The organism is Bifidobacterium samirii (assembly GCF_003952945.1).
Lineage (GTDB): Bacteria > Actinomycetota > Actinomycetes > Actinomycetales > Bifidobacteriaceae > Bifidobacterium > Bifidobacterium samirii.
On record NZ_QXGK01000008.1, the window covers coordinates 1 to 57671 of the forward strand.

The 57671-nt window shown below is 68.7% G+C and carries 48 protein-coding genes (1 of these 48 running past the window's edge); 41 read left to right on the forward strand and 7 right to left on the reverse strand.

The annotated features are described in order from the left end of the window. The first annotated feature begins 169 nt into the window (after positions 1-169). The 20 genes from D2E24_RS05010 to D2E24_RS05105 all read left to right on the forward strand — a co-directional run bounded on the left by D2E24_RS05010 (position 170) and on the right by D2E24_RS05105 (position 22227). Positions 170-1009 (forward strand): ParA family protein, encoded by an 840-nt coding sequence (locus D2E24_RS05010; RefSeq protein ID WP_125968232.1) that lies wholly within the window; start codon positions 170-172, stop codon positions 1007-1009. Positions 1010-1121: 112 nt separating this feature from the next. Then, complete coding sequence (locus tag D2E24_RS05015; protein WP_420897478.1) at positions 1122-1898, forward strand: segregation and condensation protein A; 777 nt, start codon at positions 1122-1124, stop codon at positions 1896-1898. After that, positions 1895-2464 carry an SMC-Scp complex subunit ScpB gene (gene scpB, locus D2E24_RS05020; protein ID WP_125968233.1) on the forward strand — a complete coding sequence of 190 codons (570 nt, stop codon included), beginning with the start codon at positions 1895-1897 and terminating at the stop codon, positions 2462-2464. Before D2E24_RS05015 ends, scpB begins: the two co-directional genes overlap by 4 nt. Before the next feature lie 155 nt (positions 2465-2619). Next, entirely contained in the window at positions 2620-4230 is a 1611-nt protein-coding gene (locus D2E24_RS05025; RefSeq protein WP_125968234.1) for a polysaccharide biosynthesis tyrosine autokinase, read from the forward strand. 21 nt (positions 4231-4251) lie between these two features. Next, positions 4252-5457, forward strand: coding sequence for a hypothetical protein (locus D2E24_RS05030; RefSeq protein ID WP_125968235.1), 1206 nt, complete (start codon positions 4252-4254; stop codon positions 5455-5457). Further along, positions 5454-6626, forward strand: a complete 1173-nt coding sequence (locus D2E24_RS05035; RefSeq protein ID WP_125968236.1) for a polysaccharide pyruvyl transferase family protein — start codon at positions 5454-5456, stop codon at positions 6624-6626. The genes D2E24_RS05030 and D2E24_RS05035 overlap by 4 nt, the downstream gene beginning before the upstream one ends. Before the next feature lie 31 nt (positions 6627-6657). Then, a complete protein-coding gene (locus tag D2E24_RS05040; RefSeq protein WP_164521016.1) occupies positions 6658-7680 on the forward strand; it encodes a glycosyltransferase in 1023 nt (340 codons plus the stop codon). After that, on the forward strand, positions 7677-8726 hold the full coding sequence (locus tag D2E24_RS05045; protein WP_164521017.1) for a glycosyltransferase: 1050 nt from the start codon (positions 7677-7679) through the stop codon (positions 8724-8726). Before D2E24_RS05040 ends, D2E24_RS05045 begins: the two co-directional genes overlap by 4 nt. Before the next feature lie 34 nt (positions 8727-8760). Next, on the forward strand, positions 8761-10284 hold the full coding sequence (locus tag D2E24_RS05050) for a lipopolysaccharide biosynthesis protein (protein WP_164521018.1): 1524 nt from the start codon (positions 8761-8763) through the stop codon (positions 10282-10284). A 9-nt stretch (positions 10285-10293) separates the two neighbouring features. After that, the gene (locus D2E24_RS05055; protein WP_125968240.1) at positions 10294-11532 is read left to right on the forward strand and encodes a glycosyltransferase; all 1239 of its coding nucleotides are present in this window, start codon (positions 10294-10296) and stop codon (positions 11530-11532) included. Next, a complete protein-coding gene (locus D2E24_RS05060) occupies positions 11519-12631 on the forward strand; it encodes a glycosyltransferase family 4 protein (protein ID WP_125968241.1) in 1113 nt (370 codons plus the stop codon). Before D2E24_RS05055 ends, D2E24_RS05060 begins: the two co-directional genes overlap by 14 nt. Next, complete coding sequence (locus tag D2E24_RS05065) at positions 12628-13659, forward strand: glycosyltransferase family 2 protein (protein ID WP_164521019.1); 1032 nt, start codon at positions 12628-12630, stop codon at positions 13657-13659. The genes D2E24_RS05060 and D2E24_RS05065 overlap by 4 nt, the downstream gene beginning before the upstream one ends. A 109-nt stretch (positions 13660-13768) precedes the next feature. Next, the gene (locus D2E24_RS05070; protein ID WP_125968243.1) at positions 13769-14626 is read left to right on the forward strand and encodes an NUDIX hydrolase; all 858 of its coding nucleotides are present in this window, start codon (positions 13769-13771) and stop codon (positions 14624-14626) included. A 314-nt stretch (positions 14627-14940) separates the two neighbouring features. Then, complete coding sequence (locus tag D2E24_RS05075) at positions 14941-16266, forward strand: MFS transporter (protein WP_125968244.1); 1326 nt, start codon at positions 14941-14943, stop codon at positions 16264-16266. A 237-nt stretch (positions 16267-16503) separates the two neighbouring features. After that, positions 16504-17004: a nucleotidyltransferase domain-containing protein gene (locus D2E24_RS05080; RefSeq protein ID WP_241222868.1), complete on the forward strand. Its 501-nt coding sequence runs from the start codon at positions 16504-16506 to the stop codon at positions 17002-17004. After that, entirely contained in the window at positions 17004-17366 is a 363-nt protein-coding gene (locus D2E24_RS05085) for a HepT-like ribonuclease domain-containing protein (protein ID WP_241222869.1), read from the forward strand. The genes D2E24_RS05080 and D2E24_RS05085 overlap by 1 nt, the downstream gene beginning before the upstream one ends. A gap of 272 nt (positions 17367-17638) precedes the next feature. Beyond that, positions 17639-19567, forward strand: coding sequence for a translational GTPase TypA (gene typA, locus D2E24_RS05090; protein WP_125968246.1), 1929 nt, complete (start codon positions 17639-17641; stop codon positions 19565-19567). Between the two features lie 106 nt (positions 19568-19673). After that, a complete protein-coding gene (locus D2E24_RS05095; protein ID WP_125968247.1) occupies positions 19674-20114 on the forward strand; it encodes an alcohol dehydrogenase in 441 nt (146 codons plus the stop codon). Beyond that, positions 20114-21217, forward strand: coding sequence for a prephenate dehydratase (locus D2E24_RS05100; protein WP_125968248.1), 1104 nt, complete (start codon positions 20114-20116; stop codon positions 21215-21217). Before D2E24_RS05095 ends, D2E24_RS05100 begins: the two co-directional genes overlap by 1 nt. A gap of 8 nt (positions 21218-21225) precedes the next feature. Continuing rightward, positions 21226-22227 (forward strand): prephenate dehydrogenase, encoded by a 1002-nt coding sequence (locus tag D2E24_RS05105; RefSeq protein ID WP_125968321.1) that lies wholly within the window; start codon positions 21226-21228, stop codon positions 22225-22227. Between the two features lie 151 nt (positions 22228-22378). On the opposite strand, the gene D2E24_RS05110 is transcribed toward D2E24_RS05105, so the two are convergent. Beyond that, the gene (locus D2E24_RS05110; RefSeq protein WP_125968249.1) at positions 22379-22630 is read right to left on the reverse strand and encodes a DUF6725 family protein; all 252 of its coding nucleotides are present in this window, start codon (positions 22628-22630) and stop codon (positions 22379-22381) included. 215 nt (positions 22631-22845) lie between these two features. Between D2E24_RS05110 and D2E24_RS05115 the strand changes: the two genes are divergently transcribed. The 5 genes from D2E24_RS05115 (at position 22846) to D2E24_RS05135 (ending at position 30226) form a co-directional block, all read left to right on the forward strand. Next, positions 22846-23853 (forward strand): tyrosine recombinase XerC, encoded by a 1008-nt coding sequence (locus tag D2E24_RS05115; protein WP_125968250.1) that lies wholly within the window; start codon positions 22846-22848, stop codon positions 23851-23853. 252 nt (positions 23854-24105) lie between these two features. Then, positions 24106-25089: an ABC transporter permease gene (locus D2E24_RS05120; RefSeq protein WP_125968251.1), complete on the forward strand. Its 984-nt coding sequence runs from the start codon at positions 24106-24108 to the stop codon at positions 25087-25089. Positions 25090-25109: 20 nt separating this feature from the next. Next, the gene (locus D2E24_RS05125; protein WP_125968252.1) at positions 25110-26036 is read left to right on the forward strand and encodes an ABC transporter permease; all 927 of its coding nucleotides are present in this window, start codon (positions 25110-25112) and stop codon (positions 26034-26036) included. Positions 26037-26056: 20 nt separating this feature from the next. Continuing rightward, the gene (locus tag D2E24_RS05130; protein ID WP_420897477.1) at positions 26057-28258 is read left to right on the forward strand and encodes a dipeptide ABC transporter ATP-binding protein; all 2202 of its coding nucleotides are present in this window, start codon (positions 26057-26059) and stop codon (positions 28256-28258) included. Positions 28259-28462: 204 nt separating this feature from the next. Next, positions 28463-30226, forward strand: a complete 1764-nt coding sequence (locus D2E24_RS05135) for an ABC transporter family substrate-binding protein (protein WP_125968253.1) — start codon at positions 28463-28465, stop codon at positions 30224-30226. A gap of 166 nt (positions 30227-30392) precedes the next feature. Here D2E24_RS05135 and D2E24_RS05140 read toward each other — a convergent pair whose 3' ends face one another. Next, positions 30393-31826: a C1 family peptidase gene (locus D2E24_RS05140; protein ID WP_164521020.1), complete on the reverse strand. Its 1434-nt coding sequence runs from the start codon at positions 31824-31826 to the stop codon at positions 30393-30395. Positions 31827-31909: 83 nt separating this feature from the next. Between D2E24_RS05140 and D2E24_RS05145 the strand changes: the two genes are divergently transcribed. The 9 genes from D2E24_RS05145 (at position 31910) to D2E24_RS05185 (ending at position 43205) form a co-directional block, all read left to right on the forward strand. Further along, positions 31910-32770, forward strand: coding sequence for an exodeoxyribonuclease III (locus D2E24_RS05145; protein WP_125968254.1), 861 nt, complete (start codon positions 31910-31912; stop codon positions 32768-32770). Positions 32771-32897: 127 nt separating this feature from the next. Then, positions 32898-33728, forward strand: a complete 831-nt coding sequence (locus D2E24_RS05150; protein ID WP_125968255.1) for a DUF3710 domain-containing protein — start codon at positions 32898-32900, stop codon at positions 33726-33728. Between the two features lie 3 nt (positions 33729-33731). Continuing rightward, a complete protein-coding gene (locus tag D2E24_RS05155) occupies positions 33732-34538 on the forward strand; it encodes a DUF3159 domain-containing protein (RefSeq protein ID WP_125968256.1) in 807 nt (268 codons plus the stop codon). Between the two features lie 34 nt (positions 34539-34572). Further along, on the forward strand, positions 34573-35862 hold the full coding sequence (locus D2E24_RS05160) for a class I SAM-dependent RNA methyltransferase (RefSeq protein ID WP_125968257.1): 1290 nt from the start codon (positions 34573-34575) through the stop codon (positions 35860-35862). Then, positions 35859-36437: a sugar ABC transporter substrate-binding protein gene (locus tag D2E24_RS05165; RefSeq protein ID WP_125968258.1), complete on the forward strand. Its 579-nt coding sequence runs from the start codon at positions 35859-35861 to the stop codon at positions 36435-36437. The genes D2E24_RS05160 and D2E24_RS05165 overlap by 4 nt, the downstream gene beginning before the upstream one ends. A gap of 103 nt (positions 36438-36540) precedes the next feature. Continuing rightward, positions 36541-39063 carry an HAD-IC family P-type ATPase gene (locus D2E24_RS05170; protein WP_125968259.1) on the forward strand — a complete coding sequence of 841 codons (2523 nt, stop codon included), beginning with the start codon at positions 36541-36543 and terminating at the stop codon, positions 39061-39063. A 103-nt stretch (positions 39064-39166) separates the two neighbouring features. Then, positions 39167-41869 (forward strand): aconitate hydratase AcnA, encoded by a 2703-nt coding sequence (acnA, locus tag D2E24_RS05175; protein ID WP_125968260.1) that lies wholly within the window; start codon positions 39167-39169, stop codon positions 41867-41869. Positions 41870-42096: 227 nt separating this feature from the next. Continuing rightward, on the forward strand, positions 42097-42720 hold the full coding sequence (locus D2E24_RS05180; RefSeq protein WP_125968261.1) for an isochorismatase family protein: 624 nt from the start codon (positions 42097-42099) through the stop codon (positions 42718-42720). Continuing rightward, on the forward strand, positions 42717-43205 hold the full coding sequence (locus tag D2E24_RS05185; RefSeq protein ID WP_125968262.1) for a GNAT family N-acetyltransferase: 489 nt from the start codon (positions 42717-42719) through the stop codon (positions 43203-43205). The genes D2E24_RS05180 and D2E24_RS05185 overlap by 4 nt, the downstream gene beginning before the upstream one ends. A gap of 128 nt (positions 43206-43333) precedes the next feature. Here D2E24_RS05185 and D2E24_RS05190 read toward each other — a convergent pair whose 3' ends face one another. Continuing rightward, positions 43334-44314 carry a DUF559 domain-containing protein gene (locus D2E24_RS05190; protein WP_125968263.1) on the reverse strand — a complete coding sequence of 327 codons (981 nt, stop codon included), beginning with the start codon at positions 44312-44314 and terminating at the stop codon, positions 43334-43336. A 271-nt stretch (positions 44315-44585) separates the two neighbouring features. On the opposite strand from D2E24_RS05190, the gene D2E24_RS05195 reads away from it, so the two are divergent. Continuing rightward, the gene (locus D2E24_RS05195; RefSeq protein WP_125968264.1) at positions 44586-45611 is read left to right on the forward strand and encodes an NAD(P)H-dependent amine dehydrogenase family protein; all 1026 of its coding nucleotides are present in this window, start codon (positions 44586-44588) and stop codon (positions 45609-45611) included. 219 nt (positions 45612-45830) lie between these two features. Here D2E24_RS05195 and D2E24_RS05200 read toward each other — a convergent pair whose 3' ends face one another. The 3 genes from D2E24_RS05200 to D2E24_RS05210 form a co-directional block, all read right to left on the reverse strand. Next, entirely contained in the window at positions 45831-47945 is a 2115-nt protein-coding gene (locus D2E24_RS05200) for a GmrSD restriction endonuclease domain-containing protein (RefSeq protein ID WP_125968265.1), read from the reverse strand. 262 nt (positions 47946-48207) lie between these two features. Further along, a complete protein-coding gene (locus D2E24_RS05205) occupies positions 48208-48885 on the reverse strand; it encodes a response regulator transcription factor (RefSeq protein WP_277594742.1) in 678 nt (225 codons plus the stop codon). A gap of 77 nt (positions 48886-48962) precedes the next feature. Then, positions 48963-50441 (reverse strand): sensor histidine kinase, encoded by a 1479-nt coding sequence (locus D2E24_RS05210; protein ID WP_125968323.1) that lies wholly within the window; start codon positions 50439-50441, stop codon positions 48963-48965. 320 nt (positions 50442-50761) lie between these two features. Here D2E24_RS05210 and D2E24_RS05215 point away from each other — a divergent pair, with 320 nt between their 5' ends. The 3 genes from D2E24_RS05215 (at position 50762) to D2E24_RS05225 (ending at position 53563) form a co-directional block, all read left to right on the forward strand. After that, positions 50762-51415, forward strand: coding sequence for a DUF5067 domain-containing protein (locus tag D2E24_RS05215; RefSeq protein ID WP_241222870.1), 654 nt, complete (start codon positions 50762-50764; stop codon positions 51413-51415). A 204-nt stretch (positions 51416-51619) separates the two neighbouring features. Next, a complete protein-coding gene (locus tag D2E24_RS05220) occupies positions 51620-52462 on the forward strand; it encodes a Bax inhibitor-1/YccA family protein (RefSeq protein ID WP_125968268.1) in 843 nt (280 codons plus the stop codon). 135 nt (positions 52463-52597) lie between these two features. Then, positions 52598-53563, forward strand: a complete 966-nt coding sequence (locus D2E24_RS05225; RefSeq protein ID WP_164521021.1) for a DMT family transporter — start codon at positions 52598-52600, stop codon at positions 53561-53563. 11 nt (positions 53564-53574) lie between these two features. On the opposite strand, the gene D2E24_RS05230 is transcribed toward D2E24_RS05225, so the two are convergent. Continuing rightward, positions 53575-54312 carry a GTP pyrophosphokinase gene (locus D2E24_RS05230; RefSeq protein ID WP_164521022.1) on the reverse strand — a complete coding sequence of 246 codons (738 nt, stop codon included), beginning with the start codon at positions 54310-54312 and terminating at the stop codon, positions 53575-53577. A gap of 119 nt (positions 54313-54431) precedes the next feature. On the opposite strand from D2E24_RS05230, the gene miaB reads away from it, so the two are divergent. The 3 genes from miaB to D2E24_RS05245 form a co-directional block, all read left to right on the forward strand. Beyond that, positions 54432-55895: a tRNA (N6-isopentenyl adenosine(37)-C2)-methylthiotransferase MiaB gene (gene miaB, locus D2E24_RS05235; RefSeq protein ID WP_164521023.1), complete on the forward strand. Its 1464-nt coding sequence runs from the start codon at positions 54432-54434 to the stop codon at positions 55893-55895. Further along, a complete protein-coding gene (miaA, locus tag D2E24_RS05240; protein WP_125968270.1) occupies positions 55882-56958 on the forward strand; it encodes a tRNA (adenosine(37)-N6)-dimethylallyltransferase MiaA in 1077 nt (358 codons plus the stop codon). Before miaB ends, miaA begins: the two co-directional genes overlap by 14 nt. A gap of 82 nt (positions 56959-57040) precedes the next feature. Continuing rightward, positions 57041-57671 carry the 5' portion of a DNA translocase FtsK gene (locus D2E24_RS05245; RefSeq protein WP_125968271.1) on the forward strand. 2309 nt of this gene lie beyond the right edge of the window, so the window shows 631 of its 2940 coding nt (coding positions 1-631); its start codon is at positions 57041-57043; the stop codon falls past the right edge of the window.

The window sequence follows — 57671 nt, forward strand, 5'->3', positions numbered from 1 at the left end:
CTGCCGCTTCGTCGCCATGCTGATCCTGTCTTCCATAAGACAAGCCAAACAGGACCGATACCGTTCGCGCTCATTCCCGATGAGGCACCACCACACCCTACGCGCTCAAAAAACGTGAGGCACGTCGGCACCGCGCCGCCGACCGACTGATGTTACTATGGGAGGCACTATGCCTACGGATCTGCTTGGACGAGAATACGAGACCTTCCCCGCACCCGGGCCGCTGCAGCAGCACGGACCGGCGCGCGTCATCGCCATGTGCAACCAGAAGGGCGGCGTGGGCAAGACCACCAGTTCCATCAACCTCGCCGGCGCGCTCAGCCAGTACGGCCGGCGCGTCCTCATCGTCGACCTCGACCCGCAGGGCGCGGCCACGGTGGGCCTGGGCATCAACGCGAACGTGGTCGACAACACGATATACACGGCCCTGTTCACCCCGCGCATGGACGTGCACGAGGTGATCCGCCACACCGAATTCGAGAACCTCGACATCATCCCGGCCAACATCGACCTGTCGGCTGCCGAGGTGCAGCTCGTGACCGAAGTGGGCCGCGAGCAGATCCTCGCCGGCGTGCTGCGCCAGATCCGCTACGAGTACGACGTGATCATCATCGACTGCCAGCCGTCGCTGGGCCTGCTCACCGTCAACGCGCTGACGGCCGCCGACGGCGTCATCATCCCCGTCGCCGCTGAGTTCTTCGCGCTGCGCGGTGTCGCGCTGCTCATGCAGTCGATCGAGAAGGTGCAGTCGCGCATCAACCCCGGACTCGAGGTGTACGGCGTGCTCGTGACGATGTACACGCGCACCCTGCACTGCGAGGAGGTGCTGCAGCGCATCTACGAGGCGTTCCGCGAGAAGGTGTTCCACACCGTCATCTCCCGTTCCATCAAGCTGCCCGACGCCACGGTCGCCGCCGCGCCGATCACCATCTACGCGCCCGGCCACAAGACCAGCAAGGAATACCGGGAGGTCGCCCGTGAGCTCGTCGCCCGCGGCGTCGTCGCCTGACGGGACCGGCACGGCCGTCCCGCCGGCGTTCCCGGCATCGCCGGCATCGCCGTCGTCGGCCGATGCGCCGCCGCACGACGACGGCCGCACCGGCTTCCACGTCACGCTCGACGTGTACTCCGGCCCGTTCGACGTGCTGCTGTCGATGATCGCCGACCGCCGCCTCGACCTGACCGAGGTGTCGCTGTCCGCGATCACCGAGGAGTTCCTCGCCTACGTGCGCGGCCTCGACCTGACCGGCGACATGGAGGAGGCCAGCGCGTTCCTCGACGTGGCCGCCGTGCTCGTCGAATCGAAGAGCGCCGCGCTGCTGCCCGGCACCGACGACGGCGCGCGCGACGAGCAGAGTCTCGAATCGCTGCGCGAACGCGACCTGCTGTTCGCCCGACTGCTGCAGTACCGCGCGTTCAAGGAGGCGGCGCGCCAGCTGCGCGCGCGCTTCGACGACAACGCCGGCAGCTTCCCCCATCCGGCCAGCGTGGACGTGCCCGCCGCCGCGCTGCTGCCCGACCTCGTCTGGACGATCGGCGTCGACGACCTGGCCGCACTGGCCGCACGCGCGTTCGCCGCGTCGCCCGCGCAGGCCGCGGCCGAACACCGGCTGCACGTGCCGCCGGTCGACGTGCGCGGACAGCTCGCATGGGTGTGCGCGCGGCTGGAGGAGCTGGGGGAGGGCGAATCCCTCACCTTCGCGCAGCTGGTCGGCGGCGAAGGCGACGACATGCTCGTGGCCCGCTTCCTCGCCGTGCTCACGCTCTTCCAGCGCGGCGCCATCCAGTTCCGGCAGGACGGCCCGTACGCGCCGCTGCACCTGCGCCGCGCGCCGGGCGCCGACCTGCGCGCCGTCGTGGCCGATTCCGCCGCCGACACCGAAAGGGACCTCGCATGACGAACGAACACCGCCCCGGAACCGCACACGAGTATCCCGGGGGCGTGCGCGCATGCCTCGAAGCGGTCCTCATGGCCGCCGACGCGCCCCAGCAGGCCGCCGATCTGGCTCAGGTGCTCGGCTGCGACGCCGTCGAGGTCGAAGCGGCGCTCGAAGCGCTGCGCGACGGCTACGACGCGCAGGGACGCGGATTCGAACTGCGGCGCACCGCCCTGGGATGGCGGTTCGCCAGCCGCGTCGACTACGAGCCGATCGTCGCCGCGTTCGTCGCCGACGGCCAGACGGTGCGCCTGTCGCAGGCGGCGATGGAGGCGCTGGCGATCATCGCTTACCAGCAGCCGGTCACGCGCGCCCAGGTCGCGGCGATCCGCGGCGTCAACTCGGACGGCGTGATCCGCTCCCTGTCGGTGCACGGACTGATCCGCCAGGACGGCGTCGACCCCGAGTCGCATGCCGCGCTGCTCGTCACGTCGGCGATGTTCCTGGAACGCATGGGACTGGACTCGCTCGACCAGCTGCCCTCGCTCGCCCCGCTCCTGCCCGGCTCCGTCGACGACGTGGCGTAGTCGCGCCCGGCCGGTCCTCACCGTCACGAGGAGCGATCGGACGCGTCCATACGCGCGGCGATCCGCCGCCCGACGAACGAACGGCGCGTGTTGAAGGACCGGATACGGGAAAGAGCGCCTATCATTTAGTACAGCGTGGTGCTTGGATACGACGCATGGCCGGAGCGCGACCGGGCCGATCCGGGGCGTTCCACCGTCCGCAGCAGGGCGAGGAGCTGACCGCGGACGTGCACGCGTTCTCCGACGAACGGCCCGACGCGGCCGCATCGCATCCGAAGACCCGAGAAGCCGGTCGCATGGCCGCGACAGGGCATCCCACCAAACGGAAGGGAGACGGAATGTCTTTCCATGAGATCATCGCCGTGATACGCAAACGGTGGGTGGCCGAACTCGTCGTGTTCGCGGTGGTGCTGGCCGCGGTCGCCGGGTACATCGCGACCCGGCAACCCTCGTACTCCTCGTCGTCGCGCGTGTTCATCAGCTTCAGCGCCGACGGCGCCTCCGGCGACACGGACGCCGACGGCACCCCGGCCACCTACGAGCCGAGCGACTACGTCGAACAGCATCTCGACCTCATCCCCGAACTCGTGACCACCCCCGCCGTGCTCGGCGGCGTCGCCGACCGGCTGGGCGTCAGCGAGGCGTCGCTGGACGGGAAGCTGTCCGCCTACGTGTCCTCCGGCTACTTCGTCGTCGTCACCGCCCACGCCGACAGTCCCGCCGGCGCCGCCGACCTCGCCGACGCGGCCGTCGCGAGCCTGGGCGAGCAGCTGGCGTCCGCCGGCGAGAACGGGTCGAGCATCTACGTGCCCGACCATCTGCGCCTGACCGTGGTGGACGAGGCCAAGGAGCCGTCCGGAGCCGAATCGCCCAACGTGAAGGCGCTGACCTGCGTGGGCCTGCTCGGCGCGTTCGCCGCCGCGTTCTTCGCCGCGCTCGCGCTGGAACTGTCCGACATGAAGATCCGCGACGCCGACGAGATCCAGCAGCTCCTGCACTGCTCGGTGCTCGGATCGCTGCCCAAGTCGTCGAAGTACTCGTCCCAGTGCCCCGTCATCGTCCGCCGGCCCGATTCGATGGAGGCCGAATCGGTGCGGCGCGTCGCCTCGAACCTCACGTTCATGACCCCCGACCGCGAAAGCCTGTCGAACGTGTTCGTGATCTCCTCCTACGGGTCGGGCGAAGGCAAGACGACGATGTCGATCGAACTGGCGGCGGCGTTCGCCGAACACGGCGACCGGGTGCTGTTCATCGGCGCGGACCTGCGCCACCCGTCGGTCGCCAGGCGGCTGGGACTGGACGAGCATGTGGGTCTGAGCCATCTGCTGACCGGACAGGCGGGCGCGGCCGAGGCGGTGAAGGTGTACTGGCGTCCCACGCTGCATGTCCTGCCGGCGGGACGGCGCGTCGCCAACCCGGGCATCATCGTCAACTCCAACGCGATGAAGGCCCTCATCGAGAAGGCGTCCGGCGAATACGACCGGGTCGTCATCGACGCCGAACCGCTGGCGGTCGGCAACGACGCGGTCATGTTCGCCAAGCGCGGCGCGCGGCTGATCATCATGGCCGGCCAGGACCAGGTGACGAAGCCGCATCTGCGCGACCTGTCCCGGGAGTTCGCCGCGGTCGGCGTCACCCCGGTCGGCGTCGTGCGCAACTTCATGGACATCGGCCATCCCGAACGCAAGTACTACGGCAGGTACTACATCGGAACCGATGACATGCCGGACGGCGACGCCGGCGACGACAGGGCAAAGGACGACTGAACGGGAAGGACGGCGGATATCATGGCCGGGATTCGGACGTCGCGGACGGGTCCGCGGACGACGCCGCGCCGCGCCGCCCAAGACGGCGGACCGGCGGGTCGGCATGCGGCGAAGGGGCTGCCGCTCGGCTCGCGCGACCGCGACATGCGCGACCTGACGCTGGCGGCTGCGCTGCCGGTCATGTTCGTCGCCAAGCTGCTCGTCGCGTTCTTCCTGCCCGACAAGTACTTCTACGACAACCGGCGCATCCTGTCCATGGCGCTCGACCTGCCGACCGCCGTCGCATGGGAGGGGTCCTACCGGGTCGCCTCCGACCTGTTCGCCTCGATCAACGTGTTCGGACTGGACACGATGCTCCAATGGTCGATCTGCATGGGCGTGCTGTTCACGTTCGTGCTGATATGGATGATCACGCGCGCGTACGCGCCCGACTGGATGCAGCTCGTGTTCGTGCTGGCCACCGTGGGACTGCTCAACATCTACGTGTTCACGATCGGTAAGGACCTCATCCAGTTCGCGTTCTTCTTCGCCGCGTATCTGGTCATCACGATGCCGGCGGGCCGCGGGCCGGTCAAGATCCTGCTCGTCGCGGCGATCCTGTACGTGGAGAGCACGTTCTTCCGCGCCTACTACATCCTCATCGCGGCGCTGGTCGTCGCCGTGTACGTCGTCCTGACATGCTTCCGCCGCCTCTACGGAAGGCTGGGACTGGGCACGGTCGCGATGATCGTGACGATCCTGTTCGCCGGCATATGGCTGATGCTCGCCCTCTCGAGCTCGCTCATGCCCGACGAATACGAGACGGTCATGGCCCTGCGTGACGACTACGACCAGGTCATGGACGGCAACGCCGACTCCAGCACCTACATCCGCAGCCTCATACCGGGGGAGGGACTGCCGGTGTTCATGGCCAACTACGTGGTCAACGCGATGCGCATGATGGTCCCGGTCGAACTGGCCCTGCGGGGCCCCTACTACCTGCCGTTCTTCGTGTTCCAGACCATGGTGAGCGTCTACCTGGTCAACCTGCTGCGCCGCATCAACCGCATCGACGATCCGGTGCTGTTCCTCGCCCTGTGCGTCTTCGTCGGCTACGTGCTCGCCTCGTTCATCTTCGAACCGGACTTCGGATCGTGGACCCGCCATGAGGCCGCGACGTTCCCCATCCTGCACCTGCTCGTGCTCAACCGGCACCAGCGTCTGCCCGCGACGAGGGGCGGCCGATGAGCCGCATCGCCCTGATCACCTACCACCGCGCGCACAACAGCGGGTCGTTCCTGCAGGCATACGCCATGCAGCGCGTCATCGGACGGCTCGGCCACCGATGCGACGTCATCGACTTCTCCACGCCGCGCCAGCAGTACCTGTACGCCCTGTACAAGCCGGTCCATGCGCCCAAGGACCTCGTCAAGAACGTCTACACGTGGTGCAACCGAGCCACGTTCCGGCCCCGTCACGACGAGTTCGAACGGCTCATCGCAGCCGAACTCCGCCTGACCCGGGACCGTTATGAGGACCCGTCAGCGCTGGCAGGCCTCGACGCCGACTACGACGCGTTCGTCTCCGGCGGCGACCAGATATGGAACATGGACGCCTGGGACTACAGCGACGCCTACTTTCTGGACTTCGTCCATGGCAGGCCGAAGATCGCCTATGCCGCCAGCATGGGCGGACACATCTCCGACAAACAAGCCGATCCGGCGCTCGCGGAGCGCTACCGTACGCTGACGGCCGGATACCGGGCCATCGGCGTGCGCGAGGACGATGCGCGCGAGTATCTGGCGCCGCTCGCCGACGTGCCGGTGGAACGGGTGCTCGATCCGACGATGCTGCTGGACGTCGCCGACTACGAGCGGCTGCGCGCGCCCCGCATCCCGGACGGACCGTACCTGTTCTACTATGCGATTGACTCGATCGGCGCCGCCCCGGCGCAGGCGCTCGCCGTACGCCGGTATGCGAGGCGTGTCGGCCTGCCCGTGTACGCGATGGTCACCGGCAACCGGTCGCTGTGGCTGAAACGCCTCGGGTTCCGTCTCGTGCCCCGATCCGGCCCGCGTGAATTCCTGAGCCTCATCTCCCGCGCCGAACGCGTGGTCACCTCATCGTTCCACGGCACCGTATTCTCTATCATGTACGGGCGGCCGTTCCGCGTGCCGTGCCCGCTCCGCGCCGACGGCTCGCCCGACGTGGACGGGCGCATGGGCACGCTGCTCGACGTGTGCGGTCTGGAGGGCCGTCTAATGCCGGTGCGCTCCGACGGACGTCATGCCGAAGCATGGGACGCCGACATGCCCGACATGTCGATCGACTATGCGCCGGCGTATGAGAGACTCGAACTGGAACGAGCGCGTTCGCTGCGGTTCCTGCGGGACGCGCTGGACGGCGGCATGGGATGATCGGACGAAGGGACGGGGAAGGAGACATGCGATGCGGATGAACCGTGAGACCACGCAGGTGTCCGTGATCGTCGCGGCGCGCAACGTGGAACGCTATCTCGACGCGTGCATCGGCTCGATCCTCGCACAGACCCACCGTCGGCTCGACGTGATCGTCGTCGACGACGGCTCGACCGACGCCTCCGGCGCGATCGCGGACCGCCACGCGTCGCGCGATCGGCGCGTGCGCGTCCTCCATCAGAAGCGCGGCGGCCTCGTCGCCTCCCGCAACAACGGACTGGACCACGCCGTCGGAGAATTCGTGACGTTCGTGGACGGCGACGACATGCTCGAACCCGACTTCGTCGACTATCTGCTCGACGTGCAGGAACGCACCGGCGCCGACATCGCGCTGTCCACGCACTGCTTCACCACGTCGAACCGGCGGCAGGTCGCCTCGGACCGCATCGAACGCTGGGACGGCGAGCACGCCGTCAGCGAATTCCTGTATCCGCGGCTGCCGCTGGGCGCATGGAACAAGCTGTACCGCCGCGACTTCCTGCTGCGGCACGGCCTGCGCTTCACCCCCGGCCTGACCACCGGCGAGGGACTCGAGTTCATCACCCACGCGGCCAGCCTCACCGACCGCATCGGCGTCGGCCGGCGCAAGGTCTACACCTACCGGATGGACAACCCCGACAGCGCCACCACCAGGACCGACGTGGAACGACAGGGCATCGGGGCGCTGCGTACGATGGCCTACATCGAACGGCACCTCACCGTCGGGTCGCCGCGCGTCCATGACGCGATGCGCTGGCACCGCTGGACCTGCTACAACTACTGCCTGCGCCAGATCATGGAAGCGGACGACGGCGCGGACTACCGGGCACTGCGCCTCGACTGCATCCGGCACCTGCGCCGAGGCGCCCCACGCGTCGCCATGCTCGACCTGCCATGGAAGCATCGTCTGGTGGTGCTCGTCAGCATCGTGAACCCCTGCTGGGGTGTGCGCCTGATGCTCGCACGCCGACGCCGCCACATGACGTCCGGGCCGGTCGGGAGGACCACGGCATGAACGCCGGAAGCACCCCGGTCACGGTGATCGTGCCGGTCCACCAGTCGGCGGGCACGCTGGACGCCTGCCTGACGAGCGTCACCGCGCAGACCCACCGCGATCTGCGGATCGTCGTCATCGACGACGGATCGACGGACGGCGGCGGCGCACTCTGCGACCGGTGGGCGGAACGAGACCCGCGCATCCTGCCCATCCACCGCCCCCACGGCGGCGTCTCGGCCGCCCGCAACACCGGACTGGACGCCGCCGACGGCGACTACATCGCATTCGTGGACGCCGACGACACGATCGCCCCCACGATGATCGAGACCCTGCTCGACGCCGCCATCGCCGGCGACTGCCGGATGACGATGTGCGGCATCCGCAACATCCGCCGCGCCGCCGACGGCCCGCACACGGCCGGCACGCACACGATGCGCATGCCGGCCACCGCCGGCAACGCCGAACTCGTCGCCCGCCTGCCCGAACTGATCCGCACCTGCCACTACGCGCCCGTATGGAACACCCTCTACGAGCGCGCCTTCCTCGAACGATGCCACGCGCGCTTCGACGAGACGATCATCCTCGGCGAGGACAAGCTGTTCAACACGCGCCTGTACGCCGCCGCGGACCACGTCGCCTGCCTCGACGAACCCCTGTACGACTACACCTGCGACACGACGGACGCGGCGCTCGCCGCACGCACCGGCGAACGCTGGTACCGCGACGGCAGACGCGTGCGCGACGCGATCATGCCGTATCTGGCCGCATGGGGCGACGATCTGGCGGCATGGGGCGACTCCACTTGGATCCACCAGATCGGCATGGCGCTCGAACGTGCCTACGCAGAGCGCGGCGACGACGCGAAACACGCCCGCGCCGCACTGATACGCGACATCGCCGCCGACGCCGACGCGGCCGCAGCCGCCCGGCACATCGGCGACGCCCGACCCTCCATACGGGCCACAGCCATGCTCGTCGCCGCCGGACGGGCCCGCCCGCTGGCCTGCTACGGTCGGTCCCGGGCCGCGGCCAGACGGCTCCTCCACCTGCTGAGGAGGCGCTGACATGCGCGGCGGGCTCAGACGCATCGTCATCGGCATGACGGCCACCATCATCGCGTTCCTCGTGCAGATCGGCGTCAACTTCATCCTCACCCCCTACATCCTCGCCACGCTCGGCGCCGAAGCCTACGGATTCGTGCCGCTCGTCAACACGCTCGTCGGCTACTCGTCGCTCCTGACCGGCGTCCTCAACGCGATGGCCGGCCGGTTCATCGGACTGGCGTACGGCCAAGGCGACCACGAACGCGCCAACGTCTACTTCAGCTCCGTGATGATCGCCGACGCGGCGCTCGCCGTCATACTCGCGGTGCCGTACGCGCTGGCGGCGGCCTTCCCGCAGGCGGTGATGGACGTGCCTCCCGCGCTCGTGGACGACGTGCGCTGGACGTTCATGCTGTCGGCCGCCGGCATGGAGATCTCGCTGCTGACGTCCGTGTACGGCGTCGTGTACTACGTGAGCGACCGGCTCGACCGCAGCGCGGTGCGCGGCATCGAGGGCAACCTGCTGCGCGCCGGCGTGCTGGTGGCGCTGTTCGCCACGATGCGCCCGCACATCTGCTTCGTGGCCGGATCGGCGCTGGCGATGAACGTGTACCAGTGTCTGGCGAACGTGTACTACACGCGCCGGCTCACGCCCGAGCTGCGGGTGCGGCGCTCGTCGTTCCGCTGGCAAGCGGTGCGCGAGCTGACGGCGTCCGGCCTGTGGAACTCGGTGAACACGTTGAGCTACGCGCTGCTCGTCTCCCTCGACCTGTATCTGGCGAACCGGTTCCTGGGGGCGGCGATGGCCGGCCGGTATTCGGTGGCCAGAACGATGCCGCAGTTCGTCACGAACGTGGCGCAGACGCTCGTCGGCGTGCTCGGGCCGAGCATCCTGCACTGCTACGCGCAGGGGAGGATGGGCGACATGGCCCGCTCCCTGCACCGTTCGATACGGCTCATGGGACTGGCCGTCTCGCTGCCGGCCGGCTATCTGATCGTGTTCGGCCAGGAGTTCTTCCGGCTGTGGGCGCCCACGGAGGACCCGCTCCCGCTGCAGGCGATGAGCGTGGTTCCGCTGGTGGCGATGGTCGTCTCGGGATGCACGATGCCGGTGAGCAACGTGTACATCGCGATGGACCGGGTGCGGGTGCCGTCGCTGATCTTCCTCGCCTGCGGCGTCGCGAACGTCGCGGTCGTGCTGCCGCTGCTCGCATGGACCGATCTGGGCATCTGGGCGATCATCGGCGTGGCCGCCGCGATGGACATCGCCAAGAACCTGATCCTCAGCCCGATGTACGCCGCGCGCTGCGCCGGCATGCCGCGACGGCGGATGCTCGCGGCCGAATGCCGGGGCCTGGCCGGCCTGCCCATCATGATCGCCGTGTGCTGCGCATGCCGGACGCTCGTCGCCGTGGACTCGTGGCCTGCGTTCGTGGCCGCGGCGGGCGCATGCGCGCTGGTCGCCGGGTCCGTCGGCCTGATCGTGGCGACGGACCGGCGGGAGCGCGCCGCGTTCGCCGGCAAGGCGGTCCGATGGGCGAGGGTGCGCATCGTGGGCGGCGGGAACGACGGGAGGTGACGGCATCCGATGGACGGGACGGCATACGACGGGCCGCGCCGGCGGGAATCCGACGGCGAGACGGGACGGCTGCGCATCGCGGTCTGCGCGTATCTATGGAACTGGGGCGGCTCCGACATCGCCAGCATCCGCATCGCACGGCTGCTGCAGGCGCAGGGGCATGACGTGACGCTGCTGGTGCCGGACAGCGGTTCGCTGGTCGAGGCGATGATCCCCGAAGGACTCGAGACGTTCCGCTTCGGCGCGGACAACCGGTTCGCCAGACTGTGCGGCGCATTCCGCCTGACGGCCGCGGACCGGACGCCGCTGCTGCGCGTCGCCCGCAAGATCCTGCACCTGTGCAGCGGCCGGAGACGGTACCTGCCGTACGACTACGCCGTCCGGCATCTGACCGGCCTGCCGGAACGGGAGTTCGACGTCGTGCTGGACACGGAGGGCTACGGCCACGTCAACACGGCCCTGTGCGCGCGGCTGGCATGCGCGCGGCGTGCCACCTGGGTGCACTCCGTGGAACTCGACTGGATGAAGGGCGCCTATCCGTACCTGCGCGACTTCGACCGCATCTACTGCGTGTCCGAAACGGTCAGACGGGGGTTCGACGCACGGTATCCCGAACTCTCCGACCGGACGCAGGTGCTCTACAATCCGGTGGACGAAGCCGAGATCCGCGACCTCGCGCTCAGGCCGCCCACGCTCTACGATCCGGCGGGCGACGGCCTGCTGCGCATCATCACCGTGTCCCGACTGTCGTGGGAGAAGAACCTGGGTGCCGTCATCGACATCGCGACGCGTCTGCGTGCGCGGGGACTGCGGTTCCGCTGGGACATCCTGGGCGACGGCGAGGAGCGCGAGACGCTGCGGCGGCGCATCGCACAGGAAGGGCTGGACGACGTGTGCATGCTGCGCGGCACGACGCCCAACCCCTTCCCCTACGTGAGGGCCGCCGACCTGTACGTGCAGACCTCCATCCGTGAGGGGTACGGGCTGGGCGTGCAGGAGGCGCGGATCCTGGGCGTGCCCTGCGTGGTGTCCGACATCGCCGCGTTCCGCGAGCAGATCCGCGACGGCGAGACCGGATACCTGTGCGCAGACGTGGACGCCTTCGTCGAACGGATGGCGGAACTGGCCGCGCATCCGGAGCGCCGTCGGGCCATGAGCGAGCGGCTCGGACGGGAGCCGGCCGTGGACGACGCGTCGCAGCGGCGGCTGCTGTCCTTCGTGAACGGGGAGGAACATGATGAACGGTAGAAGGAAGGTCTGCTTCGTCATCGAGGCGATGGGATCCTTCGGAGGGGAGGAGCGCGTCACCTCGATGATCGCGAACGCGCTGTGCGACGTCTACGACGTGACCATCCTCAGCCTCTGGCATATCGGCGAGCCGCGTTTCCCCATCGACGGCAGGGTGCGGGTCGAGTATCTGATGGTCCGCGGCGAAGGCCGCATCATGCGCATGTGGCCGCGCTATCTGACGATGCGGCTGCGGCGCCGCTTCGCCGCGCGACGCTACGACGTGTGCGTCAACGTGGACCCGCTGCTCACGCTGGACGTCACGCCGGCGCTGCGCGGACTGGGCGCTCGGATCATCGAATGGGAGCATTTCAACTACCATCGCACGCTGGACATGCCCGAACGGATACGTGCGCTGGAGACGGCCGCGACGCACTCGGCGGCGATCGTGACGCTCACCCGACGCGATCTGGAACTGCACCGCGACGAAGGCCGCATCCCCGAACGGCTGCTGCGCCACATCCCCAATCCGACGCCCTATGAAGGGGACGTCCCGTCGCCGCGCGGGAGCGGACTGGCCATCGCGGTCGGACGGCTCGTCCTGCAGAAGGACTTCGACCGGCTGCTGCGCATCTGGGCCACGATCGAGGCCGTCGACGACGCCTGGGAGCTCGCCATCGTCGGATCGGGACCCCAGCGGGATCATCTGACGCGACTGGCGGACGAACTGGGACTGTCGCGGGTGCGGTTCGTCCCGGCCACGGACGACGTCGAAGCCTGGTACGACCGGGCCTCCCTGCTGCTGATGACCTCACGGTACGAGGGATTCCCGATGGTGCTGCTCGAGGCCCAATCCAAAGGACTGCCCGTCGTCGCCTTCGACTGCGACACCGGCCCCGCCGAGATCATCGACGATGGCGCCAACGGATACCTCATCCCGCAGGACGACGACGCGCTGTTCGCCGAACGCACGCTGACGCTCATGCGCTCACGTGACCTGCAGGACCGCTTCGCCACGGCCGCCCTGGAACGCAGCCGCGACCACCGCATGGCGCCGATCCGCAGCCGATGGATCGACCTGATCGAATCCGTCGCATCCGATCCGGCGGAACCGCGATGAGGATGAGAGAGGCGCAACGTGATGCGGATGCGGTCGCGGACGAGAGGCCGGTCAGCGTCATCATCCCCGTATGCGACGTGGAACGGTTCCTGCCGGCATGCCTCGACGCCGTCCTCGCGCAGACCTACCGCAACCTCGAGATCATCGTCGTCGACGACGGATCCGCCGACCGCAGCGGCGCCATCTGCGACCGGTACGCCGCACACGATCCCCGCATCGGCGTCATCCACCAGCGCAACCGCGGGCTGAGCGCCGCACGCAACACGGGACTCGACCTGGCGCACGGCGACTACGTGTGCTTCATCGACGCCGACGACGTTCCGGACGCGGACTACGTCGCCACGCTGATCCACGGGATGGAACGCCACGGATGCGACATGGCCGCCATCCGATACCGGCGCATCGACGAACAGGGCGAGGAGTTCGCCTTCGACACCCCGCACAACCGGTACGCGCACGTCGAGGTGCTGGACGGCCGTGACGCCGTCCGGCAGATACTTGCCGTCACCATGGAATCATTCGCCTGGGCGTACGCGTACCGGCGTGAGCTGTTCGAGACCGAGCCGCGCATCCGCTTCCCCGAAGGGCGCATCATGGAGGACGTCGCCACCACCTACCGGCTGGCCGGCCGGGCGGGACGGCTCGTCAAACTGCCGGACGTCGTCCACTCCTACCGGATGCGGAGGGGGTCGATCATGGACACGCAGTGGCGGCGGGCGGTCCTGCCCACGGCATTGAACGCCATCGAGATACTGCGCTTCCTCGCGGCGGGCGGGCTGGGCGAGGCGGATGCGCGCGGACTGGGCGCGACATACCACGGGATGCTCGTGTCCGCCTACTATGCGGCGCTGCGTGCCGGAAGCGACCGGGCCACGCTGTCGCGGATCCGCGGATTCATACGCGAGGCCGACGCTCTGGTGGACCGTTCGACGGTCGGATTCGGCACCCTCTGCCGGCAGACGCTCATACGGCTGCATCTGGCACCGGTCGCCTCGCGCATCGAACAGCGCATCCGCTGGGGGCAATGAGCGGGCGTCGCGCCGGTCGCGACCGGGATGCATCCGGACGCATCCGGACGAGACGTGACGGTACGCTCGTGCGCGGAACGGACCGGTTCGGCGGAAGGAAGGAACGGCCATGGGATACGGCAACGTGAGCGAACGACGCAGCCAGCCGCCGCAGGTGGGCGTGTCGGTCGTGATCCTCGCCCTGCGCGAGCCGACGGACGGCGGGCACGGGGACCATGACGGCCCGAGCCTGTGGATGCCGCTCGTGAGACGCGTCCGGCAGCCGCATCTGGGCGACTGGGCGCTGCCCGGCGGCGGCTTGCGCGCCGACCGTTCGCTGCGACGCTCGGCATACGAGGCGCTCGCCTCGACCACGGGCCTGCCGGTGCGATGCCTGGAGCAGGCGCACGCGTTCGGCGACCTCGCTCGCTCCCGCGGCGGTCTGCCGATGGTGTCGATCGTGTACTGGGCGTTCGTGGACGCCGGGGGGACGCACGACTTCGCGGAACGGGACAACGTCGCCTGGTTCCCCGTCGACCGGCTTCCCGATCTGGCGTTCGACCACCGGGGCATCGTCGACTACGTGCTGGCCCAGGTGCGCGGCCGCATCGTCCATCCTGAGATGGTGACCCGGCTGGTCGGCCCCGAGTTCACGCTGCGTCAGCTGCACGCGGTCGCCCAGGCGGTGGCGGGGCGGGATGTGGATCTGGCGAACTTCCGCCGTCGGATGCTCGCCAGCGGCATGCTGGAGGAGACGGGGGAGAAGGTGCGCGAGGGACGTCAGCGGCCCGCCGCGGTCTACCGCTACGTGCCGTGCGCGGACGGGGACGTGGGGGACGCCTCCGGTGCGGCCGGGGATGTGCCCCGCGGTCTCGGGGCAGCTGCCGATGCCGCCGGCGCGGTCGATTCCGGCGTGTGGGCGGACGGGGCGCCCGGCCGCCGCGTGAGGACGGGGTCGGCGCTGTCCGCATTGACGACGGCGGAGTGACGTCCGCCGTGCGGCGACGCCCCGTCGTGCATGCGGACGGTGTGCAGGACTCCTCGGCGGCATCCTCTCTGTCCGGTGCATCCCCGTGCGTGGGCGATGGTCTGACGTAGTCCATTATGCGGACGCCTGATTGCCGTTGTTCCGACTGGTTCTGCGTCGGGTGTGCCGCGCCGGGCGACTATTTATGGTCGTAATGACTATAAATAGTGCTATCGTGGGCGAGGCCGCCGCGAGGGCATCGGAAGGGACATGCCGCGGCGCACCCCGGCCCGCCGCGCGACGGGCCGATCGCATGAAGAAAGAAGACCACACGCATGGAACAGCTCACGCGCAACGAGCGGCTCGACCGGCTCCCGTTCAACAAGGCGCACCGGCGCCTCCTCGTCGCCTCCGGCATCGGCTGGGCGTTCGACGCGATGGACGTCGGACTCGTCTCCTTCGTCGTCGCCGCCATCGCCGCCGACCCGCACTTCAACCTCGACCCCACCCACAAGAGCTGGGTCCTGTCCATCGGATTCGTCGGCATGGCCGTCGGCGCGGCGCTCGGCGGCTGGATCGCCGACCGCGTCGGCCGCAAGACCGTGTTCACCGCCACGCTCGTCATCTTCGGCATCGCCAACGGCGTGATGGCCTGCTCCTGGTCGCTCGGCATGCTGCTGGGCGCACGCCTCGTCATCGGCCTCGGCCTCGGTGCGGAACTGCCCGTCGCCTCCACGCTCGTCTCCGAATTCTCGCCCGCCCGTCAGCGCGGCCGTATGACCGTGCTCCTCGAATCGTTCTGGGCCGTCGGCTGGATCGTCGCCGCGATGATCGGCTACTTCGTGATCCCCAACACCGGCGACTGGGGTTGGCGCTGGGCGCTGGCCATCGGCGCGCTGCCGCTTCTGTACGCGATCGTCACCCGTGCGCACGTGCCCGAATCGGTGCGCTTCCTCGAATCGCAGGGCCGTGAGGAGGAGGCCGAGCGGGCCGTGCGCTGGTTCGAGGCCGCCGGCGGCGTCGAACCCGTCGACAGCCCCACGGGTGCCCCGCTGCCGCGCATCGGCGCGCACGAGCTGTTCGGCGGCCGCTATCTGGCGCGCACCATCGCGATCTGGGCCACCTGGTTCTTCGTCAACTTCTCCTACTACGGCGCGTTCACCTGGATGCCGTCGCTGCTGGCCGACCAGTTCGGCTCCCTGACCAAGTCGTTCGGCTACACGCTCGCCATCTCGATCGCCCAGCTGCCCGGCTACTTCCTGGCCGCATGGCTCGTCGAGATCTGGGGCCGCCGCCGCACCCTGAGCGTGTTCCTCGCCGTGTCGGCCGTGGCCGCGTTCGCGTTCTCCCAGGCCGGATCCGTGGCCATGGTGCTCGTCTTCGGCATGCTGCTGAGCGCCTCCAACCTCGGCGCGTGGGGCGTGCTGTACGCGGTGACCCCCGAGATCTACCCGACCCGTCTGCGCGCCGCGGCGGCCGGCGCGGCCGCGGCCGTCGGACGCATCGCCGCGATCGTCGCCCCGCTGCTCGTCCCGTGGTTCCTGACCCTGTCGGGCGGGAACAAGACGGTCGCGTTCGTGGTGTTCGCCGCCGCGTTCGTCCTCGCCTGCATCGCGGCCCTGTGCCTGCCCGAGCGCAAGGGCCAGGTCCTGGAGGACTGACCCCCGGGGGGCGGGTATGGGGAGCTCCGGTTTCCCGTAACCTTACGTGCGACACGCCCGGACTGGTCATACGGAACGACGGTTGCGTCCCGGAACCACGGTGTTTCGGACCATAACCCCAGTTGTGTGCGACCAGTCCGGGCGTGTCGTCGTTGCGCGGGCGGGCGAGTGGCGACTTCCGCGACGTGGCCCGTCCGACGCCGGACGGACCATAGCATATACGCTATACTTGCAGCCATGAGAAGCATCGGGGAGCTGCGCGAGGAGCGCATGCGGCTGAATCTCAGCCAGAGCAGCGTCGCACGGGCGATGCACACCACGCAGTCGGCATTGTCGCGTGCCGAACGCGACGGCAATCCCACCCAATCGTTCCTGAGCCGCTACGAGGATGCGCTGAAGGCATTGGGGCCGGGGGAGAGCGTCCTCGAGGTCGCCATGCTGCGGCTCCTGGTGGGGGATGTGGTGAAACGGCATCATGTAGCCGAACTGTACGTGTATGGTTCGGTGGCGCGCGGCGAGGCGCATGCGGATTCGGACGTCGATCTGCTGTACCGGCTGGAGCACGGTTCCGCATATACGATGGCCGACGTGGCGTATCTGCGCGAGGACCTCGAATCCGCGTTGGGGCGCACGGTGTCGCTGACGTCCTACGATTCGCTGATCCGCGACGCGCGGCGCAGTCGCGCCGGCCGTCGCTTCCTCGACCACATCACCCCCGACCTGGTGCGGGTGGCCTGATGGGGCGGCATGACGACCAGCGCTTCCGCGACGAGACGACGCTCATCCGTCTGGCCGAGCATCTCGACAATGCGATCGCGGACGCCGCCGGCGTCGAATCCGCGGACGCGCTGTTCGCGGACCGGCTGCGGTTCAACTCGGTGGCGATGGAGATGACCCAGGCGCAGGAGTGCGCCCGGCGGCTGTCGGACGACTTTCGCGCCATGATGCCGGACCTGCCGTGGAGTGAGCTGCGCGCCCTGCGCAACGTCATCGTGCATGAATACGACGCCATCGACTCGGACGTGCTGTACGCGACGGTCACGATGGACGCTCCGAGACTGGCGTCCGCGCTCAGACCGATGGTGGAATCCATCGGATAGGGGAGAGCCAAGGGGGTGACACGCCCGGACTGGTCATACAGGACGACGGTTGCGTCCCGAAACCACGGTGTTTCGGGACATAACCCCGGTTGTGTGCGACCAGTCCGGGCGTGTCGCCGTTGCGCGGGAGTCCGTATGCTCCGGCTTCCGGCGTGTCTCAGGGAGCCTCTACGATTATGCCGGTTTGCGTGCGCGCGTAAGGGAACCGGCGAGGGAAGACAGACGCCGGACGGCCACGCAGGCGTCGATACAGTCAACTAAGAGAGGTTTTCATGGCGGTACGCGGTGATATCCGTAATGTGGCGATCGTGGCTCACGTCGACCACGGCAAGACCACGCTGGTCAATGCTATGCTCCAGCAGTCGCACGTCTTCAACGAGCGCGAGGAAGTGCCGGACCGCGTCATGGACTCCAACGACCTGGAGCGAGAGAAGGGCATCACCATCCTCGCCAAGAACACGGCCGTCGAATACACCGGCCCGCTGGCCGCCAAGTACGGCCATCCGGAGGGCATCACCCTCAACATCATCGACACCCCCGGCCACGCCGACTTCGGCGGCGAGGTCGAGCGCGGCATCTCGATGGTGGACGGCGTCGTCCTGCTCGTCGACTCGTCCGAAGGCCCGCTGCCGCAGACCCGCTTCGTGCTGCGCAAGGCCCTCGAGGCCAAGCTGCCGGTCATCCTGTGCGTCAACAAGGTCGACCGTCCCGACGCCCGCATCGACGAGGTCGTCTCCGAGGCCACCGACCTGCTGCTCGGCCTGGCCCAGGACGTCGTCGAGGAGGGCATCGACCTCGACCTCGACCACCTGCTCGACCTGCCGGTCGTCTACTGCGCCGCCAAGGCCGGCTACGCCTCGGTGAACCAGCCCGCCAACGGCGCCCTGCCGGACAACGAGGACCTCGAGCCGCTGTTCGAGGACATCATCAAGTACATCCCCGCCCCCGAGTACGAGGACGACGCGCCGCTGCAGGCCCACGTCGCCAACATCGACTCCTCCGACTTCCTCGGCCGACTCGGCCTCGTGCGCATCTACAACGGCACGCTGGAGAAGGGCAAGACCTACGGCCTGTCCCGCGTCGACGGCTCCATCGTCAACTTCCGCGTCTCCGAGCTGCTGCGCACCCAGGGCCTGGAGCGCACCCCGGTCGAATCCGCCGGCCCCGGCGACATCGTCGCGGTCGCGGGCGTCAACGACATCATGATCGGCGAGACCATCGTCGACCCGAACGCCCCGAAGCCGCTGCCGCTCATCCACGTCGACGAGCCGGCCATCTCCATGACCTTCGGCACCAACGACTCCCCGCTGGCCGGCACCGAGGGCAAGGACCACAAGCTCACCGCCCGCATGATCAAGGACCGCCTCGAGCGCGAGCTCGTCGGCAACGTGTCCATCCGCGTGCTGCCGACCGAGCGTCCGGACGCCTGGGAGGTCCAGGGCCGCGGCGAGCTGGCGCTGGCCGTCCTCGCCGAGCAGATGCGCCGCGAAGGCTACGAGCTGACCGTCGGCCGCCCGCAGGTCGTCACCAAGACCATCGACGGCCAGATCCACGAGCCGATGGAGTCCACCACCATCGACGTGCCCGAGGAGTACATGGGCACCGTCACCCAGCTCATGGCCGACCGCAAGGGCCGCATGGAATCCATGTCGAACCACGGCTCCGGCTGGGTCCGCCTCCAGTTCACCGTGCCGAGCCGCGGCCTGATCGGCTTCCGCACCGCGCTGCTGTCCGCCACGCGCGGCACCGGCATCGCCTCCTCGCTCGCCGCCGGCTACGCGCCGTGGGCCGGCCAGATCGTCACCCGCCAGAACGGCTCCATGGTCTGCGACCGCAAGGGCGTGGCCACCCCGTACGCGATGCAGCGCCTCCAGGCGCGCGGCAACTTCTTCGTCGACCCGCAGTCGCCGGTCTACGAGGGCCAGGTCGTGGGCGTCAACAACAAGCCGGACGAGCTGGACGTGAACATCACGCTCGCCAAGCACATGACCAACATGCGCTCCTCCACCGCCGACGTGCTCGAGACGCTGACCCCGCCGATCAAGATGAGCCTCGAGGAGTCGCTCGACTTCGCCAACGAGGACGAGTGCGTCGAGGTCACCCCCGAGTCGATCCGCATCCGCAAGATCATCCTCAACCGCGAGGACTGGTACAAGTGGCGCGCCAAGCAGCGTCGTCAGAACAACCAGGCCGGCAAGTGATCTGATTTGACCTGACGCTCCGCCGACCGACGTCCATGTGACGCCGTCGGTGGAATCGTGAACGCAGGGGACCGCAACCGCGGTCCCCTTTCCTATACTGGGACGCATGACTGTGAAGGAACCCTCCGCCATGCCCGCCGCGCGCCCGTCCGGCGGCCTCGCGCGCGTGCTCGTCACCCTGCTGGCCGGTGCGGCCGTCGGCCTCGTCGGCACGTTCGCGCACCGCATGGGCGCGTCGATGAACATCCCGTACGGCCTGATCCTCGCGTTCGCGATCGTCGGCCTGTCGACGTGGAGCGCGCGCGCCCGCTGCGGCGCGTCCGGCGTCGCCTGGCATCTCATCGCCTGCTCGCTCGTCGCCTGGACGATCGCCGCACGCTCGTTCGGCAACGGCACGCTCACGCCGATCGGCTTCACCGGCGACCTGCCGTACTTCAGCCAGCACGCCGGCTACATCTGGCTGTACGGGCAGATCCTGTGGCAGATCGCGTTCCTGCTCATGCCCGCCCGCTGGTTTGGCGACGCCCCGACGGACGGAGGCCGCTGATGCGCACCCTGCACTATCTGGGACCCGAAGGCACGTTCACCCACCAGGCGGCGATGACGGCTGCCGACCTGCTGCGCCCGCTCGCCGGCGACGACGGCACGGTCGCCCTGCAGGCCGAACCGGGCGTGCCGGCCATCCTCGACGCGGTCCAGTCGGGCGGCGACTGGGGCGTGATCGCCTGGGAGAACAACATCGAGGGATACGTCGTGCCGAACCTCGACGCGCTGATCGACGCGCGCGACACCGCCGGATTCGCCCGTGTCGGCGTCGACGTGTCATTCGACGCGTTCGTCCGCCCCGCCGCCGACGACGCCGACGCCGCGGCGACGGCATCCGACGCTCCGACGGACGACGTCGTGCCGCCGGCCGTCGCCGAACGGCTGATCGCCCGCTGCGCGACCGTCACCGCCCACCCGCACGGCCTCGCCCAATGCCGGCGCTTCGCCGCTGCGCACGGGCTGACGGAGAAGCCCGCGTCGTCGAACGGCGCCGCATGCCGCGACCTGGAACCCGGTCAGGTGGCGCTCGGCCCGCGCATCTGCGGCGAACTGTACGGACTGACCCGCGTCGCGCGCGCCGTCGAGGACTATCCGGGCGCGCACACCGAATTCCTCGTCCTCGCCCCACGCGGCGAGGTCGCGGCGATGACCGCCGCCCTGTCCCACGCCGGAACGGGTGAATCGGGCGCGCCGGACACCCCGGCCGAACCGGCCGAATACGAGTCGATCGTCGCGTTCATCCTGCTCGACACCGGCCCCGGTGTGCTCGCGAACCTGCTCGACGTGCTGCGCGACGCCGGCCTGAACATGACGAGCTTCATCTCCCGCCCGGTCAAGGGCCACGACGGCACGTACAGCTTCATCGCCACGTTCGACGCGGCCCCCTGGCAGCCGCATTTCCGCGCCGCGCTGGAACAGGTCGTGCAAGGCGGCGACTGGGTCAAGACGCTCGCCGTCTACCCGCGCCGCGAACGACCCAACCCACCCGTCGACGCGTGGATGCTACCCGAAGGCGGCGTCCTCGCCGCCCGCGGCGACGGCGCCGACGATACCGACGCCGGCTGGGCCGAATCGGAGACGACCCGGAAGGAGCTGCTGTGGTAACGCACGACATGACCGTCGGCATCGTGGGCCTGGGCCTGATCGGCGGCTCGCTGGCGCGCCGGCTGGCGTCGCGCGGCGTGCGCACGATCGCATGGAACCACCGCGACCACCCGTACGCGCAGGCCGAACGCGACGGCATCCGCTGCGTCGCGTCGCTGCACGACCTCGCGCAGGCGCGCCCCGACGCGATCGTCCTGTGCAATCCGCTCGTCGCGATGCCGACCGTCCTCGCCCAGCTCGCCGACGCGATCGACCCGACCGCCACGACGCTGACCGACGTGGGCAGCGTCAAGGGCATGGTGCGCGACCAGGTCGACGCGGCCGGCCTGGGCGCCTGCTACGTGGGCGCGCATCCGATGGCCGGCAACGAACGCTCCGGCTGGAGCGCCGCCGACCCGTCGCTCTACGACGACGCCCTGTGGGCGCTGACCGTGCGCGACGACACCACCTACGAGCGCTTCCTCACCGTCGCCCGGCTGATCCTGGACGGCGCCGGCAACCGCATGATCGTCGTCGACGACGACACGCACGACCGCGCCGCCGCGCTCATCTCCCACATGCCGCACGCCGTGGCCACCGCGCTCATCAACGAACTGGCCGACGACCCGGACCGCAACATCGCCGCCGCGCTCGCCGCCGGCAGCTGGCGCGACATGACCCGCGTCGCCCTGACCGACCCCGACCGCACGCGCGCGATGATCGACGAGGACGCCGCCAACGTCGAGACGCTGCTGCGTTCGATGGCCGGCCGGCTCACCGCCGTCGCCGACGCGCTGCGCGACGGCGACGCGGACGCGATGACCCGCTTCTTCGCGCAGGGCCAGCCATTCCGCGACTACAAGGCACGACCGGCGGCGAATGACGCGGCCGTCGAAACGCGCGACCTGCGCATCGACCCGGCGGGGGAGTGGCAGGCCGCGCTATTGGAATCCGCACGCGCGGGCGAACACATCATCGGGCTCGCCGGCGACAGGACCGTCATGCGGGTGCAGACCCGGTCCGCACTGTGACGGACGGCCGGTAGCGGCCGCGAATCGACGGCCAGCCGGCTGGCGGATGGCTCGCGCGCAATGGCCCGCATCACATAGTGCTGCCGGCAGTGAAACCGGCACCATATACCAAGATGCCTCCCTCACGCATGAGGGAGGCATCTCGCTCTAGTCACGGACGGGTGAACGGACGTTCCGGAATCGGCTTGAGCGTGATGATCGTATCCGCGTCGATCGTCACGTTCTGCTCCGGGCGCGACCCGTTGGCGGCGGCATCGCGCGTCAGCTCGAGCCGATGCCCGTCCCACGAACGCACATGGCCGACGTAATCGCGGTATTTCATCCGCCGGTCGACCGGGTCGACGCCTTCGGACACGCGCACCACGACGCGCGCATGGGCTGGGATCTCATTGGGGATGGCCATGTCGGCTCCTTACGTCGGACTCCTCATATCGGCGACGACGCCGACGGGGCCGGTCCGGCCCGTCGTCCGCCGCCGCGTGCCTATCATCGTACCGCCGCAACGGCGGCGGACATGTGAACGACGCCGACCGGCGGGCACATGCGCGCGGAGACGCCGTATCATCGGAACGGCGGCGCACGGCCGCGCGGCCTACGGACGACGACGATAGGGGGACCATGCGATTCGACGCGGACATAGAGGACTTCCTGACCTACCTGCACGCCAACCGCGGACTGAGCGCCAACACCCGCAAGGCGTACCGCGCCGACCTGACCGCCTGCCTGCACCTGCTGGACCTGCGCGGCGTCAAGGACCTTCGCGAGATTACCACCGACGACCTGCGCTCGTGGATGGCCCGTGAGACGCGCACCCACGCACGCTCCAGCATGGCCCGCAAGATCGCCGCCGTACGTGGCTTCTTCGCCTGGGCGTACGACCACGACCGCATCCCCACCGACCCCGCCGCCATGATCGGCACCCCCAAGGTCGGCGTCACGCTGCCCACCGTCCTGACCGAAGCGCAGGTCGAGACGATGCTCGACGGCCCCGCCCCGCAGCCCGGGGGAGGGGAGAGGGAATCCTGGTCCGACTCCCCGGCCGCGGACGCCGAGCCCGACCGGCCGGCGCCCGCGCATGACGCCGCGACCTCCGACGATCCGGTCGCGGCCGCCGTCGCGCTGCGCGACGACGCGATGCTGGAGATGCTGTATGCGACCGGCGTGCGCGTGGCCGAACTCGTCGGCGCCGACGTGGCCGACGTCGACCTGTCGGCGCACACGATCCGCGTCACCGGCAAGGGCGACCGGCAGCGCGTCGTCCCGTTCGGCGAACCCGCCGCGCAGACGCTCGCCGTCTGGCTGCGCGACGGGCGGCCGGTCCTGCTGGAGCGCGCGGCGGACGGGCGGGGGAGGGGAGCGTTGTTCCTCGGCGTGCGCGGCGGGCGCATCGACCAGCGCATCGTGCGCGACGTGGTCCACCGGCGCTCGCGCGCGGCGGGCGTGCCGGAGATCGCGCCGCACGCGCTGCGCCATACGGCGGCGACGCATCTGCTCGACGGCGGCGCCGATCTGCGCGAGGTGCAGGAGATGCTCGGCCACGCATCGGTCGGCACGACGCAGCGCTACACGCATGTGTCGATGGAGCAGCTGCGCGCCCGCTACGAGCAGGCGTTCCCGCGCGCCTGATCGGCGTGCAAGCGGTCGGTGCACCGATTGCGGCCCATCGCGGACGCACGATAATCTTCCGTAATGTGAGACGTATGTGAACGAAATGTGGCGGTCTGTGGCGATATCTTGACTTCGGGGTAGTCTTTTTTCGTTTTACGTTTACAGACGGCTGCCACCGGTATGCCATCGGGGCGGACCGTCACGGTTCCGCCGTTCCCGATAGACGTCTGTGTACCGTCCGCAACAAGGAGGAAGGATGGCCCCGGCTCGATGCTGAAGTTCATAGCCAAACGCCTCGCCAATTACGTCGTCATGCTGTACGTGGCGATTTCATTCACCTATTTCTTGGCGTCCGCATTCATGACCCCGCGCTCCAACTACGAGTCGCGCACCCCCCGCCCGCCGCAGGCCTCCATCGAGCGAACCCTGGACCTCGCCAACGTCAACGACCACACCCCGGTGCTCGAGCGCTACTGGACGTGGCTGACCAACATCGTCACCAAGTGGGACTGGGGCCTGTCCCCGACGCTGGAGTCGGTCAACGGCGCGCTCGCCCCCCGCATCCTCGCCTCCGTCGAACTGGTGACCCTCTCCACGATCCTGTCGATCGTGCTGGGCGTGGCCCTGGGCATCTACACCGCGCAGCGCCAGTACAAGTGGCAGGACCGCTTCTTCGGCACCACCGCCACCTTCTTCCTGGTCATCCCGACCGCCGTGTTCGCGCTGCTCGTCGTGCTGCTGGCTATCTTCGTCAACGACTCCAGCGGCATGCGCATCTTCTACGTGACCGGCCTGTCGAGCTACAAGGGAGACAACATCGGACTGGCGTTCCTCGACTTCCTGCAGCACATCGTGCTTCCGACCGTCGTGCTGACGATCATCGGCATGGTCAGCTACCACCTGACCCAGCGCACCTACCTGCTCGACGAGATGCACGCCGACTACGTGCGCACCGCCCGCGCCAAGGGCCTGACCCGCAAGCAGGCGATCCGCAAGCACGCGCTGCGCGCCTCCCTGATCCCGACCGCCGTCAACGTCGCCTTCTCGATCGCCTCCGTGTTCACCGGCGCGGTCATCACCGAGTCGATCTTCGCGATCAACGGTCTGGGCAAGTACTTCATCACCGCCATCAACAACAACGACATCAACGCCTCGGTCGCCATCGCCGCATTCGGCGGCGTGTGCACCCTGGCGGGCGCGCTGCTGGCCGACATCGTCTCGGCGTGGCTCGATCCGCGCATCAAGATGAGCTGAGCGGCAAGGAGAGCGAAACCATGACTCAAACCACAGTTGCATCCAACACCGCCGAGGCGGGGGAGAAGAAGCAGGTCAAGCGCATCGGCTACGCCAGCCTGATCGCCCGCCGCTTCTTCCGCCAGCGTTCCGCCGTGATCGGTCTGGGCATCCTGCTCGTGCTGATCTTCTTCGCGGTCTTCGGCTCCGCGATCGGCAAGTGGTCGTACGACGACCCCGACTTCATGTCGCTGACCGCCCCGCCGAGCGCCGAGCACTGGCTCGGCACCGACACCGGCGGCAACGACCTGTATGCGATGATCGTGCGCGGCCTCGGCAAGTCGCTGATGATCGGCATCTTCACCTCGGTGGCCACGATGGCCATCGCCGCGCTGCTGGGCACCGGCATCGCCTTCTTCGGCGGCTGGATCGAACGCGTGGGCATGTGGATCCTCGACATGCTGCTCGTCATCCCGTCCTTCCTGCTGATCTCCATCATCGTGCGCGCCGCCAACGCCTCCACCGGCTGGCTGTGGCTCATCATCGGCCTGACCGCCTTCGGCTGGGTCGGCTACGCGCGAATCATCCGCACGATGACCCTGTCGCTGCGCGAGCGTGACTACATCAAGGCCGCCCGCTTCATGGGCGTAAGCTCCTTCCGCATCATCGTGCGCCATCTGGTCCCGAACCTCGCCTCGATGATCATCATCAACACGGTGCTCGGCGTGGTCGGCGCGGTCAACTCCGAGACCGCCCTGTCCTACCTTGGTCTGGGCGTCAAGGCCCCGGACGTCTCGCTCGGCTCGATCCTGCAGTCCGGCGCCGTGACGATGCAGACCGCCCCGTGGCTGCTGATCTTCCCCTCCGTCGCCCTGATCCTGCTCACCTTCAGCATGCAGCTGATCGGCGACGGCCTGCGCGATGCGCTCGACCCGAACTCCCGTGCCAGCGGAACGGTGGGTGCCTGATGTTCAGAAAGACGACAACGATGAAGAACCGTAAGAACGCTAACGACCCCGTGATGCTGGAGCGCACCGAACTCGTGCGCGACGACATCCTGCGATACGAGCTGCTCGAAGGCAACGGTCCCAAGGGCGCGCCGCAGGGCGACCCGATCATGCAGGTGCGCGACCTCAAGGTCTCCTTCAACACCGAGGCCGGCGTCTGCCGCGCCGTGCGAGGCGTCAACTTCGACCTGTGGCGCGGCCGCACGCTGGGCATCGTCGGCGAGTCCGGCTCCGGCAAGTCCGTCACCGCGCTGAGCCTGATCGGCCTGCTCGACGACAACGCCAAGGTCGAGGGCTCCATCAAGCTCGACGGCATCGAGCTGATCGGCAAGACCGACGAGCAGCTGAGCACCATCCGCGGCGAGCGCATCGCCATGGTCTTCCAGGACCCGCTGAGCGCCCTGACCCCGATGTTCACCATCGGCGACCAGATCGCCGAGGGCCTGCTCATGCACCATCCGGACATGACCAAGGAGCAGGTGCACGACCGCTGCGTCGAACTGCTCGAGCTCGTGGGCATCCCGCAGCCCGAGGAGCGTCTGACCAGCTTCCCGCACCAGTTCTCCGGCGGCATGCGCCAGCGCGTGATGATCGCCATCGCGATCGCCAACGACCCCGACGTCATCATCGCCGACGAGCCGACCACCGCGCTCGACGTGACGATCCAGGCCCAGATCCTCGACGTGCTCGCCAAGGCGCAGAAGGAGACCGGCGCCGCCGTCGTGCTCATCACGCACGACCTGGGCGTCGTGGCCGGCGCCGCCGACGACATCCTCGTCATGTACGCGGGCCGTCCCGTCGAGCGCGCCAGCATCGACGACATCTTCCAGCACCCGTCGATGCCGTACACGATGGGCCTGCTGGGCGCCGTCCCGAAGCCGCACGTCGCCGCCTCGCAGCGTCTCGTGCCGATCCAGGGCAACCCGCCGTCGCTCGTCGACATCCCCAAGGGATGCCCGTTCTCCCCGCGCTGCCCGCTCGCCACCCCCGAGTGCTCGCAGGCCGAGCCGGACCTCGAGGTCGTCGACCCCGCCAACGGCCATCTGGCCTCCTGCCGCCGACTCGACGAGATCGTGTCCAAGAACATGAAGTACACCGACGTGTTCCCGGTGCCGGAGAACCTGCCCGCCGACTGGGCCGAGGTGCCGCGCGACCAGCGTCCGGTGACGCTCGACGTGGAGCATCTCGTCAAGCACTTCCCGCTCACCGGCGGCGGCATGTTCCGCCGTACGGTCGGTCAGGTGGCCGCCGTCGACGACGTGACGTTCAAGATCCGCCAGGGCGAGACGCTGGCGCTGGTCGGCGAATCCGGCTCCGGCAAGTCCACCACGCTCATGGAGATCATGAACCTGCTCAAGCCGGAGGACGGCCGCATCGTCGTGCTCGGCAAGGACCTCGCCGAGCTGAAGAGCCGCGCCGACCGCAAGGCGCTGCGCAAGGACCTGCAGATCATCTTCCAGGATCCGATGAGTTCGCTCGATCCGCGCATGCCGATCTACGACGTGCTCGCCGAGCCGATGCGCGCCCACAAGTGGAGCAAGGAGCGCATCAACGAGCGCATCGGCGAGCTGATGGAGCTCGTGGGCATCAACCCCGACTACGTCGACCGCTTCCCGTCGCAGTTCTCCGGCGGCCAGCGCCAGCGCATCTCGATCGCGCGCGCCCTGGCCACCGACCCGAAGGTGCTGCTGCTCGACGAGCCGATCGCCTCGCTCGACGTGTCGATCCAGGCGGGCATCATCAACCTGCTCGAGGACCTGCAGGCCAAGCTGAAGATCTCGTACCTGTTCGTCGCGCACGATCTGGCGGTCATCCGCCACATCTCCGACCGCGTGGCCGTCATGTACCTGGGCCAGGTCGTCGAGCTGGGCGAGACCGAGGACGTCTTCACCCATCCGCGCCACCCGTACACGCAGGCCCTGCTGTCCGCGATCCCGGTGCCGGACCCGGTCGTGGAGCGCACCCGCCAGCGGATCATCCTCAAGGGCGACCTGCCGTCCCCGGCCGAGAAGCATCTGGGCTGCCGCTTCGCGTCGCGCTGCCCCGTCAAGCTCACGCTGAGCCCCGAACGCCAGCGCATGTGCGAGACGCAGCGTCCGGTGCTCGGCTCCGACGAGCAGATCGCGACCGAGTACGCCTGCCACTTCCCGCTGGACGTGACCAGCGAATCGACGCCGTTCTAACGGCCGTCCGATGCCCCGACCCGCCGGCCGAGACCTCGCCGGCGAGCCGGGGCATCGTCGTACAGACGTTGCATGGGTCCATGTTTCGGACCCATGCAACCATTGTTAACAAAACGTGGTGTACCATCACGGGTTTAGTTGCGACCTATAGCAAGGAGAACGAACGGCACGCGCAACTCGGCCGTTCAGGAGAGGAAAGATGCCATGAAGTTCGCATCTACCATGCGCAAGGCGACTGCGCTGGCCGTGTCCGCGGCCGCGCTGTTCGCGATGGCGGGCTGCGGCAACAGCAGCAACGCCGGCGATAACAACACCAACACCACTGTCACCGCGGAGCCGCAGGAGGGCGTGCCGGTCAACTACGACGGCACCTTCCCGAAGCCCGAGACCGATAAGGCCTACAACAACCCGAAGGACCGCGACGAACTGCAGCAGGGCGGCACCCTGACCCTGGCCACCGTCGAGATCGGCCCGGACTGGAACGCCCTGAGCACCAACGGCAACACCACGTACATGGACGGCATGTGGCGTCTGTACATGCCGCGCATCTGGGAGTACTCGGTCGACGGCTCCACCATCGAGCCGAACAAGAACTACGTCACTTCCGTCGAGCAGACCTCCGACTCCCCGGAGACCATCGTCTTCAACATCAACGAGAAGGCCTCCTGGAACGACGGCACGCCGATCACCTGGAAGGACTTCGAGTCCACCTGGAAGGCCATGAACGGCTCCGACGAGAACTTCACCCCGGCCATCACCGCCGGCTATGAGGACATCGAGTCCGTCACCGCGGGCGACTCCGACAAGCAGGTCGTCGTGACCTTCAAGAAGGACTTCTACCCGTACGAGTCCCTGTTCAACATGCTCTACCCGGCCGAGGCCTACGCCGGCGGCGCCGACGTCTTCGCCCAGGGCTGGCAGAACGACTCCCACTCCGACGAGTGGGGCGCCGGCCCGTTCAAGGTCGAGTCCAGCTCCGACTCCGAAGTGACCTTCGTGCCGAACGAGAAGTGGTGGGGCGATGCTCCGCTGCTCGACAAGATCGTGCTCAAGCAGATGGAGGACTCCGCTGCGCTCAACGCCTTCAAGAACGGCGAGACCGATGCCTCCGGCGCCTCCAGCGCCGAGTCCATGACCAACGCCAAGAGCCGTGAGGACGCCTACTTCCGCCGCGGCTACGATTCGGGCGTCTCGACCCTGACCATCAACGCCAAGAGCGTCTCCGACCTTGCGCTGCGCAAGGCCTTCGTCCAGGCGGTCGACCGCTCCCAGCTGCAGAAGATCTCCTTCCAGGGCACCGACTGGGAAGAGGACGTTCCGGGCTCCCTGATCCTCCCGCAGTTCCAGGGCGGCTACGAGGACAACATGCCGAAGGACGCCGCGTACTCCACCGAGAACGCGAAGAAGACCCTCGAGGACGCCGGCTACACCCTGAACGGCGACTACTACGAGAAGGACGGCAAGACCGCCGCCATCACCTACACCACCTTCGGTGACTCCGCCACCTCCAAGGCCATCACCGGCGCCATCCAGAAGATGGCCAAGGCCGCCGGCATCAAGGTCGAGAGCGACGTCAAGGCGTCCGCCGACTTCTCCAAGACCGTCTCCAGCGGCGACTGGGATATGATCGGCCTCGGCTGGGGTGCCTCCGACCCGTTCGGCTACTCCTCGTCCTCCTACCAGCTCTACGGTTCGACCTCCGATTCGAACTTCTCCTTCACCGGCACCGACGAGATCGACGAGCTGCTCAAGGGCGTCACGAGCATCAAGGACTCCAAGGAGGCCATCGCCCAGTTCAACAAGGCCGAGAAGAAGGCCCAGGAGCTGTACGCGCAGATTCCGTGGGCGAACGGCCAGATCACCATCGCCGTCAAGAAGGGCCTGGCCAACTACGGCCCGGCCGGCTACTCCGCCGGCTTCCGCCTGTACTTCACCGCTCACCCGGAGAACGTCGGCTGGGAGAAGTGATCCGCCTGATCGGCTGATTCCCTTCACCTGACATGAGTTCGGGCCCCTCCTCGGAGGGGCCCGAACTTTTTCGTGCCGTATCCGTGCCGTACGGGCACGAAAAAGCCGTTCCGGAGCGAACCCCGGAACGGCTTGAATCGGTCTGAATCAGCTTGGCTCAGTGAGTTCAGCGGCAGATGCGCGAGATCGGCTGCCAGGGCTGCAGCGTCACCGGCTCGGATTCGACGGCCTTGAGCGTCGCCTCGTCCAGGAACTCCCTGCGGATGACGATCTCCTGCACGTAGCGGTCGAACCAGGCGCCGGAGGCCACGTAGTAGCCGTCCACGCCGTTGTCCTTGCCCCAGCTGTTCTCCACCTTCCAGCGGTCCGCGTAGCCGTCGGCGTCGATGTTGACGCCGGTCAGGGTCATCGCATGGTTCGACGGGGAGTCCATGTATTCGAGGCCGTGCGCCTTGTCGGACGTGAACTCGGTGCCGAACAGCTCGTCCACGCGCACGGTGGCCGCGTCGAACACGCCGGCCTTGCGCAGCGAGAACTGCATGCAGTCGCAGGCGAACCAGATCGGATGGCCGGCGGCCAGCTGGTCGACGGCGGCCTTGCGGAACACGTCGAGCGGCACGTTCACGAAGTCCATCGGAGCCTCCTCGGCCACGTTGCCCTCGAACGCGATCTGATAGCGCGTGTAGAACGGCGTGGAGGCCAGCGGCGAGTTCGTCAGGCACACGAACTGGTCGAGGTCGACGCCCACGTACTTGGCGTAGAACTCCTGCGGGGTGATGCCGCGCTCCACGATCTGACGGCGCGCGTCGACGCCCTTCGGGGCCTTGGCCTCGGCGGTCGCCTCGCCGGCCTTATCGGCCTTCTCGTCCTTGTCGCCGTCCTTGACGCGCAGCAGCAGGTCGAACGTCGCCGGCGGCTCGCCCATCGCGATCGCGCAGATGCGGTAGACGACGCCCATGCGCTCCACCTTCATCGCACGCAGCTCCTCCATCGACCGGCCCTCGCGGTGGGCGTCGCGCAGCTCGGCCGCGAACTCGCGCAGCTTCGTGTTCAGATACTGCTCGAACGCCTCGGAATTGCGGGAGTTGGCCGACTCCGGATAGGCGTCCTTGGGCACCAGACCGTACTTCTTCACCAGCGGCACGAACATCTGCCACCAGCCGCCGTCGCCGGCCGGCAGGCCGTTGACGGACTGGAAGACGCGGCTGTCGGTCGCCTCGTCGAGCGTGGCGAGCACGTTCTCCAGATAGAAGTTCGACTTCTCCAGCTTGTCGAAGAAGAACAGGTAGCTTTCGGAGAACTCGAAGTCCTCCAGATCCCACTTGTGGATCAGCTCGTAGCGCAGCGTGTTCAGCGAGGAGAACATCCAGCAGCGGCCGGAATGCTCCTGGTTGGTGATCGAACCCTGCTTGAGCTCGATCGAGAACGTGCGCGGCAGCTCGCGCACGCCGCGGTACGAGGTCGCGGCCTGGAGGATGCCGTTGGAGACGGCGGCGTTGGCGGCCACCAGATTCGCGCGGTCGGCGTTGAACTCCTGCGAATAGCGCTTGAGCAGGTCGGCGTCGAGCGCCAGACCCTCGGGCTGGGAAGCCATGGGCATGTTCCTTTCATAGTCGGCGTGGAAATCGTTGCCGCTGCAAGTCTACCCGCGCCCGGGCCGACATGCCCGCTATAGTGGGGCGCATGAGCATCACCATCACCACTTCGAACGTGAACGGCCTGCGCGCCGCCAAGCGCAAGGGCGTCGACGCCTGGGCGGCCGGTCACACGCCGGACGTCTGGTGCCTGCAGGAGGTGCGCGCCCCGCAGGCCGAGATCGACCCCATCGTCGACGGATTCCGCTTCGAATACGCGACGGCCGGACGCATCGGCTCGCCCGACGCCCTCGCCTGCGTCAACGAGGTGTGCCGCGTCAAGGGACGTGCCGGCGTCGCGCTGCTCAGCGCCCTGCCGGTCGTCGAGACCCGCATCGGCCTGCCCGGTCTGGACGAGGACGTCGACTCCGGCCGCTGGGTCGAGGCCGACGTGACCACGCCGCAGGGCTACACGCTGACCGTCGCCTGCGTGTACGTGCACGCCGGCAACGCCGACGACCCGGTCAAGATGACGCAGAAATACCGCTTCCTCGACGCGATGGTCGGCCGGCTCGGCGAACTGCGCGATGAGGCGGCGCACGGCGGCCGCCAGGCCGTGCTGTGCGGCGACTTCAACATCGCGCACACGCCGCTGGACATCAAGAACGCGAAATCCAACGAGACGCACTCCGGATTCCTGCCCGCCGAACGCGCCTACGTGGACCGCTGGCTTGGCGAACTGGAGTTCGTGGACGTCGTGCGCGACCTCGCCGGCGGCATCCAGGGCCCGTACACGTGGTGGAGCCAGCGCGGCCGCGCCTTCGACAACGACACGGGCTGGCGCATCGACTACCAGTTCGCCACGCCCGAACTGGCCGAGACCGCACGCGGCTTCGTCATCGACAAGGCGCCCTCATACGACGCGCGCTGGTCCGACCACGCGCCGCTGTCCGTCACGTACGACGTGTGATCCACGCCGTCCGCTGCCGCGCGGGCCTGTCGACGCGCCCGCGCGTCCGACGGACGGCTTCCAGCCAAACGCAAGGCATGGTGCTACGCTAGTCGGAGCCAACCGTTACATGAAATGAGGAACACCAATGGGACTGTTTGGATTCGGCAAGAAGAAGCATCAGGACGACGCCGTCGCTGAGCCGGCCGCCGAAGAGGACAAGGCCGTCGCCGAGGACGCCGCCCCCGCCGAACCGGTCTACCCGACCGAGCCGAGCGCCGTCTACGAGGGCCGCGGCGAATCGTACGGCCCGTGGGACGTGGCCGACGAGGACGTCATCGACTACGACGCGCACCTCGACCTGGGCGCCTACTATCTGCCGTTCCTGCAGGGCATCGGCCTGCGCATCAAGGCGAACCGCGCCACCAACCAGATCCTGGGCGCGACCATCACCTACGGCACGTCCGGACTGGAGATCGAGGCGTTCGCCGCGCCCAAGACGATGGGCCTGTGGGACGACGTGCGCGCCGACCTGCTCGAAGGCAACGCCGCCGCCACCGAACAGCCCGGCGTGTTCGGCACAGAGCTGATGCTGCCGGTCACCGTCAAGGGCGGCAAGACGCTGCGCACGCGCATCGTCGGCGTCGACGGCCCGCGCTGGATGCTGCGCGGCATCTTCTCCGGCAAGGCGGCCGTGCTGCCCGACGATCCGGAGACCCTCGCCCTCAACCGTTTCTTCGCCGACATCGTCGTGGACCGCGGCTCCGACCCGCTGGCCCCGCGCGACCTGATCCCGATGCACCCGCCGGTCGCCCCCGCCGCGCGCAAGGCCGCCAAGGCCGCCGCCGAAGGCGCCGCGGACGGCAAGGAGCACCTCGACTCCATCCCGGACAAGCCGACCGGCCCGTTCGACTCCGACCAGCAGGTCGAGGTCAAGACCACGCTGTCGCGCGGCCCGATGTTCTCCGAAGTCCGCTGACACATGGCCCCGTCCAACGACCCCAACGCGGCGAACCGCCGCACCGGCATGGCGTCGCTCGCCGACGCGGGCGACGACGCGGACTTCTCCGTCGTCGACGCGATCGGCGGGCCGCGCGGCGTCGTCGAATCGATGCTGCCGGGCGTCGTGTTCGTCGTGCTGTTCGTCGTCACGTCCGACCTCAACCTGACGGTCGGCGTGTCCGCCGTGCTGGCCGTGGCGCAGGTGATCGTACGCCTGCTCCAGCGCCAGTCGGCGATGGGCGCGCTGAGCGGCCTGATCGCCGTGGGCATCTGCCTGATCTGGGCGTGGAAGAGCCATGAGGCGCGCAACTACTACATGTTCGGTTTCATCACCAACGCCGTGTACTTCGTGCTGCTCACCGTCTCGCTGGCCGTGCGCGTGCCCGCGCTGGGCCTGATGGTCGAGTTCATCCGCACGATCCCCACCGAACGCTTCCGCGCATGGTTCGCCGACTGGATGGGCGACGCCGCGCTCAAGCGCGCGTACATGACCGTCACCGCACTGTGGGCCGGCGTGTTCGCCCTGCGGCTGATCGTGCAGGTGCCGCTCTACCTGACCGACCATGTGGTGCTGCTCGGCACCGCCCGCCTGCTCATGGGCATCCCGTTCTGGGCGCTGGCGATCTGGGTATCGTATCTGATCATCGCCACGCCGCTGCACCGGCACAAGGCCGCGGCGGCGGCTGCGACTGTCGGCGCTTCGGCCGTCGCCGACGGGGCGGCGCCGCCGACGCAGCCTGAACCGGACATCAGTCATCCGATCATCGAAACAGCCAACCGACCGTAACCAACGACCGTCACCACGACCGCGAAAGGACATCATGGACGCCGAGGTACGCATCGAACGCTACGCCGACCAGGGACGCTGCGTCGGACACATCGACGGGCGCGTCGTCTTCGTGCGCTTCGCCCTGCCCGGCGAGCGCGTCGTCGTCCGGCTCGACGAGCCGCACGAGCGCGACGACCGATTCTGGACCGGCGAGGTCGTCGACGTACTCGAAGCCAGCCCCGACCGCGTCGAGCCGGCATGGCCGCTCGCCGGACCGCTCGCGATGGGCGGCGGCTGCGGCGGCGCCGACCTCGTGCACGTCTCGCTCGACGGCCAGCTGCGCTGGAAGGCCGTGACCGTGTCCGAACAGCTCAGCCGGCTCGGCCACGTCGAGATCGCCGTGCCGGTCACGCGCATCGACGGCGACGAGGCGCTCGGCGGCTTCCACTGGCGCACCCGCATCGAGATGATCGCCGACGACGACGGCCGCCCCTCGATGCGCCGCCGCGGTTCGCACACGCGCGTCCCGCTCGACACGATGCCCCTGGCCACCAAGACGCTGCTTGGCGTCGCCGACGCCCAGCACGTGTGGGACGGCGGCCTCGAACCCGGCTCGCAGATCCGCCTGTCGGTGCCCGAACCGCGCGACGGCGGCCTCGACGCGGGCGACAAGGGCGATCCGGGCGACAACTACGCGGTGCTCGTCGACGGGCAGCTGCGCGCCGGCTCCGACACGCTCGTCGAACGCGTCGACGTGGACGGCACGAGATTCGAATACACGGTCGACGCGAACGGCTTCTGGCAGATCCACCGCCAGGCGCCCGTCGCCCTCGCCAACCATGTCATCACGCTCGCCAAACGCGAACTGGACAGCAAGGCGTCCGCGGTCATCTGGGACCTGTACTCCGGATCCGGCCTGTTCACGCTGCCGCTGGCCACGCTCGCCGCGCCGCGCACGCGCATGCTCAGCGTCGAAGGCGGCCGCGGCGCCGTACGCAACGCCCAGCGCAATCTGCGCCACCTCGGATTGAGCGACGTGGACGCGCGCTGCGGCGACGTGTCCGCCACGATCGCGCATGCGCCCGCCCACCTGGCGAACCCCGACCTGATCGTCCTCGACCCGCCGCGCGCCGGCGCCCGCGCCAAGGTGTGCCGCCAGATGGCCGCCACCGGCGCGAAGTCGATCATCTACATCGCCTGCGATCCGACCAGCCTCGCTCGCGACACCGGCACGCTGCTCACGCTCGGCTACGAGCCGGTCGACGTGCGCGCCTTCGACATCTACCCGATGACCCACCACGTCGAGACCGTCGCCCTCTTCCGCCGCAAGGAGCAGGCGTGAACCGACACGCGGCATGCCGGCGCGCGATCGCCGCGCTGGCGGCCGCCGCGACCGTGCTGACGCTCGGCGCATGCGAGCCCGCCGGCCGGGCGGTGGGGGACACGCAGGAGAACGACCCGGACGTGGCGCACGTGGGCGCGGTCACGTCCGAGATCCTCGTCGGTCTGGTCGGCATGCAGGGCGCCGACGCCGACCGGATGGCGCTCGACGCGTACGATGCGGCCGGACTGGATGCCGTGTACGCGTCCACCGACGGTGTGGACGACCCCGGCGACGCCGCCCGACGCGGCATCGCCGACCTGGTCGAACGCCGGGCGACGATCATCGTCGTCAGCGGATTGGATGTGGCCGACGACGCCGCATCGTGGGACGACGCGCTCGGCAAGGCGCGCGCCGCCGGCATCCCCGTCGCCCTCCTCAACCCGATCGCCCCGCCCGACGACGACACGCTGTACGCCGCCAACCTCGTCGTCAACGACCGTGCCGCGGACGCGACCCCGCTGGCCGACGCGACCCGCACCATCATCGACGACAAGCCCCACGGGCGCGACATCATGGTCACCACCCTCGGCTGAACCGCGGCCGGCCGTGTCCTCCCACCTCCGTCCACCCTGAACGTCCCCGGATTCATCCCCGGGGACGAGCACGCCGCGCGAACGGCACGGTAGGCTGGAGGCCATGAGCCTTTCCACGCCCACCACCACGGAACCCGGGCTGAGCGCCGCCGACGTCGCCGACCGCGTCGCCCGCGGACAGACCAACGCCGTCAAGTCGGCCACGTCACGCTCCCTGCTCGACATCGTGCGCGCCAACGTGTTCACCCTGTTCAACGGCATCATCCTCGCCGCGATGATCCTCGTGCTCGTCACCGGATCATGGCGCGACGCGGTGTTCGGCTTCGTCATCATCATCAACACCGGCATCGGCATCGTCACCGAACTGCGCGCCAAACGCGCCCTCGACAAACTGTCCATCCTCGTCGAAGCACCCTGCATGGTCCGCCGCGACGGCAGGGACATCGAGATCGGCCACGACGACATCGTCCTTGACGACCTGCTGTGGCTGCGCGCCGGTGAACAGGTGCCCGCCGACGTGCAGATCATTGACGATCGGGGCATCGAACTCGACGAATCGATGCTCACCGGCGAATCACGCACCGTGCGCAAGCAGGTCGGCGACCAGGCGTACTCCGGATCCACCGTCGTCTCCGGCGGCGCCCTCGCCCGCGTCACCGCCGTCGGCGAACGCGGCTACGCGGCCCGGCTCACCGCCCAGGCCAAGGTGTACCGCAAGACCGTGTCCGACCTCAACAAGGGCATCAACACGATCCTCAAATTCATGACCGTGCTCGTCGTGCCATTGTGCATCCCGCTCGTCATCTCCCAGATCAATGCGGTCGGCGGATGGAGCGAGGCGATCGCCGACGGATCATGGCGGCAGGCCGTCGTCTCCGCCGTCGCCGGCGTCGTCGGCATGATCCCCGAAGGACTCGTGCTGCTCACCTCGCTCAACTTCGCCATCGCCGCCATGCGGCTCGCCCGCGGCAACACGCTCGTCCAGGAACTCGAATCCGTCGAGACGCTCGCCCGCGTCGACTGCCTCAACCTCGACAAGACCGGCACCGTCACCGACGGCGGCATCGCCTACGAGCGGCTCATCATGATCGACGGCGACACGTCGGTCGGCACGGCGGTCGACGGTACGCCGGGGGAGCGGCCCGTAACCGAACGCGAGGCCACGCAGGCCCTGTACGACCTGTCGGACGAAGCCCAGCCCAACGCCACCGGCCAAGCCGTGCTCGACGCGCTGCGCGACGCCGGCTACACGGCCGGCGACGTCGCCGCGCGCGTCCCGTTCTCCTCCGCGCGCAAATGGAGCGCCGTCGCGACCGCCGACGCCGTCTGGTATCTCGGCGCGCCCGAAGTGCTCCTCGCCGCGTTCGACGGCGACCATACGTCCCTGCTGGACCGCGTCGGAGGCTACGCGGCCGACGGCAGCCGCGTGCTGCTCATCGCCCGCGCCGCACGGCCGTCCGCCGACGGCACGTCCGGCACGGCCGCCGACGTCGCCGACGACCCCACGCTCGACCCGCACGCCCGGCCCGTCGCCCTCGTCCTGTGCGCCGAACGCATCCGCCCCGACGCCGAAGCGACACTCGCCTGGTTCCGCGAGCAGGGCGTACGCTGCCGCGTCATCTCCGGCGACAACCCGCTCACCGTCGGCGCCATCGCCGCCAAGGTGCGCCTGACCGGCGACCGCCCGCCGCGCGCGATGGACGCGCGCGACCTGCCCGCCGACATCGACGAGCTCGCCGACGTGCTCGAGGACGTCGACGTGCTCGGCCGCGTCCTGCCCGACCAGAAGAAGGCCATCGTCGACGCGCTCCACCGCAGGGGGCACGTCGTGGCGATGACCGGCGACGGCGTCAACGACGCGCTCGCCATCAAGGAGGCCGACCTGGGCATCGCGATGGGCAACGCGGCGCCCGCCACCAAGGCCGTCGCCCAGGTCGTGCTCGTCGACTCGCGCTTCGGCCACCTGCCCGACGTGGTCGCCCGCGGCCGGCAGGTCATGGCCAACATGGAGCGCGTCGCCAGCCTGTTCCTCGTCAAGACCGTCTACTCGGCGCTCATCTCGCTGGGCGTCGTGCTCACCGCCATCCCGTTCCCGTACCTGCCGCGGCACATCACCTACGTGGGCGCGCTCACCATCGGCTGCCCCGCGTTCATCCTCGCGCTCGCGCCCAACACGCGCCGCTACCTGCCCGGATTCCTACGCCGCGTCGTACGCTTCGCCCTGCCCGGCGGCACCGCCGTGGCCTTGTCGGTGCTGCTGTCCGCATGGATCCTGCCCGGATTGATGGGATGGGACCTGGACGTCGCCGACGACCTCGCGTCGCTTCGCGCCACCTGCGCGATCATCGTGTTCGTGCTCGGCGTGTTCGTGCTCGCCCGCGTCGCCAGCCCGCTGCGCTCCTGGCGCGGCGCGCTCGTCGCCGCGTTCGCAGCGGCCGGCGTGACCGGCATGTTCATCCCGTTCGTCGCCTCGTTCTTCGCCCTGCGGGTGCCGTCCGGACGCGTGCTGATCGCCACCTGCGTGGCGCTCGCGATCGCCGCGGCGATCTTCGCGCTCTGCCATGTCGCGGCGGCGGTCGCGGCGTGGATTATCTCACATAGCAACCCGACACGCCAGAATATGTGAGACATGCCGGTAACGTGGGCGGCGGATAATCGTCGGCGGAGACCACCGCCGGCGGCGACCGTCACGGCGATCCGCCGCCCCGTTCCCGATTCCGGAGGTACGCATGTCCGTACGCGACGCACAGCTGTCCACGCTCGACGTGGCCGGCACGACCTACGACTACTATTCGATCGCCGACCTGCCCGGCGTCGACCGACTGCCCTACTCGCTCAAGGTGCTCGTCGAGAACCTCGTGCGCAACATCGACGGCGCGAACATCACCGACGAGCATGTGCGCGCCCTGCTCGACTGGGACCCGCAGGCCGAACCCAGCCACGAGATCCAGTTCACGCCCTCGCGCGTCGTCATGCAGGACTTCACCGGCGTGCCGTGCATCGTCGACCTCGCCACCATGCGCGACGCCGTCAAGGCGCTCGGCGGCGACCCGGCCGTCATCAACCCGCAGGTGCAGTCCGACATGGTCATCGACCATTCGGTGCAGATCGACCGCTACGCGACCGCCGACGCCGTCGAACGCAACATGGACATCGAATACCGGCGCAACGGCGAACGCTACCAGTTCCTGCGCTGGGGCCAGCAGGCGTTCCGCAACTTCCGCGTCGTGCCGCCGGGAACCGGCATCATCCACCAGGTCAACATCGAATACCTCGCCAAGGTCGTCATGACCAAGGCGGGGGAGCGCGGCCGCGACCTCGCCTACCTCGACTCGTGCGTCGGCACCGACTCGCACACCACCACCGAGAACGGTCTGGGCGTGCTCGGCTGGGGCGTGGGCGGTATCGAGGCCGAGGCCGCGATGCTCGGCCAGCCGATCTCCATGCTCGTGCCGCGCGTCGTCGGCTTCAAGCTCACCGGCTCCATCCCGGAGGGCGTGACCGCCACCGACGTGGTGCTCACCATCACCGACATGCTGCGCAAGCACGGCGTGGTCGGCAAGTTCGTCGAATTCTACGGCGAGGGCATCGCCTCCGTGCCGCTGGCCAACCGCGCCACCATCGGCAACATGAGCCCCGAATTCGGCTCCACCTGCGGCATCTTCCCGATCGACTCCGTCACCCTCGACTACCTGCGTCTCACCGGCCGTTCCGACGAGCAGGTCGCGCTCGTCGAAGCGTACGCCAAGGCGAACCGCCTGTGGGGCGACGCCGCCGACCCGGACTACGTGGAGCCGCGCTATTCCGAATACATGGAGCTGGATCTGGGCACCGTCGTGCCGTCCATCGCCGGCCCCAAGCGTCCGCAGGACCGCATCCTCCTGTCCGACGCCAAGCGCGCGTTCGAGGAGACGCTGCCCGCCTACCGCACCGACGCCACCGCCGACGATCCCGTCGCCGTGTCCACCGGATTCCGCGGCGACTTCGACATCACGAACGGCGACGTGGCCATCGCGTCGATCACATCGTGCACCAACACGTCCAACCCGTCCGTCATGATCGCCGCCGGCCTCATCGCCCGCAACGCGGTCGCGCGCGGCCTGCACCCCAAGCCGTGGGTCAAGACGTCGCTCGCCCCCGGTTCGCAGGTCGTCGCCGACTATCTGGCCGCCGCCGGCCTCCAGGACGACCTCGACAAGCTCGGCTACCAGCTCGTCGGCTTCGGCTGCGCCACCTGCATCGGCAACTCCGGCCCGCTGCTGCCCGAGATCAGCGAGGCCATCAACGCCAACGACCTGACCGTCACCGCCGTGCTCAGCGGCAACCGCAACTTCGAAGGCCGCATCAGCCCCGACGTGAAGATGAACTATCTGGCGTCGCCGCCGCTCGTCATCGCCTACGCGCTCGCCGGCACGATGGACTTCGACTTCGAGACCCAGCCGCTGGGACGTGACGGCGACGGCCGCGACGTGTACCTCAAGGACATCTGGCCCACCAACGCCGAGGTCGAGGCCGTCGTCAACGGCACCGTCAACCGCGAGATGTTCCTCAACGACTACGCGTCCGTGTTCGACGGCGACCGCCGCTGGAAGGGCCTCGACGTGCCCGAAGGCGAACTGTTCGCCTGGGACCCCGACTCCACGTACGTGCGCCGTCAGACGTTCTTCGACGGCATGGCCGCCGAGCCTGAACCCGTCGCGGACATCCACGGCGCCCGCGTACTCGCCCTGCTGGGCGATTCGGTCACCACCGACCACATCTCCCCGGCCGGCGCGTTCAAGGCCGCCAGCCCCGCCGGCACGTACCTGACCGAACGCGGCGTCCAGCCCAAGGACTTCAACTCGTACGGCTCGCGCCGCGGCAACCACGAGATCATGGTGCGCGGCACGTTCGGCAACATCCGCCTGCGCAACCTCCTGCTCGCCTCCATGGGCGAGGAGGTCACGCCCGGCGGCTACACGTACGACTTCACCACCGGCAGGCCGTCCACGATCTTCGACGCGTCGCTCCACTACAAGGACGCCGGCACGCCGCTCGTCGTGCTCGCCGGCAAGGAGTACGGCACCGGCTCGTCGCGCGACTGGGCCGCCAAGGGCACGCTCATGCTCGGCGTGAAGGCCGTCATCACCGAAAGCTTCGAACGCATCCACCGCTCCAACCTGATCGGCATGGGCGTGCTGCCGCTCCAGTTCCCGGCGGGCGAGAGCTACGCGTCGCTCGGCCTGGACGGCACGGAGACGTACGACATCGCCGGCGTCGAAGCGCTCAACGAGGGCGTCACGCCCAGGACGGTGCGCGTGACCGCCACGCGCGCCGACGGCACGGTCGTCGCGTTCGACGCCGTCGTACGCATCGACACGCCCGGCGAGGCCGACTACTACCGCAACGGCGGCATCCTCCAGTACGTCCTGAGGAACCTCATGGCCCGCTGACCGGACTGTGGCGTGTCGTGGGTGTGGCGCGGCCGGATGGGCCGCGCCACACCCACGACACGCCCGGACTGGTCATACATGACGGCGGTTGCGTCGCCGAATCGGCCCGATTCCCGACGCAACCGCCGTTTCGCATACCCGACCCGGGCATGTCGCCCCCCGACGCGCCACGCACGGAGCGCGGCCCGCATCCTCCCTACAGGTCACCCAACGAAAGGAATCCGATCATGACCAAGGCGCTCATCATCGTCGACGTCCAACCCACGTTCTGCGAGGGAGGCGAACTCGGCGTCGACGGCGGCAACGCGGTCGCCGAACGGATCGCCGCCTACGTCGACGCGCACCGCGACGACTACGCATACCTCGCCACCACGCAGGACTGGCACATCGAACCCGGCAGCCACTGGTCCGACGAGCCCGACTACGTCGACACCTGGCCCCGGCACGGCGCCGCCGGCACACCCAACGCCGACCTGCACCCCGCCGTGCGCGCGCTCGACATCCCCCACCATTTCAAGAAGGGCCAGTACTCCGCCGCCTACTCCGGCTTCGAAGGCATCGAGGACGACACGGACCGCGTCCAGAGCCGCGAGGAATTCGCCGCCTTGCGCGACCACGGCGCCACGCTCGCCCAGGCGCTCGCCGACGCCGGCGTGATCGACGTGGACGTGGTCGGCATCGCCGAATCCCACTGCGTCAAGGAGACCGCGCTCGACGCCCTGCATCTGGGCTACCGGGTCACCGTATTCGAGGACCTCACCGTCCCCGTCAGCGAGGAGCTCGGCGTCGCCGCCCGCAAGGAGATGGCCGCCGCCGGCATCCGCCTCGCCGACTCGGAGCCGGCGGCATGACGGTGCATATCGAGCCGCTGGCTCCCGACTGGTATGAACAGAAGGCCGCCGTCCAGTCGCGCACCTGGCGGGAACTCAACGAGGGAAACATCCCGCAGGAGATCGTCGACGCGATCACGCCGGAGTTCGCACTGGACCTGACCCGACGCCACGCCGACGACCCGTCGCAGCCGACGCTGGTGGCCGTGGACGGCGGCCGGGTTGTGGGATTCGTCGAACTGCTCGCCACGCCTCGCGAACCGATGGACCGTCCCGGAGCCGCCGAACTGGCGTCCCTGTACGTGCTGGCCTCTCACCATGGTCGCGGCATCGGACGGATGCTCGTCGAAGCCGGCTCCAAGGCGGTCGGCAATGAGCGGCTGGCCCTGTGGGTCGCCGGATTCAACGAGCACGCGCAGGGTTTCTACCGTCGTATGGGCTTCCGGTTCACCGGCCTCACCCAGGATGAGGACTTCGGGCGCTCGCTGGAGATGATCAACTACTGATTTGCCTGAATCCTCCATTCCCGAATCGCGACACGCCCGGACTGGTCATACAGAACGGCGGTTATGCCAAGAATCAGGCACGTTTGAGGACATAACCGCCGTTCTGTATGACCAGTCCGGGCGTGTCGTCAGTGTGGTCGGCTGCGTCTGCCATCGCCCAGCACCCACAGGTCCCGCACCGGACTCATGACATCGACTGCACCGGCCGCAGTCAGCGCGTCCCTGACGTTTCCGTAGAAGACGTTGCGTCTGGTCTCGTCGAACAGCGTCTCCGACCAAGCCTGGAACACCGACCATCCCGACGCGTTCAGGCCGTTCAGACGTTCCGTATCCTGCCGGTACTGGTCCAGATGATGCCGGCCGTGGAATTCCATGCCGATCTGATAGTCGGGGTAGGCCATGTCGAGGAACATCCTGCCGCCGTCCGCGGTCTCCACCGCATGATTGACGGTCGGCTCGGGCAGTCCGTATTGCAGCGCCCCCAGCCGTAGTCGGGATTCGAACGGCGAATCGGTCCCCGGGCGTGACAGATTGACCGCCCGGCGGGCGACCTGACCATTACGCAATCGAGGGCATGCCGCGACGAAATCATGCAGATCGTCCCATGATGCGCGCGCCAGCATCCGGTCGCGGCAGGTGAGCCGGTCGGCCAGCATGATCAGCGAATCGTAAGGACAGTACTGTGCCAGTTGGGCGAACGTGGCAGCCGGAATCGTACAGAGGAACCCATACACCCGCGTGAGCATGCCGGTCGTCAGCCGACTCCAGGTATGGACGTCCACGCCGGCCGGGTATCGGCGTGACCTGGCGTCGCGATGACGGACGACATGCACATCGACATCGAGCAGGCATCCCTCGGGAGGCCCGATGCCGAACAATCCCAAGGCGGTCATCAGACCGAAGACCGGTTCACAGCCCATCACGGACCTGATCTGACGGCAGCGTTCGACGGTGCTCCACTGGATGTCCCATGCCTCATGCCGCATGATCTGCCGCGGCTCCGGCTCCCTTCGCATTTCGTACATGTCGGGAACGATAGCCGTTCCGGCGGTTTCACCGACGGGTTTTCGAGTCATGTGGTCGAAAGCTCCGGCCTCGGCGTGTCGCATATGACCTTGGTGGTTGAAACGTCCCTCACCCTCCTGTCGCAACACTCCCGGACTGGTCGTACAGAACGTCGATTGTTCCCCGAAATGCACCTGATTCTGGGTATAACCGCCGTTCTGTATGACCACTCCGGGCGTGTTGCGAAGCGTCAGGCTGCCGGACGACGCCCGGCGCGCCCACCGGCGGCGGTGGGCTAGAGTGGGCGGTACGGCCCGCGCCCGACGATGAGCTACGGACCGCACCCATGCACCCGAACAAAGGAGTCAACAGGACATGGAACCCATCAAGGCGATCCAGTACGGCTGCGGCAAGATGGCGAAGTACACCATCCGCTACATGCATGAGAAAGGCATCCAGATCGTCGGCGCGATCGACGTGAACCCCGCCGTCGTCGGCATGGACGCCGGCGAATTCGCCGGCATCGGCCCCATCGGCGTGCCGATCCGCGTCGACGCCGACGCCGTGCTCGACGAATGCGACGCCGACATCGCCGTCGTCACCCTCTTCAGCTTCACCGAGGAAATCGAGGCCATGTGCGCCAAGTGCCTCGAACACGGCGTGAGCGTCATCACCACCTGCGAGGAGGCCATCTACCCGTGGACCACCGCGCCGGCCGTCACCAACCGGCTCGACCGTCTCGCCAAGGACCACGACGCCACGATCGTCGGCTCCGGCATGCAGGACATCTTCTGGGTCAACATGGTCGCGACCGTCGCCGCCGGCTGCCATACGATCCGCAGGATCACCGGCGCCGTCAGCTACAACGTCGAGGACTACGGCCTGGCGCTCGCCAAGGCGCACGGCTGCGGCCTGACCGCCGACGAGTTCGAGGCCGAGCTCGCCCACCCGGAGACCGTCGTGCCCGCCTACGTGTGGAACTCCAACGAGGCGCTCGCCCAGAAGATGGGTCTGACAATCCGCGCCACGTCGCAGAGGAGCGTCCCGTACTTCAGCGACGTCGACGTGTACTCCGAGACGATGGGCGAGACGATCCCCGCGGGCAAGTGCATCGGCATGTCCGCGGTGGTGACCACCGAGACGCATCAGGGCATCACGCTGGAGACGTCGTGCATCGGCAAGGTGTACGGTCCCGACGACGGCGACATGTGCGACTGGGCGATCGAAGGCGAGCCGGACGTCGAATACCACGTCGTCAAGCCGGCCACGGTCGAGCACACGTGCGCGACTGTCGTCAACCGCATCCCCGACGTGCTCAACGCGCCCGCCGGCTACGTGACCGCCGACCAGCTGGCCGAGATCTCGCATCTGGCGTACCCGGCCGCCATGTACGTGGAGTGACGTGGAGTGACGTTGCGTCGGACGTGACGGTCCGATCATCCGGCGGATGACGCCGCCGACCTGAGGGAGACACGCCCGGGTTGGCTGTACACAACGGCGGTTACGTCGTGGAATCGGCATGATTCCCGACGCAACCGCCGTTCCGTATGACCACTCCGGGCGTGTCGCCATGTGGCGGTGGCGTTCGCCCGCCGCCGCACGACGACACACCCTAGGAAATCAGGCCTCGCGCAGCCGGTATTCCTTCCAGATGTCGCCCAGACGCCGACCGTCGGCGCTGCGGCGCCACACGTCGAGTCCGCCGCTGCTGCCGCCGGCCGCGCGCGCCGCGGCGGTCGGCGACGCATACGACGAGCCGTCCTCCAGACGGAAGCGCCCGTCGTCGGTGACGGTCGCCGTCCACCGTTCGCCCTTGCGCGGGCGCTCCCAGACGAGCGTCTCGCCGGGTACGAGCAGTCCGGCGGCGACGATCTGGGCGATGGTGACGCGCTTGGACCCGCGTGCGGCCCGCCCCACACCGGCCGACCCGCCGCCGTCGGCGATCCGGGCGAGGTTGTCGCCGGTCAGGTCGGTCTGGTTCTCGTCGTAGCGGATGTCCCAGTATTCGGCGATGAGCCGCACGGTCTCCTCCTGACGGCGGCGCATCATCGCCGGCGTGCATTCGGCGTAATCGGCGAGCTGCGCGGTCAGCGGGAACCGCTTCGAATCCTGCCGCAGCAGCATCCGGTCGCGGCGGTCGGCGTACCCGTCGAGCCGGTCGAGCTGGTCGGCGCTGCCCTGGACGAGCGCCATGTCTGCGAGACGGTACATCCACTGGTCGTGCTCGCCGCCGTTCCAGCCCGCGTAGCCGTCCCGTCCGGCGATGTCGAGCGGCATGATCGTGACCGCGGCGAGCCGGCGCGGGCGGGTGATCTTCATGCCTGCCTTGCGTTCGTTGGCGCGGATGAGCAGCAACCGGACGAGGTCGTCGTCGCCCTGCATCTCGCCGTGCAGCCGGATGAGCGCGGCGAGCCGCTGGTCGGCGTTGACGGCGAGGCCGCGCACGAGCCGCACCGGATAGCCCTTGTCGAGGTCGCGGATGGCGGCGGCCGCATGCCCGCGCCGTTCGATCGAGGGGGTGCGGTTGAGCGTGTCGATGCCGGTGAGCCGTTCGAGCGCGGCGAGGATGTCCTCGAGCCGCTGACGGTCGTGCAGGCCGAGCGCCTGTTCTCCGGCCGTGCCGCGCACCGCATGCGATCCGCGCGTGACGAACGGCGAGACGCCGTCGTCGGCCAGCGCGCGGAACGAGTGGACGAGCGCCCACATGGCGACGGGCTTCCACTCGGCGTTGCGGTAGTCGTGCAGCGCTTCGAGCCGGTCGCGCACCCATGCGGGCAGGACCGTGTCGGACGGATGGTCGAGGATGCGCCATGCGGTCGCGTAGGGGGCCAGCACGCGGTCGACGAACGCGGGCACGGTGCGCGCGTCGATATGCGGCTGGAGCACGTCGGCGAGGAACTCGTCGATGAGCTTGCCGGTGGCCGGCTTGCGGGTGAGGATGAGGTGCAGGAACTCGAAGAAGTCCTCGACGGCGCGCGGATCGTCGCCCAGCGGGTCGACGATGTCGTCCCAGCGTGCCGCATACGCGTCCATCGACGCGGCCGGCAGCGCGGCGGTGGCGCGCGCCTTGAACACGTCGGACGGCGTCAGCGGGAGGCCGCGCATGTTCATCACGTCGAAGATGCGGTGCGCGCCGTCGAGGTCGTCGGTGGTGACGATGACGAGCGTGACGCCGTTGACGAGGTAGGAGGCGAAGCGGTGGCGCGCCTCGTCGTCCATGAGCGCGAGCGCGTCGTACGCCTGCCGCGTGTTGTGCATGATGGTGCGCTGCGCGGGCGACGTCCAGTCGTCGTCGGTGAGGTCGAACAGCGCTTCGAGGTTGCCTTCCTGCACGTACTGGCGGAAGAACGCGGCGTCGCGTTCGCGCAGGGTGAGGCGCGGCTCGTTGCGGATGCCGCGCAGCTTGTCGCCGGGTTCGACGATGAGCGCGTCGAGCAGCCGCATCCATTCGGGGTCGCGTTCCAGGTCGCGCAATGCGGCGACGATGATCGACAGGGAGACGAGCCGCTGCTGTCCGTCGATGACCTGATAGGCGGATTCGCCGTCGCGTACGAGGATGAGCGATCCGAGGAAGTAGGGGACGTCGGGCGTACGCGACGCCTCGTCGACGTCGCCGATGAGCTGCAGCACGTGTTCGGGACGCCAGATGTAGGCGCGTTGGAACGATGGGATGCGGAATCGGAAGTCGGGGGTGAACACCTTCCCGAGCGGCAGTTCCTTCGCGTTGATCGCCATGTTGGGCCCCTTTGACTGCGTGGTTGCGGCTGTTCCAGACTACCAGCGCGAAGCGTCGTACGGGCGTCGCGGCGTGGATGCCGGTCGCCTGCCATCCGCCTGACGACACGCCCGGAGTGGGCATGCGGAACGGCGGTTGCGTCGGGAAAACACCGGTGATCTACGGTGCAACCGTCGTTCCGTATGACCACTCCGGGCGTGTCGCCCACGGTGCCGTCTGCGTCATCGCTCGGCCGGTCGGGTCGTCGCGCCCGACATCAGGTCACTGCGCATACATGGCCGCCGGATCGTCGGGCGAGGGCAGGTCGGCGCGTTCGACGAGCCGGGCCATCTGCACGCGCCCCATCGCCAGCCGCTCCGACGCGGCCGACAGGTGCGCCTTGGCGGTGCGTTCGGAGATGAACATGCGCGCGGCGATCTGCGCGTTGGTGTAGCCTTCGGCGGCCAGCAGCACCGCCTCGCGCTCGCGCTCCGGCAGCGCGTCGAGCATCGCGCGCGCCTCGTCGCGCCGGGCCGCCGGCCGCCACGCGCGCAGTCCGGTGATGAGCTGGCGCTGGCTGGCCGGATTGAACTGGGGTGCGCCGGAGCACACGTCGAGCACGCGGCGGATGATGTCGCGCGGCGCGTCGGTCTTGGACACGAAGCCCTCCGCGCCCGCCTCGACCGCCCGGTGCGCGGTGCCCGACGGGTTGAGCGAGGTGAGGATGAGCACATGCGGCGGCTGGGGGAGCGCGCGCAGCCGCCGGGTCGTCTCGATGCCGTCCATGCCGGGCATGGCCACGTCCATGAGGACCACGTCGGGACGTTCCCGCCGCGCGTGCTCGATCGCGTCCGCTCCGGCGGTCGACGTGGAGACGACGCTGATGCGCCCGTCGGAATAGTCGGCCAGGATCATGCCCATCGCCTGGCACACCATCGGATCGTCGTCGATGACGCTCACCCGGACCGGCCGGTCGTCGGCGCAGCCGCCGGCGGTCGGATCGTCGGCAGGGGAGAAGTCGGGAGCGGTTGCGTTCGTCACGCGTCCCATTGTAACGGCGCGTACCGGGCCGACGGCGGCACCTCGTAGGACCGGTATCCGGGCGCGTCGCGTCCGGACGGTGCGGGCGATTCGTATGCCCCGTATGATGCGGCCGGGGCGGAGACGCCGGAACCGTCCGTCGCCGTCCACGGCAGCGTCACGTCCAGATGGAACACGTGCCGACGGTCGGTCCCGTACCGGCATTCGCCGCCGATCTGGCCGACGCGCGCCGCCAGTCCCGGCAGTCCCGCGCCGATGCGTGTGTCGGCCGGTCCGGTCGGTCCGCCCGGGGCGGCCGACACGGTCGTCGCGTCCAGGCCTGCCGGCGTCGATGATGACACCGACGTCGGATTGCTCGCATGGATGTGCACGCCCGACTCCGGCCCCGCATCCACCTCCAGCGACACGGGCGCGCCCGGCGCATGCCGGCGCGCGTTCGTCAGCGCCTCCTGCACCGTCCGATACGCCGCCTTGCCGATCCGCTCGTCCAGTTCGCCCAGCTGCCGGATGTCGATCCACGTATCCAACGCCATACCCGCCTGCCGCGCGTCCTCGACCAGCGCACCCAGCGACTCGCGCGTCAGCGACGTCTCATCGTCACCGGCAGCCAACTGCTCCCACGCCCGCTGAGGGTGACGCAGCATGTCGATGATCGCATGCGCCTCGTCGAGCGCGCCCGCCGACTGGCGTCGGATCTCATCGGCCTTGAGCGCGACCGCCTCGGCGCGCCGACGGTCCTCCTCGCCGCCCGCATCCGCGCCGGACGGCCCGGACAGACGGTCGGCCTCGGCCTGCAGGGCGCTCGCGTTGAGCGCGATGAGCGACAGCGAATGCGCGAGCGTGTCATGCGCCTCGGCGGCGATCGCGTCGGCCAGCTGCTGGCTGTCGAGATCGTGCCGCAGACTCTCCGCGCGCCGGGTCGCCGCCTCCGCCTTCGCGACGGACTGGCGGACGTGGGCGTGCGAGCGGATGACCAGCCCCGAGACGACCGCGACCGCCATGCCGAACAGGGCGGTCAGCAGCGCCGTGACGACGATCGTGCGCTCGCTGGCCAGCATGCGCATCGGCACGCCCGGCAGGTCGTCCGGGACGGCCGGATCGGAGAAGATCTCATGCCACAGCGACGATTCGGCCGGCTGCAGTGCGTCGCGCAGCTGCGCCCACAGCGACGTCGCGAGCGCCGCGACGATGGCCGGCATCGTGCGCGAGGCGCCGCGGCGTCGGGCGATGAGCGCGGTGAGGGCCATGAGCATGAGCGTCGGATCGTAGGGGAATGCGAGCGTGACGGCCAGCGTGATCCAGAACGTGGATTCGGGGTGGCGGTCGCGTCGCAGCAGCAGGAACGGCCAGACGAACGCGAGGAACGTGCCGAGCAGCAGCCATGCGTAGAACGGGTCGCCGTCGTCGCGTTCGAGGTACGGCTGCGCGCGGAACGATATCTGCGCCAGGCACATGAACATGGCCGACGGGATCATCGCCGTCGTGCACCAGCCTTGGGTGCACACCGGCACGTCGCCGTCGTCCGTCGCCGCCGGCCGCATGCGCATGCCGGACGGCCTCTCCTCTCGTTCGTTCATGCTCCCCACCGTAGCCGCTGCCCGCGTCCGGCGCGATGGGCCGTACGGGCGCGCGTCGGCGCATGCGCTCGCCCGAACGGGCGACGGGAAATGTCCGTTCGTCCACTGACGCCGCGCCGCGAATCCCGGTAGCGTCGGAAGGCGTCAAGGACGAGTCCCGTCCCCATCCGCCGCGGACCATTCCGGGCATGCGGGACGACATAGAGAAAGAAGGAATCATGGATACTTCGACCATGCAGCAGCCCACCCAGCAGCCGGCGCCCCAGCAGGCGGCGAAGAAGCCGGTATGGAAGCGCTGGTGGTTCTGGGTCGTCGTCGTGATCGTCGTCGCGGCCCTCTTCGGCGGCGGCGCCACCCAGTCCGCGAAGGACGGTGACGTCTCCTCGCCGAACGCGCAGACGCAGACCCAGCAGCCAGCCGACGGCGGCGACACGTCCGCCGACGCGTCCAAGGCCGACGACGCGAAGGACGAGACGGCCAAGCCGTCCGGCGAGCAGGACATGGAGGGCGACCTAAACCAGCTTCATGTGAAGATCGTGTCCGCAGTGCGCTCCGGCAACGACTACAACGGCCAGCCGACCGTGCTCGTGACCTACGAGTGGACGAACAACACCGACAAGAACAACTCGTTCGCCGCGCTGGCGAATCCGAAGGTGTTCCAGAACGGCGCGTCGCTCGACACCGCGATCTATCTGGATTCGCCCGAGGGCTACGACGTGAACTCGTATCTGACCGAACTGCAGGCCGGCGCGAGCGGCACCGTCACGCTGGGCTACGTGCTGGAGGGCGATTCGCCGGTCACCGTGGACGTCACCGACCTCGTGTCGTGGGACGACTCCGTGAAGGTCACGCACACGTTCGACCTGCAGTGACCTGCAAGTGACGCGGCGGCGCATCGTCGCGCAACGGGACGATACGGCCGGCGTCGGGCGCTCGTCTCCCCGGGGGAAGGGGAGGCGGGCGCCCTCGCGTCGTGTCGCAATGGTGAAGAACCGCCGGCGCACAGCGTAATCCCATGGAACTCCCAGCTCGTCTCCCGTAGGATGGGACGCAGGAAAACGACATAAGGAGTCATCATGGCATTCGGCCAGCAGCCGCGCGGCGGCAACCCGTACGACAATCAGTACAACCAATACAACAACCAATACAACAACCAGTACGGCGCCCCGCAGTACGGCCAGCCGTACGCGTACGGCCCGTCCGGCGCGGCGATGAACGCGCAGATGGCCTACTCGTACGAGGAGGTCCAGTCCGCCAAGCGCGCCTCGGTCACCAAGGCGTACGGCGAGATGACGGTCGGCCTGCTCATCACCGCGGCCGTCGCCGTGGTCGCGCAGGCGACCGGCGCGTACGCGCGCTTCATCATGGCCACCGGTCTGATCGGCGTGTTCCTGTTCGCCGCCGTCCAGGTCGGTCTGGCGGTCTGGCTGGGCGCGCGCATCATGACGATCAAGGCGTCGACCGCGCGCGTCATGTTCTACGTGTACGCGGCGCTCATGGGCTTCACGCTCAGCTCCGTGTTCATGATCTACGACCTGGGCTCGATCGGCCTGGCGCTGGGCATGACCGCCCTGTTCTTCCTCGTGCTCACGATGTTCTCGATGACCACGAAGCTCGACATGCTCAAGGCCGGCCCGATCCTCATGGTCGGTCTGATCGTGCTCATCGTCTCCCAGCTGATCCTCTCGTTCATCCCCGGCACGAGCGGCATGACCCAGCTCGTGTGCGCGATCGGCCTGATCCTGTTCGCCGGCATGACGATGTACGACGCGCAGCAGACGCGCGCCCTGTTCGCCGCCTACGAGGCGCAGGGCCCGGAGATGATCCGCAAGATTTCGGTGGTCTGCGCGCTCAACCTGTACCTGGACTTCGTGAACATGTTCCTGTACGTCCTCCAGCTCCTCGGCGACCGCGACTAGCGGATTCCGCCACGGCATGACGAGGGCCGGCTCCCTGATGGGGCCGGCCCTCGCCGCATATACGGGCAGTCCGTCCGAACCGTCGTCGATGCCCGCCGTCGCGACCGTCACCGCGGTGGGTTACGGTTGTGCCTCATGACAAGGCAGGAAATCATCGGCATGGCGTGTCTGACGCTGACCGCGCTGATCTGGGGCTTCGCGTTCGTGTCCCAGGTGCAGGGCATGGAATCCATGACCCCGCTGTTCTTCAACGCCTCGCGATTCACGCTGGGCGCACTGTCCCTGATCCCGCTGCTGGCGTTCAACGCGGCGCGCCGGCGCGGGGAGGCCGCGCAGGAGTCGACGCACCAACGGGAAGACGGGGAGGCGTCCGCCGCGGCGCCGTTGCCGGTGCGGCTGTGGTCGAATCCGGTCGTCGTGGGCGTGGTGTGCGGCGTGTTCCTGTTCCTGGCCAGCACGCTGCAGCAGTACGGCATCGCCGTGGGCCGGTCCGCCGGGCGCGCCGGGTTCATCACGGCCCTGTACATCGTGATGGTGCCGCTGCTCGCGTTCGTGTTCCTGCGACGGCGCGTCGGCGTGACGACGCTGGCCAGCGTCGCCGTCGCCGTGGTCGGCTTCTACGTGCTGTGCGTGACCGACGGCTTCGGCACGCTCACGCTCGCCGACTGGCTGCTGCTGTTCACCGCCGTGCTGTTCGCCGCCCACATCCTCGTCATCGACGTGTGGGGGTCGCGCATCGACCCGATCCTGCTGTCGTTCGTGCAGTTCGCCACGACGGCGCTGCTCAGCTGGGCCGGATCGCTGGTCGAAGGCTCGGTCGACTGGGCGGGTGCGGCCGACGCGTGGATCGCCGTCGTCTACGCCGGCCTGGGGTCGGTGGGCGTCGCCTATACGCTGCAGGCGGTCGGTCAGCGCTGGGTGCCGCCGACGCGCGCGTCGCTGATCATGTCGCTCGAATCGTTCTTCTCGGTCGTGGGCGGCGCGCTGCTGCTGGGCGAGAGCATGACGCCGCGCGGCTATCTGGGCTGTGCGCTCATCTTCGCCGGCACCCTGCTGGCCCAGCTCCCCGACGACATGTTCGCCAGACGCCGGCAGGCGTAGGCCGGCGCGCGTCAGCCGGCCTTGGGGGCCTCGCCCACCTGCGGAGCGCCGTTGATGTCGCGGTGGATGTTCTGCATCTGCGTCTCGATGTTCTGCAGGGAGCGGGCGCAGTCGAGCAGCGTCTGCGAATGCTCGCTGATCTTGGCGTCCGGAAGGTCGGTCTTGTAGCGCAGCGCATGCTCCAGGCTCGCCCAGTAGTCCATCGCGATGGTGCGGAACTGGACCTCCACCGGCGTGTAGTGGGCGCCCGAGGAGAGGAACACCGGCACCGCGTAGATCACATGCAGCGACCGGTAGCCGTTCTGCTTGGGGTTCTTGATGTAGTCCTTGACGCGCAGCACGGAGATGTCGTTCTGCGCCGACAGGTAGTTCGACACCGAGTACACGTCGTCCCGGTAGTTGCAGATCACGCGGATGCCGGCCACATCGAACAGGTTGTCCTTCATCGCCTCGACGCTCAGCGGCAGCCCGCGGCGCACGAGCTTGCCGAGGATCGAGTTGACGGACTTGAGGCGGCGCTCCATATGGTGGATCGGGTCGTGCGAGAAACGCACCTGGAACTCCGAATCAAGGATCTCCAGCTTGGTGCTGATCTCGTACATCGCGCCCTCGTACACCTGCATGAGGTCGATGAACTCGGGGATCTGATCGGTGGGGAACTCGCCCTCCTCCAGTGAGGCGCCCTTGAGTCGGGCCCTGAGGTCGGCGGTGTTGATGCGGCTCTGTCGGTCAAGTATCACGCCTCCCATAGTAGCGCCCGACCCGTGGTGATGTCATGAAGGGGACACGAACGGCGTGCGGCGGCCGCGGACGGCTCGCGTACCGGCGGCACACCGGTGGGCGTGGCCCATCGTTACGATGGGTGGCTATGAACGAAGACATGATGACCGAGGACGAACGCGCCTCGAAGACGGCCGAGCCCATGACCGACGCGACCGGCGGGGAGCGCGGCCGCGGCAAGGGCGTCTACCACATCCACACGCTCGGATGCCAGATGAACGTGCACGACTCCGAACGCATCGCCGGCGTGCTCGAGGCCGACGGCTATGTGGCCGCCACCGAGGACCAGGTGATCGACAAGGACATCGACCTGATCGTGATGAACACGTGCGCGGTGCGCGAGAACGCCGCCGAACGCATGTACGGCACCATCGGCCTGTGGGCGCAGATGAAGCGCGCCCGCCCGAACCTGCAGATCGCCGTGGGCGGCTGCATGGCCCAGCTCGACCGCGAGCGCATCGCCCGCAAGGCCCCGTGGGTCGACGCCGTGTTCGGCACGAAGAACATCGGCTCCCTGCCCACGCTGCTCGACCAGGCGCGCGTCACCGGTGAGGCGCAGGTCGAGGTCGCCGACCGCCTCGACTACTTCCCGAGCGACCTGCCGGCCGCCCGCGCCTCGAAGGTGTCGAGCTGGGTGTCGATCTCCATGGGCTGCAACAACACGTGCACGTTCTGCATCGTGCCGACGACGCGCGGCAAGGAGCACGACCGCCGTCCGGGCGACATCGTCGCCGAGGTGCGCCGCTGCGTCGAACAGGGCGCCAAGGAGGTGACTCTGCTGGGCCAGAACGTCAACTCGTTCGGCTACGGCATCGGCGACCGCTACGCGTTCAGCAAGCTGCTGCGCGCCTGCGGCGAGATCGAAGGCCTGGAGCGCGTGCGCTTCACGTCGCCGCACCCGGCCGCGTTCACCGACGACGTGATCGCCGCGATGGCCGAGACCCCGAACGTCATGCACCAGCTGCACTTCCCGCTCCAGTCCGGATCCGACCGGATCCTGCGCGCCATGCGCCGCTCCTACCGTTCCGAGAAGTTCATGACGATCCTCGGCAAGATCCGCGCCGCCATGCCCGACGCGCAGATCTCCACCGACATCATCGTCGGCTTCCCCGGCGAGACCGAGGAGGACTTTCAGGAGACGCTGCGCATCGTCGAGGAGGCTCGCTTCTCGTCCGCGTTCACGTTCATCTACTCGCCGCGCCCCGGAACCCCGGCCGCCGAGATGGAGCAGGTGCCGCACGACGTGGCCCAGGAGCGCTTCGAGAGGCTCGTGGCGCTGCAGGAGCGTATCACCGCCGAGGAGCTCGCCAAGTTCGAGGGCCGCGACGTCGAGGTGATGATCACCGGCGCCGCCGGCAAGAAGGACGCGGCCACGCACCGCGTCACCGGCCGCGAACGCACCGGCGTGCTCGTCCACGTCGGCGTGCCCGAAGGCGAGCCGACGCCGCAGGTGGGCGACTTCGTCACCGCGACCGTCACCCACGCCGGCAAGCACAACCTGATCGCCGACCCCGATCCGAAGGCGGGACAGACCTACCATGTGCGCCACTGACGCGACCCGCGGCGCCGCCGACGCGCCGACTGCGGCGCCGGCGTCGCCGGTGCGGACGGCGGACGCCGCGACGCCGGCGGGGGAGCGGCGCGTCGTCTCCATCGTCGGCCCCACCGCATCCGGCAAGACCGGCCTGGCCATCACGCTCGCCAGGGCGCTCGCCGAACGCGGCGAACGCGTCGAGATCGTGAACGCCGACGCCTACCAGATGTACCGCGGCATGGACATCGGCACCGCCAAGGCGAGCGCCGACGAACGCGCCGCCGTCCCGCACCATCTGCTCGACGTGATCGACCCGGACGAGACGATGTCGGTCGCGCTCTTCCAGACGATGGCGCGCGACTGCATCGCCGATCTGCGCTCGCGCGGCATCCGGCCGATCCTCGTGGGAGGCTCCGGCCTGTACGCGCGCGCCGCGATCGACGACATCTCGTTCCCCGGCACCGACCCGCAGGTGCGGGCGCGGCTGGAGGAGCGCGAACGCGAGGAGGGGGCGCTCGCCCTGTTCGCCGAACTGCGCGAACGCGACCCCGAGGCCGCGTCGCGCATGGATCCGAACAATCCGCGCCGCACGATCCGCGCGCTCGAGGTGATCGAGGTGACGGGCCGCCCGTATTCGGCGAGCCTGCCGCGCTACCGGTATGTGATCCCGTGCGTGCAGATCGGCCTGGACCTGCCGCGCGAGGAGCTGGACCGCCGCATCGCGCTGCGTACGCGGGCGATGCTCGATCAGGGGTTCGTGGACGAGGTGGAGCGTCTGCGCCTGCATCTGGGCGTGACCGCGTCGCGCGCGCTCGGCTACCAGCAGGTCATCGACCATCTGGACGGCCTGCGCGACCTGGAGGAGACGTATCTGGACATCGCGCAGAAGACGCGCCGGCTGGCCCGCAAGCAGATGGGCTGGTTCGGCCGCGACCCGCGCATCCACTGGCTGCAGGCGCTCAACCCGGCGCTGGCCGCGAACGCGCTGGCGATCGTCGACCATGCGGACGCGGGCGACTACGATGCGGTCGACGCGATGGCCGACGAGTACGTGCAGCATCATCTGGGCGACATCGGCTGACGGCCGGCGACACCGCACCGGGGCCGTCCCGTAAAGGGCGGCCCTTCGTTATGACCGGCCGACGGTAGAATCGGGAGACGTTATGGCACGTACAACATCCTCATCGGGCAAGAAGCCCCGTTCCTCGTCGTCCGGCGCCGGCGCGAAGCGCGATTCGGCTCCGAAGCGCCCGCCCGAATCGCCGGGCATGTATGCCCTGCTGATCGTCCCGCGCGCGCTGGGCACTGCGGTGCGTTCGCTGTGCGGCGTGGGCGAATACGATCCGGACTACCGCAGGGACGGCCTGTGCTTCGTGATGATCGTGCTCGCGATCTTCTTCTGCGCGTCCGAATGGTTCCGCGTGGACGGCGTGCTGGGTCTGGTGCTGCACGCGATCGCGTCGGGCCTGTTCGGCGTGATGAGCGTGATCGTGCCGGTGCTGCTGGTCATCGTCGCGTTGCGGCTGATGCGCAATGCGGGCAGCCGTTCCGACAATCCGCGCGTGGTGACCGGCTGGATGCTGCTGCTGTGGTCGGTGTGCTCGATCATCGACGTGGCCGTGGCCGCCGACGTGCCCGGCTTCCACATCGACGTGCTCCAGAAGGCCGGTGGCCTGCTCGGCTTCGTGCTCGGCTCTCCGCTGGCGTGGGGCCTGTCCGACATGTTCGCGATCGTCGTGTTCGTGGTGGTCGCCCTGTTCTCGGTCATGATGATCACGCGCACGCATGTGGTGG

Coding starts and splice junctions, on each gene's coding strand:
- typA (WP_125968246.1), top strand. CDS start 17,639: ATGGCGGTACGCGGTGATATCCGTAATGTGGCGATCGTGGCTCACGTC.
- D2E24_RS05110 (WP_125968249.1), bottom strand. CDS start 22,630: ATGGCCATCCCCAATGAGATCCCAGCCCATGCGCGCGTCGTGGTGCGC.
- D2E24_RS05030 (WP_125968235.1), top strand. CDS start 4,252: ATGGCCGGGATTCGGACGTCGCGGACGGGTCCGCGGACGACGCCGCGC.
- D2E24_RS05065 (WP_164521019.1), top strand. CDS start 12,628: ATGAGGATGAGAGAGGCGCAACGTGATGCGGATGCGGTCGCGGACGAG.
- D2E24_RS05215 (WP_241222870.1), top strand. CDS start 50,762: ATGGATACTTCGACCATGCAGCAGCCCACCCAGCAGCCGGCGCCCCAG.
- D2E24_RS05195 (WP_125968264.1), top strand. CDS start 44,586: ATGGAACCCATCAAGGCGATCCAGTACGGCTGCGGCAAGATGGCGAAG.
- D2E24_RS05115 (WP_125968250.1), top strand. CDS start 22,846: ATGCGATTCGACGCGGACATAGAGGACTTCCTGACCTACCTGCACGCC.
- D2E24_RS05100 (WP_125968248.1), top strand. CDS start 20,114: ATGCGCACCCTGCACTATCTGGGACCCGAAGGCACGTTCACCCACCAG.
- D2E24_RS05105 (WP_125968321.1), top strand. CDS start 21,226: ATGACCGTCGGCATCGTGGGCCTGGGCCTGATCGGCGGCTCGCTGGCG.
- D2E24_RS05160 (WP_125968257.1), top strand. CDS start 34,573: ATGGACGCCGAGGTACGCATCGAACGCTACGCCGACCAGGGACGCTGC.
- D2E24_RS05075 (WP_125968244.1), top strand. CDS start 14,941: ATGGAACAGCTCACGCGCAACGAGCGGCTCGACCGGCTCCCGTTCAAC.
- D2E24_RS05060 (WP_125968241.1), top strand. CDS start 11,519: ATGATGAACGGTAGAAGGAAGGTCTGCTTCGTCATCGAGGCGATGGGA.
- D2E24_RS05155 (WP_125968256.1), top strand. CDS start 33,732: ATGGCCCCGTCCAACGACCCCAACGCGGCGAACCGCCGCACCGGCATG.
- D2E24_RS05080 (WP_241222868.1), top strand. CDS start 16,504: ATGAGAAGCATCGGGGAGCTGCGCGAGGAGCGCATGCGGCTGAATCTC.
- D2E24_RS05140 (WP_164521020.1), bottom strand. CDS start 31,826: ATGCCCATGGCTTCCCAGCCCGAGGGTCTGGCGCTCGACGCCGACCTG.
- D2E24_RS05200 (WP_125968265.1), bottom strand. CDS start 47,945: ATGGCGATCAACGCGAAGGAACTGCCGCTCGGGAAGGTGTTCACCCCC.
- D2E24_RS05145 (WP_125968254.1), top strand. CDS start 31,910: ATGAGCATCACCATCACCACTTCGAACGTGAACGGCCTGCGCGCCGCC.
- D2E24_RS05220 (WP_125968268.1), top strand. CDS start 51,620: ATGGCATTCGGCCAGCAGCCGCGCGGCGGCAACCCGTACGACAATCAG.
- D2E24_RS05190 (WP_125968263.1), bottom strand. CDS start 44,314: ATGCGACACGCCGAGGCCGGAGCTTTCGACCACATGACTCGAAAACCC.
- scpB (WP_125968233.1), top strand. CDS start 1,895: ATGACGAACGAACACCGCCCCGGAACCGCACACGAGTATCCCGGGGGC.
- D2E24_RS05180 (WP_125968261.1), top strand. CDS start 42,097: ATGACCAAGGCGCTCATCATCGTCGACGTCCAACCCACGTTCTGCGAG.
- D2E24_RS05150 (WP_125968255.1), top strand. CDS start 32,898: ATGGGACTGTTTGGATTCGGCAAGAAGAAGCATCAGGACGACGCCGTC.
- D2E24_RS05185 (WP_125968262.1), top strand. CDS start 42,717: ATGACGGTGCATATCGAGCCGCTGGCTCCCGACTGGTATGAACAGAAG.
- D2E24_RS05010 (WP_125968232.1), top strand. CDS start 170: ATGCCTACGGATCTGCTTGGACGAGAATACGAGACCTTCCCCGCACCC.
- D2E24_RS05225 (WP_164521021.1), top strand. CDS start 52,598: ATGACAAGGCAGGAAATCATCGGCATGGCGTGTCTGACGCTGACCGCG.
- D2E24_RS05135 (WP_125968253.1), top strand. CDS start 28,463: ATGAAGTTCGCATCTACCATGCGCAAGGCGACTGCGCTGGCCGTGTCC.
- D2E24_RS05120 (WP_125968251.1), top strand. CDS start 24,106: ATGCTGAAGTTCATAGCCAAACGCCTCGCCAATTACGTCGTCATGCTG.
- D2E24_RS05055 (WP_125968240.1), top strand. CDS start 10,294: ATGGACGGGACGGCATACGACGGGCCGCGCCGGCGGGAATCCGACGGC.
- acnA (WP_125968260.1), top strand. CDS start 39,167: ATGTCCGTACGCGACGCACAGCTGTCCACGCTCGACGTGGCCGGCACG.
- D2E24_RS05040 (WP_164521016.1), top strand. CDS start 6,658: ATGCGGATGAACCGTGAGACCACGCAGGTGTCCGTGATCGTCGCGGCG.
- miaA (WP_125968270.1), top strand. CDS start 55,882: ATGTGCGCCACTGACGCGACCCGCGGCGCCGCCGACGCGCCGACTGCG.
- D2E24_RS05045 (WP_164521017.1), top strand. CDS start 7,677: ATGAACGCCGGAAGCACCCCGGTCACGGTGATCGTGCCGGTCCACCAG.
- D2E24_RS05085 (WP_241222869.1), top strand. CDS start 17,004: ATGGGGCGGCATGACGACCAGCGCTTCCGCGACGAGACGACGCTCATC.
- D2E24_RS05210 (WP_125968323.1), bottom strand. CDS start 50,441: ATGATCCCGTCGGCCATGTTCATGTGCCTGGCGCAGATATCGTTCCGC.
- D2E24_RS05095 (WP_125968247.1), top strand. CDS start 19,674: ATGACTGTGAAGGAACCCTCCGCCATGCCCGCCGCGCGCCCGTCCGGC.
- D2E24_RS05230 (WP_164521022.1), bottom strand. CDS start 54,312: ATGGGAGGCGTGATACTTGACCGACAGAGCCGCATCAACACCGCCGAC.
- D2E24_RS05070 (WP_125968243.1), top strand. CDS start 13,769: ATGGGATACGGCAACGTGAGCGAACGACGCAGCCAGCCGCCGCAGGTG.
- D2E24_RS05025 (WP_125968234.1), top strand. CDS start 2,620: ATGGCCGGAGCGCGACCGGGCCGATCCGGGGCGTTCCACCGTCCGCAG.
- miaB (WP_164521023.1), top strand. CDS start 54,432: ATGAACGAAGACATGATGACCGAGGACGAACGCGCCTCGAAGACGGCC.
- D2E24_RS05050 (WP_164521018.1), top strand. CDS start 8,761: ATGACGGCCACCATCATCGCGTTCCTCGTGCAGATCGGCGTCAACTTC.
- D2E24_RS05130 (WP_420897477.1), top strand. CDS start 26,057: ATGAAGAACCGTAAGAACGCTAACGACCCCGTGATGCTGGAGCGCACC.
- D2E24_RS05125 (WP_125968252.1), top strand. CDS start 25,110: ATGACTCAAACCACAGTTGCATCCAACACCGCCGAGGCGGGGGAGAAG.
- D2E24_RS05035 (WP_125968236.1), top strand. CDS start 5,454: ATGAGCCGCATCGCCCTGATCACCTACCACCGCGCGCACAACAGCGGG.
- D2E24_RS05170 (WP_125968259.1), top strand. CDS start 36,541: ATGAGCCTTTCCACGCCCACCACCACGGAACCCGGGCTGAGCGCCGCC.